The 57,671-nt window shown below is 58.5% G+C and carries 44 protein-coding genes and 3 pseudogenes (2 of these 47 running past the window's edge); 25 read left to right on the top strand and 22 right to left on the bottom strand.

The window, feature by feature from the left end; all coding sequences use genetic code 11:
* Positions 1 to 35 carry the final stretch of a hypothetical protein gene (locus tag C1931_RS12130; protein WP_159095494.1) on the top strand. Its footprint begins 424 nt before the window's first position, so 35 of the gene's 459 nt are visible here — the last part of the coding sequence; its start codon lies beyond the left edge, outside the window; the stop codon is at positions 33 to 35.
* A 154-nt stretch (positions 36 to 189) separates the two neighbouring features.
* Here C1931_RS12130 and C1931_RS12125 read toward each other — a convergent pair whose 3' ends face one another.
* Positions 190 to 516, bottom strand: coding sequence for a hypothetical protein (locus tag C1931_RS12125; protein ID WP_159095493.1), 327 nt, complete (start codon positions 514 to 516; stop codon positions 190 to 192).
* 476 nt (positions 517 to 992) lie between these two features.
* Between C1931_RS12125 and C1931_RS12120 the strand changes: the two genes are divergently transcribed.
* Both C1931_RS12120 and C1931_RS12115 read left to right on the top strand, forming a co-directional pair.
* Positions 993 to 1,796 (top strand): PoNe immunity protein domain-containing protein, encoded by an 804-nt coding sequence (locus tag C1931_RS12120; RefSeq protein WP_199913880.1) that lies wholly within the window; start codon positions 993 to 995, stop codon positions 1,794 to 1,796.
* 125 nt (positions 1,797 to 1,921) lie between these two features.
* Positions 1,922 to 2,149 carry a hypothetical protein gene (locus C1931_RS12115; protein ID WP_159095492.1) on the top strand — a complete coding sequence of 76 codons (228 nt, stop codon included), beginning with the start codon at positions 1,922 to 1,924 and terminating at the stop codon, positions 2,147 to 2,149.
* 360 nt (positions 2,150 to 2,509) lie between these two features.
* Here C1931_RS12115 and C1931_RS20310 read toward each other — a convergent pair whose 3' ends face one another.
* Positions 2,510 to 2,872: a hypothetical protein gene (locus C1931_RS20310; RefSeq protein WP_159095491.1), complete on the bottom strand. Its 363-nt coding sequence runs from the start codon at positions 2,870 to 2,872 to the stop codon at positions 2,510 to 2,512.
* Position 2,873: 1 nt separating this feature from the next.
* Between C1931_RS20310 and C1931_RS12110 the strand changes: the two are divergent.
* Positions 2,874 to 3,320 (top strand): annotated as a pseudogene (locus C1931_RS12110) (transposase); the annotation flags it as partial.
* 711 nt (positions 3,321 to 4,031) lie between these two features.
* On the opposite strand, the gene C1931_RS12105 reads toward C1931_RS12110, so the two are convergent.
* Both C1931_RS12105 and C1931_RS20305 read right to left on the bottom strand, forming a co-directional pair.
* Positions 4,032 to 4,448, bottom strand: coding sequence for a hypothetical protein (locus C1931_RS12105; protein WP_108756536.1), 417 nt, complete (start codon positions 4,446 to 4,448; stop codon positions 4,032 to 4,034).
* A gap of 192 nt (positions 4,449 to 4,640) precedes the next feature.
* Positions 4,641 to 5,168, bottom strand: coding sequence for a hypothetical protein (locus C1931_RS20305; RefSeq protein ID WP_199913879.1), 528 nt, complete (start codon positions 5,166 to 5,168; stop codon positions 4,641 to 4,643).
* An 809-nt stretch (positions 5,169 to 5,977) separates the two neighbouring features.
* Between C1931_RS20305 and C1931_RS12095 the strand changes: the two genes are divergently transcribed.
* The 4 genes from C1931_RS12095 to C1931_RS12080 all read left to right on the top strand — a co-directional run bounded on the left by C1931_RS12095 (position 5,978) and on the right by C1931_RS12080 (position 9,097).
* Positions 5,978 to 6,652, top strand: coding sequence for a type VI immunity family protein (locus C1931_RS12095; RefSeq protein ID WP_108756534.1), 675 nt, complete (start codon positions 5,978 to 5,980; stop codon positions 6,650 to 6,652).
* A gap of 338 nt (positions 6,653 to 6,990) precedes the next feature.
* Positions 6,991 to 7,299 carry a hypothetical protein gene (locus C1931_RS12090; protein ID WP_108756533.1) on the top strand — a complete coding sequence of 103 codons (309 nt, stop codon included), beginning with the start codon at positions 6,991 to 6,993 and terminating at the stop codon, positions 7,297 to 7,299.
* Positions 7,300 to 7,301: 2 nt separating this feature from the next.
* A complete protein-coding gene (locus C1931_RS12085; protein WP_108756532.1) occupies positions 7,302 to 7,643 on the top strand; it encodes a hypothetical protein in 342 nt (113 codons plus the stop codon).
* Complete coding sequence (locus tag C1931_RS12080) at positions 7,640 to 9,097, top strand: YfjI family protein (RefSeq protein ID WP_108756531.1); 1,458 nt, start codon at positions 7,640 to 7,642, stop codon at positions 9,095 to 9,097. The genes C1931_RS12085 and C1931_RS12080 overlap by 4 nt, the downstream gene beginning before the upstream one ends.
* A gap of 120 nt (positions 9,098 to 9,217) precedes the next feature.
* Here the strand turns inward: C1931_RS12080 and C1931_RS12075 are convergent, their stop codons facing one another.
* From C1931_RS12075 to C1931_RS12060, 3 genes and pseudogenes are all read right to left on the bottom strand, one after another.
* On the bottom strand, positions 9,218 to 9,958 hold the full coding sequence (locus C1931_RS12075; RefSeq protein WP_108756530.1) for a MobA/MobL family protein: 741 nt from the start codon (positions 9,956 to 9,958) through the stop codon (positions 9,218 to 9,220).
* Positions 9,959 to 11,061: 1,103 nt separating this feature from the next.
* A pseudogene (locus C1931_RS12065) lies at positions 11,062 to 11,193 on the bottom strand (AraC family transcriptional regulator); the annotation flags it as partial.
* A 341-nt stretch (positions 11,194 to 11,534) separates the two neighbouring features.
* Positions 11,535 to 13,028 carry a hypothetical protein gene (locus C1931_RS12060; protein WP_159095489.1) on the bottom strand — a complete coding sequence of 498 codons (1,494 nt, stop codon included), beginning with the start codon at positions 13,026 to 13,028 and terminating at the stop codon, positions 11,535 to 11,537.
* Between the two features lie 367 nt (positions 13,029 to 13,395).
* Between C1931_RS12060 and C1931_RS12055 the strand changes: the two genes are divergently transcribed.
* Together C1931_RS12055 and ampC are read left to right on the top strand one after the other, a co-directional pair.
* Positions 13,396 to 14,016 carry a hypothetical protein gene (locus C1931_RS12055; protein WP_108756527.1) on the top strand — a complete coding sequence of 207 codons (621 nt, stop codon included), beginning with the start codon at positions 13,396 to 13,398 and terminating at the stop codon, positions 14,014 to 14,016.
* 252 nt (positions 14,017 to 14,268) lie between these two features.
* On the top strand, positions 14,269 to 15,492 hold the full coding sequence (ampC, locus tag C1931_RS12050; protein WP_108756526.1) for a class C beta-lactamase: 1,224 nt from the start codon (positions 14,269 to 14,271) through the stop codon (positions 15,490 to 15,492).
* A 261-nt stretch (positions 15,493 to 15,753) separates the two neighbouring features.
* Here the strand turns inward: ampC and idi are convergent, their stop codons facing one another.
* From idi to C1931_RS12035, 3 genes are all read right to left on the bottom strand, one after another.
* Positions 15,754 to 16,323, bottom strand: a complete 570-nt coding sequence (gene idi, locus C1931_RS12045; protein ID WP_108756525.1) for an isopentenyl-diphosphate Delta-isomerase — start codon at positions 16,321 to 16,323, stop codon at positions 15,754 to 15,756.
* Between the two features lie 64 nt (positions 16,324 to 16,387).
* Complete coding sequence (locus C1931_RS12040; RefSeq protein WP_108756524.1) at positions 16,388 to 17,206, bottom strand: class I SAM-dependent methyltransferase; 819 nt, start codon at positions 17,204 to 17,206, stop codon at positions 16,388 to 16,390.
* The gene (locus C1931_RS12035; RefSeq protein WP_108756523.1) at positions 17,203 to 19,422 is read right to left on the bottom strand and encodes a cytochrome P450; all 2,220 of its coding nucleotides are present in this window, start codon (positions 19,420 to 19,422) and stop codon (positions 17,203 to 17,205) included. The genes C1931_RS12040 and C1931_RS12035 overlap by 4 nt, the downstream gene beginning before the upstream one ends.
* Positions 19,423 to 19,921: 499 nt before the next feature.
* Between C1931_RS12035 and C1931_RS12030 the strand changes: the two genes are divergently transcribed.
* From C1931_RS12030 to C1931_RS12020, 3 genes are all read left to right on the top strand, one after another.
* Positions 19,922 to 21,094, top strand: coding sequence for an efflux RND transporter periplasmic adaptor subunit (locus C1931_RS12030; RefSeq protein ID WP_159095488.1), 1,173 nt, complete (start codon positions 19,922 to 19,924; stop codon positions 21,092 to 21,094).
* Positions 21,095 to 24,220: an efflux RND transporter permease subunit gene (locus C1931_RS12025; RefSeq protein ID WP_108756521.1), complete on the top strand. Its 3,126-nt coding sequence runs from the start codon at positions 21,095 to 21,097 to the stop codon at positions 24,218 to 24,220. It begins immediately after the preceding gene.
* A 236-nt stretch (positions 24,221 to 24,456) separates the two neighbouring features.
* Complete coding sequence (locus C1931_RS12020; protein ID WP_108757748.1) at positions 24,457 to 24,882, top strand: organic hydroperoxide resistance protein; 426 nt, start codon at positions 24,457 to 24,459, stop codon at positions 24,880 to 24,882.
* A 1,561-nt stretch (positions 24,883 to 26,443) separates the two neighbouring features.
* Here the strand turns inward: C1931_RS12020 and C1931_RS12015 are convergent.
* Complete coding sequence (locus tag C1931_RS12015; protein ID WP_108756520.1) at positions 26,444 to 26,815, bottom strand: baseplate J/gp47 family protein; 372 nt, start codon at positions 26,813 to 26,815, stop codon at positions 26,444 to 26,446.
* 9 nt (positions 26,816 to 26,824) lie between these two features.
* On the bottom strand, positions 26,825 to 27,094 hold the full coding sequence (locus tag C1931_RS12010; RefSeq protein WP_108756519.1) for a hypothetical protein: 270 nt from the start codon (positions 27,092 to 27,094) through the stop codon (positions 26,825 to 26,827).
* Between the two features lie 462 nt (positions 27,095 to 27,556).
* Here C1931_RS12010 and C1931_RS12005 point away from each other — a divergent pair.
* A pseudogene (locus C1931_RS12005) lies at positions 27,557 to 27,898 on the top strand (JAB domain-containing protein); the annotation flags it as partial.
* A 103-nt stretch (positions 27,899 to 28,001) separates the two neighbouring features.
* Here C1931_RS12005 and C1931_RS12000 read toward each other — a convergent pair.
* The gene (locus C1931_RS12000) at positions 28,002 to 28,226 is read right to left on the bottom strand and encodes a helix-turn-helix transcriptional regulator (protein ID WP_108756517.1); all 225 of its coding nucleotides are present in this window, start codon (positions 28,224 to 28,226) and stop codon (positions 28,002 to 28,004) included.
* A 266-nt stretch (positions 28,227 to 28,492) separates the two neighbouring features.
* Here C1931_RS12000 and C1931_RS11995 point away from each other — a divergent pair, with 266 nt between their 5' ends.
* On the top strand, positions 28,493 to 28,837 hold the full coding sequence (locus C1931_RS11995; RefSeq protein ID WP_108756516.1) for a hypothetical protein: 345 nt from the start codon (positions 28,493 to 28,495) through the stop codon (positions 28,835 to 28,837).
* A gap of 457 nt (positions 28,838 to 29,294) precedes the next feature.
* On the opposite strand, the gene C1931_RS11990 is transcribed toward C1931_RS11995, so the two are convergent.
* Together C1931_RS11990 and C1931_RS20420 are read right to left on the bottom strand one after the other, a co-directional pair.
* The gene (locus C1931_RS11990; RefSeq protein ID WP_199913932.1) at positions 29,295 to 31,085 is read right to left on the bottom strand and encodes an autotransporter domain-containing protein; all 1,791 of its coding nucleotides are present in this window, start codon (positions 31,083 to 31,085) and stop codon (positions 29,295 to 29,297) included.
* Between the two features lie 1,740 nt (positions 31,086 to 32,825).
* Entirely contained in the window at positions 32,826 to 33,479 is a 654-nt protein-coding gene (locus C1931_RS20420) for a hypothetical protein (RefSeq protein WP_199913877.1), read from the bottom strand.
* A 723-nt stretch (positions 33,480 to 34,202) separates the two neighbouring features.
* Here C1931_RS20420 and C1931_RS11975 point away from each other — a divergent pair.
* The 3 genes from C1931_RS11975 (at position 34,203) to C1931_RS11965 (ending at position 38,798) form a co-directional block, all read left to right on the top strand.
* On the top strand, positions 34,203 to 34,847 hold the full coding sequence (locus C1931_RS11975) for a response regulator transcription factor (protein WP_159095486.1): 645 nt from the start codon (positions 34,203 to 34,205) through the stop codon (positions 34,845 to 34,847).
* A complete protein-coding gene (locus C1931_RS11970; protein ID WP_108756512.1) occupies positions 34,837 to 35,448 on the top strand; it encodes a DUF998 domain-containing protein in 612 nt (203 codons plus the stop codon). Before C1931_RS11975 ends, C1931_RS11970 begins: the two co-directional genes overlap by 11 nt.
* Positions 35,449 to 35,621: 173 nt before the next feature.
* The gene (locus tag C1931_RS11965) at positions 35,622 to 38,798 is read left to right on the top strand and encodes a transporter substrate-binding domain-containing protein (protein ID WP_159095485.1); all 3,177 of its coding nucleotides are present in this window, start codon (positions 35,622 to 35,624) and stop codon (positions 38,796 to 38,798) included.
* Between the two features lie 697 nt (positions 38,799 to 39,495).
* Here C1931_RS11965 and C1931_RS11960 read toward each other — a convergent pair.
* Entirely contained in the window at positions 39,496 to 40,725 is a 1,230-nt protein-coding gene (locus C1931_RS11960) for a thioredoxin family protein (RefSeq protein ID WP_159095484.1), read from the bottom strand.
* A gap of 509 nt (positions 40,726 to 41,234) precedes the next feature.
* Between C1931_RS11960 and C1931_RS11955 the strand changes: the two genes are divergently transcribed.
* From C1931_RS11955 to C1931_RS11930, 7 genes are all read left to right on the top strand, one after another.
* Positions 41,235 to 41,978, top strand: coding sequence for a CS1 fimbrial subunit B flags: Precursor (locus C1931_RS11955; protein ID WP_108756509.1), 744 nt, complete (start codon positions 41,235 to 41,237; stop codon positions 41,976 to 41,978).
* A gap of 112 nt (positions 41,979 to 42,090) precedes the next feature.
* Entirely contained in the window at positions 42,091 to 42,582 is a 492-nt protein-coding gene (locus tag C1931_RS11950) for a CS1 type fimbrial major subunit (protein WP_108756508.1), read from the top strand.
* Between the two features lie 71 nt (positions 42,583 to 42,653).
* A complete protein-coding gene (locus tag C1931_RS11945) occupies positions 42,654 to 45,143 on the top strand; it encodes a TcfC E-set like domain-containing protein (protein WP_234412813.1) in 2,490 nt (829 codons plus the stop codon).
* A 15-nt stretch (positions 45,144 to 45,158) separates the two neighbouring features.
* Positions 45,159 to 46,433 carry a hypothetical protein gene (locus C1931_RS20300; RefSeq protein ID WP_159095483.1) on the top strand — a complete coding sequence of 425 codons (1,275 nt, stop codon included), beginning with the start codon at positions 45,159 to 45,161 and terminating at the stop codon, positions 46,431 to 46,433.
* Positions 46,434 to 47,704: 1,271 nt separating this feature from the next.
* Positions 47,705 to 48,646, top strand: a complete 942-nt coding sequence (locus C1931_RS11940) for a DNA-processing protein DprA (protein ID WP_199913876.1) — start codon at positions 47,705 to 47,707, stop codon at positions 48,644 to 48,646.
* Positions 48,624 to 49,247: a phosphoribosyltransferase gene (locus C1931_RS11935; protein ID WP_108756506.1), complete on the top strand. Its 624-nt coding sequence runs from the start codon at positions 48,624 to 48,626 to the stop codon at positions 49,245 to 49,247. The genes C1931_RS11940 and C1931_RS11935 overlap by 23 nt, the downstream gene beginning before the upstream one ends.
* Before the next feature lie 113 nt (positions 49,248 to 49,360).
* Positions 49,361 to 49,666 carry a hypothetical protein gene (locus tag C1931_RS11930; protein WP_108756505.1) on the top strand — a complete coding sequence of 102 codons (306 nt, stop codon included), beginning with the start codon at positions 49,361 to 49,363 and terminating at the stop codon, positions 49,664 to 49,666.
* 106 nt (positions 49,667 to 49,772) lie between these two features.
* On the opposite strand, the gene C1931_RS20295 is transcribed toward C1931_RS11930, so the two are convergent.
* The 6 genes from C1931_RS20295 to C1931_RS11905 form a co-directional block, all read right to left on the bottom strand.
* Positions 49,773 to 50,516: a hypothetical protein gene (locus C1931_RS20295; protein ID WP_159095482.1), complete on the bottom strand. Its 744-nt coding sequence runs from the start codon at positions 50,514 to 50,516 to the stop codon at positions 49,773 to 49,775.
* Positions 50,517 to 50,733: 217 nt separating this feature from the next.
* Positions 50,734 to 51,978 carry a tyrosine-type recombinase/integrase gene (locus C1931_RS11925; protein WP_108756504.1) on the bottom strand — a complete coding sequence of 415 codons (1,245 nt, stop codon included), beginning with the start codon at positions 51,976 to 51,978 and terminating at the stop codon, positions 50,734 to 50,736.
* A 317-nt stretch (positions 51,979 to 52,295) separates the two neighbouring features.
* Positions 52,296 to 53,771 (bottom strand): XVIPCD domain-containing protein, encoded by a 1,476-nt coding sequence (locus tag C1931_RS11920; protein ID WP_108756503.1) that lies wholly within the window; start codon positions 53,769 to 53,771, stop codon positions 52,296 to 52,298.
* Entirely contained in the window at positions 53,768 to 54,406 is a 639-nt protein-coding gene (locus C1931_RS11915; RefSeq protein WP_108756502.1) for a hypothetical protein, read from the bottom strand. The genes C1931_RS11920 and C1931_RS11915 overlap by 4 nt, the downstream gene beginning before the upstream one ends.
* 277 nt (positions 54,407 to 54,683) lie before the next feature.
* Positions 54,684 to 57,437, bottom strand: a complete 2,754-nt coding sequence (locus C1931_RS11910; protein WP_108756501.1) for a UvrD-helicase domain-containing protein — start codon at positions 57,435 to 57,437, stop codon at positions 54,684 to 54,686.
* A gap of 151 nt (positions 57,438 to 57,588) precedes the next feature.
* Positions 57,589 to 57,671 carry the final stretch of an MDR family oxidoreductase gene (locus C1931_RS11905; protein ID WP_108756500.1) on the bottom strand. It continues 907 nt past the right edge of the window, so 83 of the gene's 990 nt are visible here — the last part of the coding sequence; the start codon falls outside the window, past its right edge — the gene reads right to left on this strand; it ends in the stop codon at positions 57,589 to 57,591.

Raw genomic sequence — 57,671 nt, 5'->3', positions numbered from 1 at the left:
CGTGGCGTAATATTGAGATGCTGGACCGCTGCTAATGCGGTCCGCATACCGGTTGTATCTTGATCAAGCATAGGGATGTGCCGATGCCGCACGTAGGCCCTGGTGCGTTGTAGCTTTCTGACTTTTAAGCTCTGCGCTGCGTCTTGGAACGACAGGAGTCAATGCGTCACCGCACGGAAGCGGTACGGGTCACTCTGCGCTTGGCGCCGACCTGATCTTTGCCAGGCCAGCAACCAGCAGCCTGATGTCCTCGGGATCGCCGCCGCGATCGACACGATTGGACCAGCGTGGAAAGTGCTCCTTGAACAACCGAATGCCGTCATCAGTTAGGTTGTCCGTTGTGACCTGAAACGTTTCGCTTAGCGATCCGTCATGGTTGTAGGGCGACTCGCGTAACAGCTCGTTATCTACTAGGAAGCGCATCAGGACATCAGTCATATTCTTGACCAGGCGACGATAGTCAGCGCGCTTACTGCTTGCGAGCATACCGGGGTAGGTGTAAAGGATGATGGTCACGATAGGGCGGGGCTGGCATGTAGTTAGGGAGGACGTAAAAGGCTGCGCAGCCACACTGTCTTATACGAGCACTAGGTGGCCTGAGGCTCGGGCTGTGGACCTAATAGTGCCATCTTGATGCACTTAGGGTGGGGTGAGGTCGTAGTTGACTTGGGCGGTACGGTTGGCATCAGTCAGATCTTAGGACGGTCTGTGGAACTGGGCGTTCAGGTCGGGCTGAGCGCCAGCAGCTCTAGGGGCTGCTGTGATCTGGGTCTGCCGGTCAGAGCTTGGCGCTCGGGCTCATACAGCGTCCAGGTGCTACATCGCATTGAAACTTGTTGCATTTCATCAGCGCGCCGGCGGGCTTAGAGTGGCTGTCTAAAGTGGGCTTGGCCCAGTGGCATGCCTACAAGCTTTTGACGCTGATTGAGCAGGGGCGTCGTATTGCGCCCCGGCGATAGCTTTGTGGCGGTCAGAGGATATGTGGTGGAGAAATGGATGTGAAGCATCGGCAGCAGTACATAAGCCAGTCCTACTACATCAGGATGCGGAATTTCTATGATGGCGCAGATGAGTTCTGGCGGGACGTCGTTCTTGATGAGGACTACCCTGGGCAGGGATCTGCGTTGAAGGCGAACGAGACAAAGCTCGCTTGCCTAAAAAGCCTCTTCTTGCGCTATACAGCTGGCGAGCCCGTGGAGGAAATGGTTCCGCTGCTGGAGCGGCTCGTTGATAAGTATGAGATCCACCAGTCATGTCTTGAACGATCTGAGGGGGTGGTAGGAGTTTCACCGCTCAACATCGAGCATCATCTTGGCCACTACGAGGAGTTCGTCCAAGTCGTGAGTCTGTGCATCCTTCTTCATCGTGAAGACTTGCTGGCCAGATTTGTTGGACTTACAGACAGGGCTGGATTTGCGGGCGAAGACGCGCTGTATGAAGAGCTACTGGCCAAAGTGCTTCCTGGGCGGTTCGACGTAGAACGGTGGTATCACTCCATGTATTCCAGACTGATCGATGCCATTGACGCCGAAACGCCCGCCGAGGCGTCATCCTATCTGTCGGAATATTGCGATACGTGGTACCCAAATTTCGAGATGGCGTGTACCTACTGGTACGACACCCATCTGAACATTGATGGAGATGAGGGAAGCTATTTTGGATACTGGGCGTTCGAGGCTGCAGCAATCGCGTATCTGCACGATATCGACGACAGTGGCATCGTCAGTGCTGTGTATCCAAGGGACATGGTTTCGTATGCCCGATCGCGCAGGGATCTGGCTAGTGCATCGGCCTAGAGTGCTCGACGTGGTGGCGTATCTGATTCGGCAGGGATGGGGATTGAATAGAGGTTCTGACGATCAGGGCGTATCTGAGCCTGAAGAACAACCGGCTGCCGCTACCGCACTTCCAGAACAACGTGGTGGTCAACCGGGTCAAGCTGCAGAAGGCCATCGGGATCTGGTCACCAATCCTGTTCTGGATCTTCCATATCGGCTGGCTGATGTGGAACTGGTCCATCGATGCGTGGATCGGTGTATTGGCGACCGCTGTCTACATGGTCGCTAGCGCAATGCTGTTGGGCCAGATCAAGGACAAGCAGATCGGGGTGATCCCCGATCAAGCTGTGGCCGGCGACGACCAAACCTAAGGGCTGTGGAGCGGCCAGCCCTTGGCCGCGGCCCCGCCAATCCGGAGCTGAACAATGAAAAAAAAACGATAGACGAGCAGAAGGATGCCTGGGCCAAAGCGCGTGCGACAGAGCTTTCGGCTCAGGTCAGGTTATTGGAAGCCGATACAAGCGGCGATTGGCGTGCACGCCGCCGTAGGTGTCAGGCAGCCGATAGGCTGATTAGTGAGGCGAGCTACTACGAGAGGATCGCCTCGAGCTGTGGAGAAGTAGACTTTGCAGACGACCTGCTTCCGTTCTGACTCTAAGCCTCTATGGCGGGAATGGTGGTGTCCAGGACGTCGATGCCACAGGCCTGGCCGCAGCAAGGCCAGTCAATCGTCAGTATTTTAGTAAGCTGTTCAGGTAGGTCTTATTAAGTCTGGAGGAGGATTCAAGCCAAAAAAAATGCATTGCGGAGTGAATGTTTTTATTTGAGCGAATTGCTTTAAAGGCTTCGGTGTGAAGTGGGTGTTCTAGATTGTTCGTTTCAAGGTGGCCTCTCAAACTTTCAATAAGAATGCATGGTATTGCCATTCTTGCGGAAGTCTCAATGGAACAATCTTTGATCAGCGAAATGGCAGGTTTGATGATGTGAGGTGATGCATGTATAAATTCCCAGTCTTGCTCGCTTCCAGTTAATTGGATGTTTAAGAGTTTGCCGATTTTTATTTGAGTTTCAGGTGAGGCGCCATAATATTTCATTTACTTCGGGATGAGGGCGCACATCAGCGTTGATGAACTCTCCAGGCTGGTGCACCACGTGAGATGCGCGGCCGCCAATGTTAGCGATGTTCCGGTCACCGATTCGCTGCTGCATGGCAAGGTGGAGTGCGTGTTTGGCGACAGCGGCTATAGCTGTGCAGACAAGCGTGTCGAGCTATCCGGCTGCAAGGCGATGTTTTTCATCGCCGCCAGGCGCTCGCAAGTCAAGGCTATTGGCAACGCGCGGAAACGTAGACAGGTGGAGCGCTGGGAGAGCTGCTGGGCAAGCATACGAGCCAAGGTCGAGCATCCGTTCCGGGTGATCAAACAGCAGTTCGGCTACACCAAGGTGTGCTATCGCGGCTTGGTCAAGAACACGGCGCAGGTGTTGACACTGTTTGCGCTGTCCAATCTGTGGATGGTGCGCCGACAGTTGCTGCCGGCATAGGGATTATTCCGCCCGCAGATGCCCGCCAGCACCTGAAGAACGGTGAGATTTGTTCATCTGGTACGCCTGCCGGTCGCTGGTAGGACCAGATCTGGAAATTCAGGGCTCAGTGTTGAGTGTTCAGGGCATCCTTAGGTCCTGTGCTGATCGAACCATGGTTGGCCGTGCTCTTTCGTGACCCGCTCAAGATCCTGCAAACAGCGATCATAGGTGCTCCGCGTCAGTGCATTGAACCGCAAATGATAGTGGTAGCCTCTAGAGTCTTTTAGCTTCTCGCTATCAAGCCATGCATCAGCTGCAGCGCTATCCGGTGCCTTAATGAAGAACTCGGCCCTGATGCTTATAGAGTTGTTGTTTGAAGCGCCATAGCTACTGCCAGATCGATGGAGGTGGATCGTCTCTATTAGGCCTTCACGCTGCCGATGCCACGACCTGGCTCCTGAGCGCGCGCGAGCAAATCCAAGTTCTTCGACGACTTGGTTGAAGTCGTTGCATATTCGTAGCATCCCGGCTTTGACGAGTTGGGATGACGATGCCTGCGTAGTGTCCATGGCGCCTTAGGTCTGAACTAAGCCGAGCCGCGAAGCGGCTTCGGCTTGAATGAATTGTTAGGCATCGCTGTCTTACAAGAGGACTAGCTCGCCCGTGGAAAATGCACAGGCGTAGTAACGGGTTTTGCGTGCTCTGCTCGTTTGTCTGCAAGGTCATGTGTTACCAATGCTCAGGGTTTTCTCGGCTTGCCAACTCTAGCTCTGTGCTCCACTTTTCAGTCGCGATCTTGAAAAGCTGTTCGAAGAGGATTCTTGCGTCTCCAAATTCGTCTTCGGTATACGCGAGTGCTGCATACTCGTCGGGGTTGTATTCGATGTATTGATGGAAGTTGTGGTTTGGGTCATTCAGCGCATTTTTTAACTCATTCCATAATAGGAATTTTCTTTTGTAGTCATTTGCTCTGCCCACTCTGTCAATGCAATATTTATCGAGCACAAACATTCTTTCGCTCAAGTTGCTCATGTCGAATTTCTCAAGCTCAACTCCGATGGTGTGCTCTCTGTCGTATATGTCTAGACCTCCTAGAAAATAGCTAAGTTGAGGGGTGTACGGTTTGCCTGTGCGGTAGTCGATCATGTTATTTCTCTGTTGTCAGGAAGGCTGTTAGCGGTTTCCCGCTTTCTTCATTGAATTTGATCTCTGCTCGTCCCATGTTTTCTACGGCTCGAGGGCGCAAGGGCTGCCGTCGAGTACAACGTTGGCGGCTTGCTGGGCTATGCAGGTAGAGGTTCTGAGGTCTTATGAAGAGTTTGATCTCGATTGTGTTTCTTAGGTTTGATTCTTTGATTTCTTTAGCAGGCTTTCGACCTCTGGATAATCAGATCGTTCCGCCTCGGGGATTCGTGAGATCAATTGACTGATCACGGTTTCTAGTTCGTGCTCGATTGGCTCTTCTGACCAGTCTAGCTCATAGGCAGCCATGATCTGTGTATCCAGGTCATCAGTAGCTAAGAGGGTTTTTAGGATTTTTATTGCCAAAGGATGCCTGGGCGTTCCTAATGAAACTGCGCACCGCTGGAGCCAGTAACTCGGCTGATGCGCCATCGTTTTCTGGAGCTTATCCCAGTCCTGCTGGGAGAATCTAAGTATGACGCCAAGCCCTACCTGCTCGCAGATGTATTCATTCCAGTTGCTGCCCTCAGAATCTCCGAGCCAATACAAAAATTCACTATATGGATTTCTTGTCATTTGATGGGCCTTGATCGCATCTGGCGTCAGGCACCGCCCTGTGCTGGGATTGTAGTTGGCGATGCCGGTTGTAATGCAGCCCTGTTTCCGCATTGAAGTAGTGGCCATGGAACCGAAGCGGGTTGTAGATCTCTAGGTGATAGCGCAGCGCGGCCGCGCGCTAGTCAAGGTAGGTGCAATGTGCGTTGGTGCCTCAGTCCTGGCGAGGAAAGTGCTAGCAAGCTCAGTTCTATCAGTTGCTCCCTGCCAGCGTTCACCCTTGCGCGATCGAACGCAGTGCTCCATGCGCTCCAGCGCATAGCGCGGATTCTGCGCAACCAAGCATACAGCGAGGCGCTGGCGATCATCGTGCCGATTGCGACAAGGTCAGTCGTGGCCAAGGTCGCAATAGCCCCCGATCGCGTTCAGTATCTGGCTGCAGGCGCGCGGGACAGGGCGAGGGAGCAATGGTCGGAGCCAGAGCGGGTAACTCAGTTCGGCGGTCAAGCCTGAGCGTCGTTGCGCCTCGGACTAAGCGCGTGCCGCACAGCTCGGCCCCTTCGGTTGCACCAAGGTGCCACATCAACTTCAAACTTGTTGCATTCCTTTAGCGCCCGAGCGGTACTAGAGTTGCTGTTTGAAGCGGGCTTGTCTCAGTGATCTGAGGCGTGGGCGTAAGAACATGTTGCACGGATCCACTCGAGACTCTGCTGCGGAAGCTGCGACCCTTCGGCGAAGGGAGTCCGCGATCTTTCATGCTCGCCGGGCCGACCCTTCTGTCCAAAGGCTCGCGATAAGCCGCGTCTCTATCTGGCACATTGGATTGGCTGTGCCGTCTATCGTCGCTGCGTAGCAGTGCAGGTCGCGGCGCTCCCCACTAACACCCACTGAGCGGACCCGGCGTGATTGGCGAACACACTAAGAAAGCAGGGGGCACGATGAGCTGCATCGACGACATCGAACGTGAAATCGACAAGATCGAACTCAGAAACGCAAAAGGCCGGCCAGTGATCAGGCTTGGGCTGATTGCCACACTCTACTTTCGAAATGGCCAGCAACCTGCGGCCAGAAAGAAGGTAGCAGCCTGCTTTAGCGAGTTCTATGCGGAGTTCGGTGACGTCCTCCGAGGGATGGTGTACGGGCGTCGTGGCCGGTTGACGCCCGAGAAATTGCAGGGCGTGCTGGAGCGATTCAGCGGGGCGGGCGAGGGCCGTGAGCTCAACATCAACAGCGCACGGTCAATGCATGAAGCGGCATCGCACTGCCTGCAAGTGCTGACAGCGCGTGAGGTGCTGACAACGCATGGTGAGACTGTGTCTTGTGGCCGCTCATACATCAAGATGACGATGCCTTGGCAGATGCTGAAGAGCCAGCAGGATGTTGATCGCTTTCAGGCATGGGTGATATGGCTGGCTGAGCAAGTCGACGCTGAGCATGGCTATGCCGGCCTGTCTATTGTGCTTCCTTATGACTTCGACAGATACATGCCTATCGAGTATGCGCTCTCACAGAAGTATCCCGGGCTGGAAGTTGACACCTATGCGATGGCCCATTCCTTGAGGCTGCTCGGATCAATCAAGGGGGGCAGTAGGCTTCCATTCCTGCCCATATAGCGGCCAAGATCAGAAGGCCATGCTCCCGCAGTGGCCGGCCTAGATTGGGCTTGGCTCCGGGCCGCTCCCGTACCAATACCCTAGATGAAGCAAAGGACGTGTCGCTCAGCCGTGGCGCAGCGAGTCTAGGGCGAGGGCGGTGGTTGGGCGCTGGTCCACCGAGCCAGGATGCCTCGCTCACTGCGATCTGTTCGCACTGAAATGTCTCTAGAACCGAATCCTTGAATTTCTGAGCATGTTGTTCCGGGTCGCATCCGTATCAAATGCAACCCGACAGGCACACGGCCTGTCGGGACTCCGGCCGGACTCCTTCACATCCACACCCGAAGGTTTCCAACATGAACACGATCCAGACGCGTTCGGCGCTGATGCCGAACTGTGGCAGCGCTTTGCCCGCCGATGCGGCACTCACTCTTATCCCCGAGGGCCTGCGGGACCGCCCGGCCTTGAGTCTGAAGGAGTTGCTCCGGGTGATCCCGGTTGGCCGCAGTAAGGCCTACATGCTGATGAAGGAGGATCCGTCCTTCCCCAAGGGCGTACCGCTCTACGACGGCGAGAACTCCCCCAAGTTCTACTGGACCCACGAGGCCATCGCCTGGTTGCAGGGCCGAGCCGCCAAGGTTGGCGCCAACAAGGGAGGGCTGTGATCATGAATAGCCTCACTGATGCACTGGCTGGCATCCACACTCCCCTGGACCGACTCCAGCACGCCTTGGCTCAAGACCTGTGCCTAGGTAAGAGCAAGCTGGAGATGGACTTCCGCCAAGCCTATCCCGTGCTGGAGCAGCACCTGATGCAACGGATGCGCAAGCGGCTGGCAATGGAGCGCTTCAATGCTGCTTACAGCTACGAACTGAGCCTGGCGCAGTTCCGTAAGTTGTTGAATGCGGAGCGGGAGCGCCGGCAAGAGGCTGGCGACGTCGTGGTGTGCCCTGGTTGCGGACGTCCAGTCCAGGAGCCGGCCGCGGCCGGTCAGGGAGAGTCCGAATGACCACCTCCTTCGCCCGCGTCGCTCCCCGTTACCCGCTGAACGCCTTCCTGGTTGTGGCGCGCGAGGCGGGTTACGAGATCTCCCGTAACGTCCAGGCGCCGGAGGCGATGATCGGGATGAGCCTGATCAATGCAATTTCCATGGCCTGTCAGGGACTGATCGACGTCAAGCTTCCTACAGGCCTGGTCAGGCCGGTATCGCAGAATCTGCTGATCATCGCCGAATCGGGCGAGCGTAAGTCGACGGTGTCCTCGCTGTTGTTTGCGCCGTTCCGCGATGCGGATACAGAGGCAATGGCATCTCACAAGGACAAGCAGGAAACGTATCAGGCCGAACTAGGCGCGTGGGAGGCCAAGAACAAGGGCTTGCGCAGCGCCATCGCGCGAGCGGTCAGTCGTGGCCACAACAGTGACGATCTGGAGGCGCGCTTGCTGGAACACGGTCGGATCAAGCCGACCGAGCCCCGATTGCGCTACTTCATGCGTCAGGAAATCACCGGGAAAGCCATAACCGAAGCACTGGTGGGCGACGGGGAATCGATCGCGATCAGTACCGATGAGGGGCATGTTCTGTTCCGGAGCGAGGCCATGTCGCACCTGGGCCTGTTGAACAAGCTGTGGGACTCCCCTGGCGTCCTGATGCGTGATCGGGCAGACGAGAATCTGCTGGCCATGAACCCACGCGTGTCGGTCAGCATCATGACCCAGCACGAACCGCTCAAGGCATTCTTGGACCGGAAGGGCTCGGTGGCAAAAGGCAGCGGCCACTGGGCGCGCTACCTGGTGGGTTGGCCGCAATCGAACATGGGCTTCCGTCAGGTAAGCGGCGAGGAGCCGACCTGGGATCATCTGCCTGCGTTCCAGCAGCGGATCCGTGTGCTGCTGGATCGGTACCGAACGCAGATCGAATCGGGATCGATCGAGCGCGAACTGATCGAGTTCAGTCTGGATGCGAAGAGTCGGTGGGTGGAGCTGGCCCGGGAGACCGAGCGCCTGCTACGTCAAGGCGAGTACCTGAGCGACATCAACGACTTTGCCGCCAAGGTGATGGAGATCCTGGCGCGGCTGGCAGCGGCGATGCACTACTTTGCGGAAGAGGTTGGCCCGATCTCGGTCGATACGCTCAATCGAGCGTTCGAGATCGTTAAGTGGCATGAGAGTGAGTACAAGTACCTGTTCTCGCCTGACTCGGCCGTGCCGCAGGACCTGGTCGATGCTCGGGCCGTCGCCCACTACCTCAAGACGCGGGTCTGGGGCGGCTCGTTCTCCAACACCTGGGTTCCGCGCAATCACGTCTTGCGCAATGGGCCCGTACGGAAGCGTGACCGGCTGACTGCTGCGTTGGACCTGCTCCGTATGCGTGGGGCGATATGCATCGGCACGGCGCACTGGGACCGGAAATGCCACCTGCAGTTGATCAACTACTTCTTCAACCAGCAGCAGATGCCGCTGTAGAATGGAGGAAAGCTCGGGGAAGATGGGCGCACTCGTCTTCCCCGAGCCATGCATAGGCCGCTTTTTTCTTCTGCAGTTAGGCCAAGATCTGAGCGATTCTGCGACAAAATCGCAGAGTCGCTACTGTTCAACAGGGGCGGGCGGGGTGCTTGCATCATGGCCAGCCCGATACGACACGTACTGGGCCTTTTCCCCGTCGGCCATCTCTTTGACCAAAAGCGGGCCCAGGTGGCGCTCTGCTCTCCGGTCTAGTCCCTGGTCTCGAAGACTACGGTGGTCGACCCTGGTGCTGTGCCCGCACTCGGCCAGTATCTCGTTCTGGGCGTCGGCTACCAGCTTGCGCCTTGCCGTTACCTCCTGGCGCAGCTCCATGGGGCTCTTGCCTCCGCTGTCCTTTTTGCAGCCACCCTCAGCCGGATGGGTCGGGTTGTAACGCGAGAAGGTTCGATCCGGAGTGCGTTCGATTCCATCCGGAATGCGGTCCGAACACATCAGGTGCACGTGCGGGTTCTCGATACCACCGAGCGCTCCCTCTGGCGCATGGATCGCATACTGGTACGGTTTGGATCCGGCTAGGCGCTGAGCAAGTCGCTCAGCCAGCTCAACCAGCTGTGGTTGAGTCAGCTCGCCGGGTAGTGCGATCTCATGCTCGCGATAGGCCGCGCCGTTGGCGCGCTCGTGGCGATCGGCCATGCTCCAGAATGCTTTGGGATCGTCCTTGGCCCAGGTCGGCAGGTTGCCGTGACTAGCGTGGACCAAGTCCTCCCGCTCGCTGTGCGATCCCTCTCGCTGGATGTAGCTGCTGTGTCTGCGAGCGGTGCCCTTCTTGCCGCTCTTGATGCTGTAGTGGAAGCTTGCCATTGGTGTATCCCCCTTTCTGTATGCGTAAACGAAAAAAGGCCAACAAGATTGCTCTTGTTGGCCTGTGTGGAGTGGAGTAGTTCGTTAGCGGGTGCGGTGTGATAGGGAAACGGTAAGTGCGCGTGCTACAGCCCCCTGTATGCATCGCTCTATGGAGGCTTGCTACAGCGCCTTGCATCGATTCCTCTATACAGGCGCTGCTCTACCAGCACCTCCTACTACGTACCTCTCGCTATCCCTGCCAACTACGACCACATCACTTCCATATACATAGGGCTGGTGATGTAAGAAATTGCTGATCCAATAGAAAGTGGTCGATGACCGACTCATGCAGAACAGGCGAAGGTCTATCTGCATTCGTTCCCAGATGAACTGAAATTCCACCTGGACTTGATCGACTTGGCTAGACTTCCTTCGGCTAGTTGCTGACGGCTCTGTCAATGATCCGCTCCGTTCTGCGCTTCGATGAGAGGAGCAGAAGGGCCCGAGCATTGGTTGTCACTTTCAAGTACGAAAGTGAACGATGCTGTCGGATGGCGGTACGCGGACAGGTTGATGCGCGACCCGTCAGCCCGCTGGCTTGTTAGCCAAGCCCAGTCACTTTATGATCAGAGAGTGTCAGGGCTGGAAGCCCAAATTGGAGACTTATGCGTTCTATGCGCGGAATCAATCGCCTGGCGGTTGAGAAGTACTGGTGCCCTGATTGTGAGCAGGAGCGTTCCCTTGACGATGTCGCAAGCGAATGGAAATGCCCGGAATGTCGCGAGCGGATCCATGTTCGTGCAATGAGCAGCGACGGAAAGGAGCGCATTGTGATTGAGAGAATGCTCGCATCCGAACTTCAAGTAGATGACCTGCTTCTTATGCCGGGCCAATTGGACGGCAAATCCTACCTAGTAGTCGGAGTGAGTGAATTTAACAACCAGCTCAGCCTAGGCCTTCGCAATTGGGGCCGCTACGTGGTTGATAAGGAAGAGCCGGTAAACTGTCGAATTGGCACCTGGACTGAGAACTAGCTCATCCACGCCGAACTCACTTGGCGGTTCGGCAGGATAGGTCGAGGCGTACGGCTGCTTGTGGCCGAAAGCGGATTCCGGGGCCTCTTAGCCACGCCGGCGTGCCACTATGCGCGCCGCATCCTGCGAGGGCGGCAAACCGAATGCACGCGCGTACTCGCGGGTGCACTGGGTAGGACTATCATAGCCGACATCGAGCGCGGCTGCGGTAACGCTTGAACAGCGGCAACGGGTCGGGAGTCTGAGCGACGCGACGACTACCGCGGCACCGCGGTTCATAGCGCCCCTGGGCCAGGCAAGCCCCGGGGTCCGCAGAACCCCGACCGAAGGTCGCCCGTAAGGCGTTGGTCAGGACCGGGTTGCAGCAGGTGTGCCGTGATGTGTCGTGATCACGGTCTCCTCGTTTAAGCCAACGAAGAGTCCCGGTTGGTCACGCCGGTAACTCTTCGCAAGCTCTTGGGGGAATCAAGAGGAGGATTGGCGCTGATGGCGCCCATAGGAGGGCCTTGCTAAGCTGCTATCCCTCCACTGCAGTCCGTCAGATCCGAGCGTCACCGGTACTAGTCAAGTCGGTAGTGGTCGATGACCAAGTCCTTGGCTAGGCTCAAGCAGTAGAAGTTCAGTGCATTCAGCCCAGTGGTGATTGAGGCTATGTCCTTCAGGTCCAATACCGACTGATAGGCGCCCAGTGCAGCTACCTGATAGCCCATCCAGGCACGGTAGCTGCCGATTGTGCCCGTGAAGGCTGCCCGATACTCGTAGAACCGATTCAAGTAGATCTGCATCACGCCTTGATGTTGATAGGGCTGCTCATCACTCAGACCCTTGTCGAACAGGCGCTGGGGATTTTTTCCTTGATCAGTCTGACCGTGCCAGTAAGGCTTGTAGTCTTGTCCGCACTCCTGCTGGTAGCGGAAGGAGCAGAATGCAGCCACTACGTCGTAGACGGAAAGCACCGTAGCGTCCGGATCAGTGCAGTCGAATGAGCGATAGGCGTACGAGATCAGTAACGGTCTGACCCGGTCACGATGGCTTTGGAGCTGCCTGACTGTCGTTGGGATGCCAGTGGCCTTCTGGACCAGCTCACACATCTCTTCCGGGTGCTCTAGCAGAAGGTGGTGGAATGTACTGACTGAGAACGCACGGCTAGCCGGTCCATGGTGATGCTGGGCACCCTGGGCTGCTACCTCGCAGAAGCGCTCTGCATCGTCCTCGATGCTCCCGATCTCACCACGAATGCGTGTGGCCTCCAGGTGCTTTGGGTAGTGCTGGATGAAGTGCCGGAATGGCAGGGTCTGCAGATAGATATACATCGCTTCGATAGCTGTTGGAGCCATCCCTTCCATCAGTTCGACACGGAACCTATCAAGCGGTGTAGCTAGCGAGCTGAACGCGCTGGTGAGCAGTGCCTCGTCCGTGCCAAAAGCGCTGTTCAGGATCTCGGATACCTCGTCATTGGTGCGCTCCACGTGGAGAAGCAGCTCTTCTGCCAAAGAGTGCTTGTCCCTACGGGAGAGCATGTGTGAGAGCGTACGTAGCCTGGACGGTTCGATCTCCTCTGCAAGCGATTCGCAGATGGTCTGAATCAACGCATAGGCGTCCGTGTCACGTGGTGTTGTAGTGGCGGTGCTGAACTCCATCGAGGCCAGCCCGCCTGGCTGCGGTGGCGCCAGCAGGCGTAGTACGTTCTTTGGGTGATTGTGGTCAGCAAGGAAGAGCACGCGAATGGTCTTCAGCACTGGCAGCGGTACTAACTTATCGTTGCCGGGTACTGTCACGCCGATCGAAGACTGAACGAGCTCCAAGACTCGTTTCAGCGACCTAGTTGTGATCAGTTCACCATTTTCCTTTGCGACTTCGATGTTCAGTGCATCGATCAGGTCTGCCAATGTCGCTGTTGCGACCTCGCGCCGGGACGAGAGATGAAAGTCCTTAGTAGTGGTGCCGTTCTGTTGAGTATCTGCTTTTGCCATTGGGGACATGTCGGAAGCGTCGTAGGTTAGTTGTGTGTTGTATCGCAAGGCGGATCGGTTGCCTCGCGTGGCTTGCGCCATGCATCAGATGCTGAGGGAAGCCGAGATTGAACGTCTGGTTCGGCGTGAGCATGGTTGACATCGCGCCTGCAGGCATAGACGCGAAGGCCGGGGTGTCGATAAGGAGGACGCAAATAGGCGTCTTCATCGATAGTCCAATTCCCGGGGCGCCCGAGCCTAGCGGTTGGACTAGGGGGGTTAAAGAGTCATTTGCGACATCTGCGTAGTGGGTGACTGCGGTACAGTCAGACTGTTCCCGCGGGCGCGCGGCGCCGCAACGGGGTTCAGGCCGAAGCCCCACTTGTCTGTAGGCGGATGGCGGGCTAGATCATGGACAGCCCGGGACGGACAGGACATAGTTCGCAGCAGTCCATTACATCCGCGCGCTATGAGCATTCTTAACGTTCTGATGCGTCCCGACCAACTGCTTGTGGCGGTCGACACGCTTGCTGAGGACGCGTTCTCGGGTGCTGCGTCTGCGGGGGCTAAGTTGCTGCTGATCCCCCAGCACAACCTGGTGTTGGCTACCCGAGGGTCGACTCAGTTCTTCCTGCGGATCTACGAGCTCTGTCTGCAGGCTAGCTTCCGAAGCGATTTCACCATGGAGCAGCTGATGCGTGAGCTAGGGCTGGTGATTGATCGGCTTTGGCCGGACTACGAGCGTGCGGCCCTGGATGCAGGCCTCCCTCCTTCCTTGCTTCACACCGAGCTGGTACTCGGTGGATGGTCGCCTGCCAGTGGGCGGTTCGAGGCTACCGCTTACGCGAAGAGCGAGGGGGGTAATCCCGCAGTGGTGCAACCTCTAGCCGGCGGAATAGCCTCGCCGGGTGAGCCACTGGAGGGGAGGAGCGATAGCTTTGAGCTATCAGATGTCTTTTCTGCAGCCCGACTTCAGGCTGCATGGCTGAACAAGCGGGTGGGGCGAAGAGTTGCCGGTGGCAACTTGCTTGTGGCCATACTTGGAAAGGGTAGAGCTGAAGTCATTGATCTAGGCGAACTTGAAGGTTGAGTCATTGTGGGGCCTGGCTTTAGGCGTGTTCGGGTCCGCACTCGCTGCTGCGCTCCCCTGTTGCTGGCATAAACGGCTTGAGTAATGCAGGAGGCACAGGGCGAAGGCTCCCCCAAGCTTGTGACTTACCCTGCGAGTGGGTGCCGATGTATCCGGGGAGGCTTGGCTTGACTTGCCATGATCTGTCGCAATTAGCTCTTGTGGTCCGGCTGTAAGCCGGATTAGCTTTCAGGGTCGGTCAGCAGGTCCACCATGAGCGTACAGTCCCTACTCGCGATCACCGCTGTTTGCGTGTGCTTGATCGCCCTGCCTGCGCAGGCGGCTGAGCCGTTGGATTGCTCCGATGCATCTCGTGAAGAGCTGAATGAGATCAGCGCAAAGGTTGAGGCTTTCAAAGCCAAGTACAAGATTCCTGGCATCTCGGTTGCCTTCGTTCGGAATGGGCATCAGCAGTACCTCAGCTATGGTGTGGCATCTGTTTCCACGCAGGTGGCGGTCTCACCGGACACCCTGTTTGAGGTGGGTTCGGTCAGCAAGACTTTCAGCGCTACGTTGGCGGCCTACGCTGCCAGGAAAAGGAAGCTGTCGCTCGATGACCCTGTGGCGCTCCACCTGCCGGGTCTTGCTTCCGCTGCAGTTGGGAGAGTGCCGCTTTGGCAGCTGGGAACGCATAGTGCGGGCGGCTTCCCCCTGCAGTTCCCAGCGGGCTTGGACAATGCTGGCGCCATGGACTACTACATGCACTGGCAGCCCAAGTATGAGGGTGGCTCGGTGCGAAGCTACGCCAATCCTTCCATCGCCTTGTTGGGTGTGGCGACTGCAAGCGCAATGAAGACCTCTTACAGGTCGGCGATGCAGAATGAGCTTTTTCCAAAGCTGGGGCTCAGCAACACTTGGTTGGAGATCCCTGATGCCAGGGCGGCGCTCTACGCGCAAGGGTACAACGCCAAGGGCGAGCCGGTTCGTTTGGAGGACGGCCCGTTTGCGGAAGAGGCTTATGGAGTACGTTCCAGTGCTCGGGATTTGTTGGCTTTTCTGGAGCAGAACATTGAGCCGGCGACCCGGGACAGGTTGCTCGACCAAGCGTTGCTGGACACTCAACGGCCTTATTTCGCGGTGGGCTCGATGATGCAGGGATTGATATGGGAGAGCTATCAGTATCCGATCGACCCCCGCATCATCTTGGACGGCTCAGCTCCTGGGTTCTCGCTCATAGATCAAAAAGTAAATTCCACCAGGGCGGGTCTCAGCAAGCGCGCTGAGGTGATCATCAATAAGACCGGCGGGACGGGAGGGTTTGGCACCTACGTGGCCTTTGTACCATCGCGACATGTTGGCGTAGTCATTCTGACCAACCACGCAAATCCTACGGTTGAGCGCGTCGCGTTGGGACTAGAAATTCTAGAAATTGTGGATCGGGGGCAGGGTGTGGCGGACATTTCAGGAACAAGAATGGGCGCCGCTGATTCCAGGTGATCTGCCCGTCTAGTGGAGCAGTGGTGGGTAGCCCCCCATCGATGGGAAGATTGCTCAGGGCGCGAGGCAGACTGCCAATTGGCCAGAGGCAGTGATATCGATCGCCCTAATGACTACGGCATCGTCCATTCGTTGAGGGCTGCTAGTCCCTGTGGAGAGGATGTGTAAGCATCAAGCGATCTAGAGGAGCAGTGCCCATAGAAGGGAGCGGTGACTGGCAGTTGGCTGGTCAAGCGGTAGGGAGCGCCCTCTAGCTTGCATCTAGGGTCCCTCTTGAGCTGTTCCGGCCGTTGCGTGCGATCTTGCTGCATCGAATCCGCTGTGCGCTTCCGAAAGGTGGCTCCACTGCATTCGGAACCATGGCGTGAATGCGCCTGGCGTCTCCGAGAGTAGGCGTGTCACCTCATGGCGCTCAAGCCATCGCAGTTCGGATATCTCATCAATGGCCCGGCGAACAGGGTCATCAGATTGGGCGACCAACACGTGGCACAGCTCATGCTCGGCGCCGATTGATCCGAAACTGGCCTGGTACTCAAAGCTGTAGAGGCGCCGGCAGGGCGCCTGAATGCCAAGCTCCTCGCGTAGCCGACGCTCTGCCGCGTCGATGATCGCCTCGCCAGGTGCAGGGTGGCTACAGCAGGCGTTTGACCAGTATCCGGGCCAAAGCATCTTCGCCGAGGCGCGACGCTGAATCAGGTGGCGGCCTGCGCTGTCAACCAGATGTACAGAGAATGCCCGATGCAGCTGACCGTTCCCAAGATGTGCGCTGCGCTTGTCGCAGATGCCGATAGCTCTGTCATATTCGTCAACAAGCACAACATCATTGTTCATCGTTTCGTTTCCTGTCGACTTGCGCATGTAATGCGAGTGGCTTCTGTGCTGCGTACCTACCGCGTCAGTGCTGAACTGACTCGCGGAGGGGGACTTGTCCCCACGCACTGACGAAGTTGAGGGCCGGTTCGGAAAAATCAGGGCTCGCACGCAGCTCAGCCATTGAGTTGAGGTCTCCCTCTGTAACGAGCTCAAGCTTCAGCAGGGCAGGGGCCGCCTGGGCGGTAGTCGCCGCCCAGAACGCATCGGCTGCACTTCCGTCGCCAATGTTCCCTTCATGGCTCAGGTACCCAACGCTTGAAAGACCCATTGCCTGCAGTCGACTTGGAAGTGTGTCGGCCCAGAGCAGATCGGTTCCAACGGACCGCTCTAGAAGTGCCAACCCCGCTCGGGCCACCTTGCCAAAGACTGGTTGAGCGGTGCGGAGGCTCGGTCGTACGCTCACGTCCTCGATCAGCAGCCAGCCTCCAGGCTTAACCCACCTTGCGGCTCGTACTAGAACTTCGTGTCGTTGGGGTAGGTGGCAGAGCAGGGCTCTTGCGTGCACGAGGTCAAAGGTTCCAACAGGGAAATCTTCGGTAACGACATCATGTTGCAGGGTGCGAACGCCCGGGATGGCGGTCAGGAAGCGGGTATCTATGTCGGTGGCAGTCACCGCCGCGTCGGGGTGCTGCGCAATCAGCCAGGTGGCGAACGATCCGGCACCTGCACCCAGGTCCAGTATCGAGGGTGAGTGACCGAGGTCGATCTGGCCAATGGCGGCTTGACTTAGGGGATCAAATGCGCGCTCAAGAGTTCGAAGGCGCTCTAGCTGGCCCTCTTGATGGTCGCCGAGGAAGCTAGTGGCGTAGCCAGCAGGCACGGGCGGTGCGTCAGTATTCACAATTGAACCTCCAGGCGATCAGGACAGCGATTGAGGAATCCACGCTCAGTTGGTTGAAAGCCAGGCGCCCAACGAAGATTGGGGAAGGCCTTTAGCAGCATGTTTGCGCCGATGGTGATCTCTTTGCGCGCCAGGATTGATCCCAGACAGAAGTGACGACCGGCGCCAAAGGCGAAGTGACTCGTGGCCTGATTGGTACGGGCGATGTCGAAAGCATCGGGTCTCTCGAACTGCTCCGGATCACGATTGGCCGAACCGATCAGGCATGCAAATGTCGACTGTGCTGGTATCGTTCCGGATGGAAGCTCGAGCGCCTCGGTCGTCTCACGTAGCAGAAGCTGCAGAGGTGGATTGCGTCTGAGGGTCTCAGTGAGGGCGCTATCCATCAGCCCAGGATTGGCCAGTACTGCCCTCTTTAGGCCTGGCTCGGACAGCAAATTGACGATCAGATTGGCCAGAGCTCCATGGCTGGTTTCACTTCCAGCTGTCATCAGGATCGCGCAGTAGGCACGCACGAACGATTCCGGCAGAGGTTGATCATCGATCTTTGCGGCCAGAAGAAGCGATATCAGGTCATCCGCAGGTTTGATCTTACGAGCGTCAATATGTGGCTGTATGAAGTCGTAGAAGCTGTCCCTATTGGACAGCCCGCCGGTGAGCAAGGCCGGATCCTGTCGATAGTTGCCCATGTAGGCGAACCCGATCGCACACCAGTCTTTCAGTCGCGCCACTTCCGCAGGCGTGTCAGCGGGAAGGCCGAGTGCCCCGGCCATCACCCGTACGGGCAGAGCTGCAGTGAACTCGGAGACCAGTTCGGCCCTTGGCCTACCCGCCAAAGCTGCCAGCAGGTCTGAAGCTACTGAGACAATGGATTGCTCCAGAACAACCATCGCTTTGGCGCGGAAGGCTGGGCTCAGCAGGGCTCTGTGGGCGGCATGCTCGCAGCCATCCATAGCAACTAGGGTGTGGCCCAGCAACGGTCCTATCTGCCAGTTGTAATTGCGGCTACTCACTCCTGGATGAGTCAGGGCTGCCTTGACATCTATGTGCTTGCTTACCAGCCAAACATCGGTCGGCTCGTCATACACGATCGGTAGAGCTTTCCTCAGCTGCTCATACAAGGGGTAGGGGTCAATTTCAAATTGACGTGATTTCAGGGTCGGTGGTGCCTGGCGCAGGTCAACCGATCCAGGGAATGCTGCTTGAGCATCGGTGGAGCGCAGATGGTACCGCGAGACCCTTCGATGCCAGTCCGCAGAGGCGCGCACTATGTTCCGCAGTCGATCGGGACTGCTCGCTGGTGTAGCTCCGGTGCTCTCAAGTGCCGTGGCAGCTGCTGCGAACTCAGCGACCGATGTCTGCACCATCCGATGGGCGGACTCGATTGCGCCTGACCAATCATCATTTGAGCGCTCGGCGAGGATGGAAACAAGATTGCACCTTTCTCCGCAGACCACGTCCTTGGCAATGGAATGGATATCGTTCGTCCACGCGATGATGTCGGCGGCCATCTCGCGCAGTGAGGCCCAGCTCGCAGCGGAAGCGGGATGCGTGAAGGGGTCGACGCTCTCGGCGGCATCGACCAAATCGAAAAAGAACAGCGCGCCGAATGAGTGACGTCTCAAAGGCAGATAGTCATCAAGACAAATTGTGGCTTCATCCTGCCTTGCGCGCACCAGCGCTGCCTGGGCACGTAGATGGAGTATCAAGTGCTCACGCAGTCTGCTTTGCCAGAGAGCGTTGCTCCAGTCTCTGGTGAGCGGCCAGAGATGACCGGCAAAGACCGCAAGCATCGGATCATCAGTGGCATGTGGTTGGCGCAGGGAAGCATTGTCACTACAGGTAATGGCCTCAATCTCCGTAATGAAGCGCTCTAGAACTCCGTTCTCCGCCCAAGGCCCATCGTCGATGCGATCATCCAGCGTGAGAGCCCATAGATACCAGCAGAGCAGTACCTGGGCTCTCTCTGAGGGCGCTTGGCCGCATAGTGCGGTGCCAAGCTCCAGTAGTGGGGTGGTCCGAAGTCGGTGTGCACCACGGCGCCCGATGAGGCCGTGCCGTTGACCCCAATCAAGCACATGCAGCTGAAGGGCTTTGCTGTCTGGGCGCTCTACCGCTTTGTCAAACGGGAAATCGATATCGGGAACGACCAGCATAGAAAGCGGGCAGGGGATCTTGCCCCTACCGAACCCCGTGTCCTTATCTGCAGACAGCATTGCACTCTCCTCTCGAAAGAGCGTGGTGAACACTTTTCGTAAGGGATCAGTCGCAACTTCGGACGTCAAGCGCCAGCTGAGCGCTAGGATCTGCTTGAAGGATGTTGTGCGGCCACATGTGCGATATGAATCACACTTGAGAGCGGAGTGACCCTGTGAGCTTCAGGCCCCGTGGCTCACTGGCCCATTTTGAAGCCGTCCAGGGCGCACCGGTTCTCCTTGGGCTATGTAGTTCTTCGAAGGCTGCGCTCGGTCCGAAAACGTCATTCGGAGGCTGTTGGGGGCACTTGGATAGAGTCACCTGCCTGCGCTGGGCTATCAACCAAGCCTGGGTGGGCAGCTCAGCTGGCCCGACCCTGCGCTGAACCGCATTCACCTAGGGACGGACTTTTGAAACTTGTTGTATGGGCAACTGATGCCGAGCCGAGTTGAATTGCAGGCTGTTTCCCCTCTCTAGCTCGCCTAGGGGAATCCCCTGCCATTCATCCAGGAGTGTCCCGTGAATTCCTTGCTCAAGCGCGCGACAGCGATCGCGTTGTTTACGGGCGTCGCCGCCTGCACCCCCACTGTCCCTGAAAGTCCCGACAAGCCCGCCCAGGTTCAGGTTCAGACGCTGATGCCGGAGGTCGCCGAGCTGCGCGTCGCGCTGCCAGGCAGGGCTGTGGCAACGCAGGAGGCTGAAGTACGCCCTCAGGTTGATGGGATTGTCGCTCGCCGGCTGTTTGAAGAAGGGAGTCTGGTTCGGGAGGGGCAGCCGCTCTACCAGATCGACGATGCTCGCTTGCAGGCGAATCGTGACGACGCAGAGGCTCGTTTGAGCTACGCCTATGCAACGTGTAGTGCCGCACGCCAGGAAGCCCGTCGGTTGGGCGAGCTTGCCACCCTGCAGGTTGTGAGCCAGCAGGAGAAGGAGCGAGCTGTAGCTGCCTATCAACGGTCGGAGGCAGATATCAAGATGGCTACGGCGTCTCTGCAGACGGCCCGAGTCGCGCTTGGGCATGCCAGAATCGTTGCACCCATTAGCGGCCGTATCGGGCGCTCACATGTGACCGAAGGTGCACTTGTGACTGCCCACCAGGCCGACGCGCTGACAACCGTGCGCGGCCTGGATCCGATGCACGTCGATCTCTCGCAATCTTCTGCGGAGTGGCTGCAGCTGCGGCGCGACATCACAGATGGTCGTCTCAATGACAACCGTGAGATTGGAGTCACCATCACGCTTGAGGACGGCAGCGCACTTGAACAGTCTGGGACATTGCAGTTCTCCGACGTGAGTGTCGATCCGGCCACTGGTACGTATGGACTCCGCGTTCGTGTAGCCAATCCAGACGGCGTGCTTCTCCCGGGCATGTATGTGACGGCGAAGATCGGAGCGGGTGAGCGTCGCAATGCTTTGCTGGTGCCGATGAAGGGCGTCACTCGCGATACCACGGGCCAGACGAATGTGATGGTCGTCGACAACGAGGGGCTTGTAGAGGTGAGGCAGGTCCGCCTGGGGCGCGCTTTGGGTGAGCGTTGGTTGGTGGAAGACGGACTTCGGGCCGGTGATCGGATCGTAGTCCAGGGCCTGCATAAGTTGAAAGCGGGTATGAAGGTAACGCCAGTTGAAGCTTCCAAGGCGTCCGCTGCTATCAGCCCTAGCGGTCGTGCTAATCGCGATCAGGGGGTCTGAGTGGCGAGGTTCTTCATCGATCGGCCCATCTTCGCTTGGGTCATTGCGTTGCTGATCATGTTGGCTGGCGGTCTGGCCATGCTGCGGATGCCAGTATCCATGTACCCCGACGTCGCTCCGCCGACGATCACCATCACAGGCATCTATCCAGGCGCTTCAGCCAGTGTCATTGAGGAAACCGTAGTCCAGGTCGTGGAGCAGCAGTTGGGTGGTCTGGACGGGATGCTGCACTTTTCCTCGCAGAGCTACTCCTACGGCGGCTACGCCATGATCAATGTGGTGTTTCGCAATGGTGTAGATCTGGATCAGGCCCAGACTCAGGTCCAGGCACGCCTCCAGCTGGCCATGCCATCCCTGCCGGAGGCGCTTCAGCGTCGTGGCCTGGCAGTAACTAAGTCCAGTGGCGGTTACTTGCAGATGCTTGCATTCGTCTCTGAAGACGGACGCATGAGCGCGGCCGATGTTGCGGACTACGTGGGATCAACTGTGGTGGACACCATTCGCCGCGTTCCCGGCGTCGGTCAGGTGCGAGAGTTCGGTGGTAAGTACGCCATGCGAATTTGGCTCGACCCGGTGAAGATGGATCGCTACAAGCTGTCTACCGACGAGCTGGTGAAGGCTATCGGTGCAGAGAACCTTCAGTTGCCGCTGGGTGAGCTTGGTGGCGCACCCGCCATCGAAACCCAGGAGCTGAGTGCCTTCATCGAAGGTGCTTCGCCAATGCGAACCGCTGAGCAGTTTGCTCAGGTCATCGTCCGCGGCGAAGAGCATGGTGGCCTGCTGCGGCTGGGGGATGTCGCTCGAGTTGAGCTAGGTGCAGAGAGCTATGACTTCGGGAATAGGCTCAATGGTAAGCCGGCGGCGGGTATCGGCATCTCGCTGTCGCCCGGAGCCAATGCACTGGAAACGCGGGCTGCGGTGGATGACGCTGTGGCCGCACTTGGTCCAGGTATGCCCTCCGGGCTGAAGGCCGTCGTACCGTACGACACCACGCCTTTTGTACGGCTGTCGATCAAGGGAGTGGTGAAGACGCTGCTTGAGGCAATCGTGCTGGTGTTTGTGGTGATGTACCTGTTCCTGCAGAATTTCCGCGCGACGCTGATCCCGACCATTGCAGTGCCTGTGGTGCTGCTGGGCACGTTTGGGATACTGGCGGCGCTGGGGTTCTCCATCAATATGCTGACCATGTTTGCCATGGTTCTCGCGATCGGTTTGCTGGTCGACGACGCCATTGTCGTGGTTGAGAACGTGGAGCGAATCATGGCCGAGGAGGGCCTGTCGCCCCTCGAGGCCACCCGCAAGTCCATGGATCAGATCACCGGGGCGCTGGTGGGCATTGGTGTTGTCCTGTCGGCCGTCTTTGTGCCTATGGCTTTCATGGGTGGCGCGACTGGGGTCATCTATCGTCAGTTCTCGGCCACAATCGTTGCGGCTATGGCGCTATCTGTGATCGTGGCCATCGTACTGACTCCGGCTCTGTGCGCGACGCTGCTTAAACCGCTTCAGAAAGGCCAGGCCCACGCCTCACACGGTGGGCGAGTGGGGCGCTTCTTTAGTCGCTTCAACAGGAGGTTTGATCAGGCCGGCGGCAGCTACCAGGGTGGAGTGAAGGGAATCCTGAAGCGTCCGTGGCGAGTCATGCTTGTGTTCGCGGGCCTGGTACTGGCGATGGGAGTGCTATTTGTACGCCTTCCCAGCTCCTTCCTGCCTAATGAAGACCAAGGCACGTTGGTAGTCCTGGTACAAACGCCGCCTGGAGCAACGCTCTCCAGGACAGAGGAGGCCCTGGCCTTCGTCGAGGACTACTTCTTGGAGAAGGACAAGGTCGTAGAGTCGATGTTCACTGTGGCCGGCTACAACTACGCGGGCATGGGACAGAACTCAGGGCTGGCATTCCTTCGTCTGAAGGATTGGTCTGAACGTTCGGCCTCAGACTCGGCCGAGGCTATTGTTGCCAGGGCTTCGGAGGCTCTTGCCGCGCACGGTGACGCCAGTATGCATGTTCTGTCTCCGCCACCGGTACCTGGGTTGGGCACGGTCTCCGGCTTCAGCTTCTTCCTAAAGGACGACGCCGGCCAAGGGCATGAAGCGCTGGCCGAGGCACGAGATCAACTCCTTGCCGATAGCGCTAAGAGTCCGAAGCTTGCGAGGATGCGCGCCAACGGCATGGACGACATGCCTACGTTGAAGATCAAGGTGGATGCTGCCCGCGCGCACGCCCAAGGCCTGGATCCGGCCGCGGCGCTTTCTACCCTCAGTGCGGCATGGGGCGGCCGCTATGTGGCCGACTTCGTTGATCGTGGCCGAACAAAGCGCGTTTATGTCCAAGCTGATGCTCCGTTCCGCATGAAGCCGGAGGACTTCAATCGTTGGTCGGCGAAGAATGACAAGGGCGACATGGTGCCATTTGCTTCATTTGCGACGGCTGAGTGGTCACATGCCTCGCCACGGCTGGAGCGCCAGAGCGGCATCTCTGCAATGGAGATCCAAGGCGAACCTGCTTCGGGTGTAGCTTCCGGCGCGGCCATCGCAGAGATCGAGCGGGTGGCCGCGCAGCTGCCTGCAGGCTTTAGCGTCGAGTGGACTGGAAGTGCTGTTCAGGAGCGGGAGTCTAGGGCGCAGGCTCTGCTGCTTTTCACTCTTTCGCTGCTCGTTGTGTTCCTGTGCCTGGCTGCGCTGTATGAAAGCTGGAGCATCCCCACTGCGGTGTTGCTTGTGGCTCCCTTGGGGATCTTGGGCGCAGTGCTGGCCAACACGATTGCCGGGCTCGAGCGAGATATCTATTTCCAGGTCGCGATGCTGACTACGGTCGGACTGACCAGCAAGAACGCAATTCTTATCGTGGCATTTGCCAAGGAGAACATGGAGAAGGGGGCTGAGCTCGTTGATGCGACCTTGCATGCGGTTCGCGATCGTCTGCGCCCCATCATCATGACGTCGCTAGCGTTCGGGCTTGGCGTGCTTCCCCTGGCCATTGCCACCGGCGCTGGCTCAGGTGCGCAGCGTGCCATCGGTACGGGCGTGCTCGGTGGGATGCTGATAGGAACATTGCTGGGGCTGCTCTTCGTGCCGCTGTTCTTCGTTCTGGTACAGAAAGTGTTCAATCGCAGACCGAAGGAAGGGTAGGTTGGTCACACGCCAGCACGCTAAGGCCTGAGGGACGGACTGGGCATCGGCCGATTCCTTCACAGTCCAGGGTGAGACCGCGCGCACATGTCGAATCGCATTGTTTGCAGATGATTTCTTGGCTGGCGATGCTAGCGTGACCTTGTGGCCGGCATAACGCGCCGACTCGCCGGATGGCGGTCGGCAATTTGGGCTGGTCGCATCTACCGGTGGCCAATGTCCTTGAGGAGAGAACTGTGTCGGTCGAATCCGTGCTTTACACAGGCTGCGCGACGTCAACCGGAGGTCGCGACGGGAGCGCCGTGACTTCAGGTGCTGGCCTGGACATCCGCCTCTCTATGCCTCGCGAGCTGGGTGGAGATGGTGGTCCTGGGACTAATCCCGAAGAGCTGTTCGCCTTGGGCTACTCCGCTTGCTTCTTGGGGGCACTCCGCTATGCAGCACAGCAGGAAGGCATGGAGATCTCGAAGGATGCGAACGTGACCGCGAGAATCGGCATTGGGCGGATTGTGACAGGATTCAACATCGAGGCAGATCTGACCGTCTCAATTCCCGGGGTTACGCGCGAGAAGGCGATCGATCTTGTACAGAGAGCGCATTTGGTTTGCCCTTACTCAAACGCTACCAGGGGCAACATCGATCTGAGGACCACGATTGTCTGAAAGCATCAACTGATGGATGAAGTACGGGAGTGGCCTATGCCACTCCAGTACTCGTTCTTATCATCGTGCTTTGAAGTTCGGAAAGCAGGAAATCGATACCCCAGGCCTACATCGAACTTCGGCATGCGCAAGCTCGCAGGCCGTTCTACTTGCAGCAGGCCGAAAGCATGTGATGATCTGTGCTGGTTGAACCTTCATCTTGGGGCCCGGGGACTGGCTTGGCTTGCTGGTGTGCGAGCCTGTCAGCAAGCCGAGCTCCAGCAATTGCCTGTCTGGCGCCGCAGTTCGCGCACACCAGGCTGATGCCGCCTCCATTGATGTTGGTGAGCGCAGGACTCTCTCTGGCTGTGAACGCGTAGTGACAGCGGAGGCAGTCTGCTCGAATTCTTACTATTTCTGGATATCGTGCGGGGCCCAGCACCAGTGATGATGCTTGAACCTCGTAAAGAAAGAAGATGCCTGTATTGGCCATGATTGAGGTGCGTCTATCGGGGATTCCCTGGCCCTTTTGAGTCAGCTTCTGTCATTGGAGGCAACAGGTAGGATGGGGCGAGCCCAGACTCGGGAAGTGGCGCTGTTACGACCTCTGCATGGCTGCCTCAGCAACGCGACTGGGGGCGGAGGAGGGGCTGCCGGAGTTCAGGGCAATGCCCAACCCTAAGAGCTCCATAGTCGGACTTCAGCTGGCAGGCTGCAGTGCGTGCAGTTGTAGCTCTGGCCGGTCCAGTTTGATCGTCCTGGAGATGATGAATTTTGTGGCTCATAGGTGTCCCACGGGTTGGAAATTGTGTGTCATGTGCCTGGATGGCGCAGTTGGCTGTGCTGAAGCGCCGGTTCTAGGCACGGCAGCTCGAAAGCCGCATCTCGCCATCTGATTGGAAAAAATTTCAAACATGTAGTACCAGAGTGAAGATGCAATAGAGCGTCCTCGCGTATAGGGCTCCGTCAGCAGCCCCAAAACGGATGTGCTTGAGATGAGTAATAGCAATGTCGAGTTGGTCTACTGTGTGATGGTGGTAGCAACAGCGGTACTGGCCGGGGTGGTGAAATGCACCGCACCTACGAGTTGCGGCAACTTCAGCATCATGGATCCCTGATCCAATCAGCAGCATACAGAACGCACAAGGCCCGGCTAGTCCGGGCCTTGTGCGTTTCTGCTTTCAACTACAAAGGAGATGGTGATGAATCCATTTGAAGGCCTGGCGCAATGCGCACGAGGTATCTGGATGGCGGGCCTGGGCCGGAAGCTTGGCCGTTGTAGCAATCACATCACTGGTGATCCGGTGGGTGTGAGTGAAAGGATGAGGGCATGGCAGGGACCTGCGGCTCGGTGCGCCACTCTCGTGGGGAGCGCAGTATTCAGCACGACGGGAGGTCAAGAGTGATGCGATCCCATGCTCGAGTTGATCCTCTGGACCACACCCAATGCGCTGCAATAGAGGCGGCTGCGCAGTTGCGAGATGATCGGGCGATCGCCCGAGCGCTTCGCATGTTGCAACGCAGGGCCTGCAAGCCAGGGCAGGCTATGGGTGATGTTGCCAGTTGTGGTGCGTTCTTCCGCCTACGATTGGCTCATGAGAAGCGTGAGCACTTTGAGGTGCGAGTCCGCCATGAATGCCGCCAGGCGCCGGCGGGCTTCTGCCATGACCACGGCCGCATCCGGGCCGTCAAAGGTGTACAGATCCGCCTCCACGACATAGGGCAGGATCTGAGCGCCGACCACGCGCACGAAGTCGGTCAGCGGACGCACCTGACCATCCTGCAGCACGGCATTGACGGCTGCCGGCAGCGCATCGGACGGCGTGCCGTCTCCATCGCGGACCAGCACCGTGACCACCACCTCACCGGAGGCGCGGCTGGTGGCGCTTGCATCGAGCACGGCGTTGTCCGCTGAGAGCGTGTGGAGGATGTACGCGCCTTCCGGGCCAGCCACTGATAGCCATTACGGCGCAAGCTGGACGCGGCGGCGGAACTCCGTGTCGGTCTCAAACACTGCCGGCGTCCCCGCCTCCGGATCGGGCGGGGCGAGCTGCTTGCGTGTCACCCCGGAGGGCGCCACGAGATTCTCCAGATCCCCACGCTGGGCATACGCCAGAAATAGGCCCTTGGCGCGCTGGTTGAACTGCCTGCGGAGCGTGAGTTCATGGTATGCGCTGGCCTGCAACACCTTGTAAGCCGGATCTGACGCAACCAGGGCGTCGTACTCGGGCATTTACCGCTTGAACTCGGCCGCGCGCTCGGGGAGCAACTGTTCAAAGTCTAACTGGTCTAACACATCGGGCAGCGGGAGTCGGGAGAGGTCAACAGCGGTGAAGGTGGAAACGGCGTCGTCGGGGGGGGGGGGCGTGATGGGAGCTTCCCATTGCGCGAGTGGCCGGTCAGGGTACGGGCCGTGTAGAACTGCCGCTTACGCTATGGCCCGCGCAGGTGAGCGATGATCCGATCGCGCGCCCGTTGTTCGCGAGTGGATCAGAATGCCAATCGCCTGTGGTGGGTACAGGTGATTGGCGTGCTCTTCGATGACCATGTCGGAGGGGTTTTGATGCAATAGGTCATTCACGGCTGTGAAACTCAAAAGACTCAGGTGCGGTGCCCCGTGTGAGATGTGTCTCTTCGCTGAGCTTACTGTGTATTTAGCAAGTTTAGAGGCTGGTACGTCGCCACCTGTGGTGCGTTCTTCCGGCTTCGGTTGGCTCATGAGAGGCGTGAACACTTTGAGGTGGCCTTTCTTGACGCCCAGCACCGCCTACTCGCCGTCGAGAGGTTGTTCTCAGGGACCATAGATGGGGCGAATGTCTATCCGCGGATCGTGCTTCAACGAGCGTTGGCCCTGAACTCAGGAGCTGTGATTCTGGCCCACAACCATCCCAGTGGGAATCCAAATCCTTCAGCTGCCGATAGGGCGATTACGACACGCCTCAAAGAGGCTCTAGGGCTGGTGGATGTAAGACTGCTAGACCACTTCGTTGTGACAGCGGACCAGGCGTTGTCCATGGCTGCGCGAGGGCTGCTATAGCGGAAGGGGCGCGTAGTCACTGCCGTACCCCACCATTTGGCGCGCCTACTGTCCGTGGCACCCGGATCGTGACGCAAGATCGCAGTTGTCGCAAACGGCCCGATCAGTCCAGAAGTGTCCCTGGCCGGACCTTGAGGGCTTGGGCAATTCGTTCGATGTTGTAGATCGTAACGTTCTTTTCGCCGCGTTCGATCATGCCGATGTACGTCCTGTGGACTCCGGCTGCCTCCGCCAGATCCTCCTGAGAGAGGCCAAGAGCCTTCCTGAGGCGCCTCACGTTGCCTGCGAAGACGCCTACCAAGTGGGTTTCGTGGATTGCTCGGGCCATCTAGAGATGGTCCGAATTTGAATACTACGATTCGACATACTACGATTAGCATTCGTAGGGTGCAGAGCGTGGCTGCCTTTGCGCTGGCCGTGTTTTAGCCGAGCGCGATCAGTCCTCCGGACTGGTTGTGTGGGCGTGTTGTCGCAATTGCACGAGGCCATCCGCCCACTGGGTGTGTCGAGAGATCCGAGCGTCAGGAGTCGCCAAAGCGCGGCAAGTAGTCCGCAGAACGTCAGTTCAATTTCACCAACAAGGAGCAACACACTATGGGCGTCATCCTCTACAACCTTCTGATGACCTTCTTCCTGATCCCACTGACGATCAGGGCGTACCTGAGCCTGAAGAACAATCGGCTTCCGCTACCGCATTTCCAGAACAACGTGGTGGTCAATCGGGTCAAGCTGCAGAAAGCCATTGGGATCTGGTCACCGATCCTGTTCTGGGTCTTCCACAGCGCCTGGCTGATGTGGAATCTGTCGATCGATGCGTGGATCGGCGTCCTGGCAACGATCGCATATATGATCTCCAGCGCCATGCTGTCGGGCCAGATCAAGGCCAAGCAGATCGGTGTGATTCCCGAGCAGGCCTCCAGCGGGAACGACCAAGTCTAAACACGGTGGGGCGGTCGCCTAATAGCTGGCCGCTCAACCTAAGCAGGGGCAAAACGTGAAAAAAAACCGGTAGACGAGCAGAAGGCAGCCTGGGCTAGAGCAAGAGCCGCAGAGCTATGGGCAAGAGCCAGTGCGCTACAGCTGGATGTGGGCGGCTGCTGGCGAGCTCGTTCCCGCCGGCGACAAGCCGCTGATCGGCTGATTAGGTGCGCTGGGCACTATGAGCGACTGGCGTCGCGGCTGGAGGAAGCGATGCAGGAGGACGATTGGCTACCGTTCTAGTCGCATCAGTTCAACGTAAGGAATGGTTGGCAGGGGGCTGATGCCCCCTGCCAACGATCAACTTACTTTTTTTTCTGAGACTGCCGATTCGACTAGTCAATTTTGAGCGGCGGGGCGCACGAGAAGCGCCACGCTCTAACCAAGGCGTGGCACAATTTTCTCGGCTGCGGCTGCGTCAGAAGCTGCCGCTGAAGCTGGCGAACAGGGTCATGTCCCGGGCGCGCTTCTGCAGCGTAGTGGCACTCAGGCCGATGTTACTCTGCAGCCCGAACAGCTCCGTGCGCGCGCCCATGATGGCGGTCGCATAGTTCTTGTCGAAGTTCAGGCCCGGCACGCGGTACATGCCCACATCCGGCAGGCTCTGTACCCAGGCGCTGGCCTGCTTGGTGTCTTCGAACTCGTGGTCGTAGGTGACTTGCACATACGGCTTGATGCTGCCGCCGTCGAAGCGGGCCTGCCAGCCCAAGCGACCGACGGTGGAATCGGCCTTCTGGTTGGAGTAACCCAGCGCGGTTGCCATGGTGCCTGCGTCGGCGCTTTCAGTGTAGCCATCGATCTTGACCTGCTGCCAGATCAACGAAGCGATCGGACCGTGGCGGAAGCCGCCTTCGGAGCCGAACTCGTAACCGGCATTCAATGCGGCGGTCAGGTTGCTGCCGTCCGGCGAGCCACTGTGCTCGCGGGTGGCCGGACCCAACTGGACCTTGCGGTTCACGTCGTAGGACAGCCAGGTGTAGCTGACCTGGCCGTTGACCCAGATGCGATCGCCGTACCAACCGGCGAACAGACCGGCCGTGGTGTCCTTCTGGGTGAAGTCGCCACGGCTGTTGCCGAAGTCGGCATTGAGGCGGCCGAAGCCGGCGAAGCCGCCGAACACCATGCCGTCGCGCGCCCAGTCGATACCGAACAGGCCAGCCGGAGCCTGGCCGTCGTACATGTCGGCGTGGTCATAGCGCTGCAGGTCGCCGCGGACACCGCCCCACCACGACATCCCATCGGCCGGACGGCCGCTGCGGTGCAGGCTGACCTGGTCGGCACGCGAGCGGCCGATGGTCTGCGCTGAATGGCTCAGCACCTGCTGCAGGCGCGGGGCTTCCAGGATAGAGAGGGTGTACTGCCCCAGCATCTGCTGGACGGCCGAGGTCGGGTGTACGCCGTCTGCGAACATGTAGCTGGTGGCGGCGTCGGGAGTGATGTACTGGGTGGGATTGCAGGTCAGCGAAGATCCCGATGGGCATGCCCGGCCGTCTACGTTGGAGAAGCCATACCTGGCAGGAGATGCGACTACCTCCTGAAGCAGGGTGAACGTATCCACCGGAATGAACTGGAGTCCAGCATCCTTCAGGCCAGTGTATAGAGCGTCGTTGTATGCCTTGGCCAGGGCGGTACCACCGACCGCAGCGGCCTGGCCCTGCTCCCGGAACAGCGGCGTCAGGCCGAAGTCGGGAAGATTTGGCACAAGCACGTACTGAGCCCCTGCTGCCTGCAGATCCGCGACGATTCCGATCTGGTCGGTCACCGCGCTACCGATTACTGCCGGTGCTTGGATGGGCGATGAGATGGACAGGACGTCGTTTGCACCTCCCCATACCGAGTAGAGGGCGTTGCGATCAGCGCGACCGCCATTGGCCTCAAGGTAGTCCCTAGTTTGGGACTTGAGTGAAGGGACATAGCCTAGTTCGTTGACTACATCGACGCCGACGCGGGCACCTCCGGCGGCATAGTTGTCGCCAGTCTGGCCATTTCCGTTCGGGTTGGCGTTTTTTCCGTAGTAGTCCGCGACCTGCTGAGACCATGCCCAGCCTGGATTGGTGGTGAACTGGCCTGTGATGGGCCTGATCGCCTCGGGTAGCAGCGGTCGGAAGTAGCCAGTGTCGGTAAGGCTGTCACCGATAAAGACGGTGTGGCTGTACGGAGATTTCGCCAGCGCACAAGGGGCGAGGGCAGCAAGCAGAGCGGTAAGCAGGACGCGGTTGCGGTGCAGTTTCAAGGGCATCAAGAGTTCCTAAGGAGTACGGGACGGCTGCAGGCGGTTCTTTGCCTGGTCCAAGGCTCAGCTGAAGTGATGGCTGTCGGTTCGGTAGCGCTTTGTAGTGAGGACATCGCCAATCTCGTACCGCCGCGAGGGTCAACCAGGTCATGGCTACGTCGCCGTAGGGCTGATCGATGAATGTGCGAGAGTCCCTGAGTTCGTGGGATGAGCCTTCGCCTGTGCTCCATCGCATCTGAACTCGCCTACTGAACAGTCAGCCATCTCAACTGAATTGCGAGATTGCCTCGTCCAGGTCCTGGCACAAAGACGTCCGGGCATGGGTCGTTGCCGCTGGAGGCTTGCATCATGGCTCCATGGAGGATGACTGCGGTCAATCGCGTCAATCTGCGCAACCTTGAAGTGCCGGCAGCTGAAAGAGGCCTGCCTGTCATCCTCCCCGTCGGCAGTGAAGGAAGATGCGGTGGCATAGACTGGGAGTTCGCGCGAGCGCGGCACCGCTCATGTGCGGGAGCAGCCTGCGGCCTGTCGGCGCAACCGCTACATCACGCCGTGCGCAGATGGGCGAGGATCAAGTCGTTCACCACCTACTCATCGGTAAGGGAGAAGCGCAATAGTCTGCGATGGGCATAGTTGAACGTGTGGGCGCCTTTGGCAGCAGTGTTGGTCTAGCTCTTCCTAGGTTTACAGCGCGATACGGGCCTCTTGTTCGGTGAGGCCCGCCGCGATCTGGTTGACAATGGCCCGAGCACGCAGCGCGCCGGGCATGCCGGTTGATGACCAAACGCCGCTTGACCAACTACAAAGGTGCGTAGGCCACTCTCCTCAAGCGCGCCTTATAGTTGGTAATCCCAGTAGAATATGTGTTTCGAATGCCGCCTACCGAATCGCACACTTCGGTAGGGCGCTTGACTCCCGCCGAGATTGAAGTCCTTAGCCAGCTCAGCAATCAGCTATCTGTGAGTGCAATTGCAGCAGGGCGATCTCGGAGCGTCGCGACTATAAGCAAGCAAAAGCAAAGTGCAATGAGGAAGCTTGGCATCACAAGTTCGCATCAGTTGCACGTCTATCTAAGCCAGGTGCGCAACGATACAGACGATGCTTGAGATTGACAGGCAAGCATGAATGCCGCCTGGCTATTGTGTATTTCCCGAGTCCGCGGATCGATGGTCTTGCGCGCCCCACGCCCCCCCTCCGAGATTGGAGCGCTGGCTGAGGCCTCCAATGAGCTGGCTCGTAAGGGAGGATGTGCTTAGCTATTCCGAGAGCTCGCACCGCTACGCTTCAGTAGAGTCCTCAGCCGTGCGACCTCGCCGGCTTTGGGCGAGACTTTGCGCTTCAAGGTAGAGGGTTAACCTGGGACGCATCAGGCCATAGCGCGTCCGGCGATTGGGCTCGCCAATTGCTGGGATCGCTCATAGTCGTACCTATTCTTCAATCCGCTGAGGCTAAGAGGAAGCTTTAGGGGGCTGGTTGATTGGCTTGTCGAGGATGCGCTCGAGACGCCGGACGTGCTTCAGGAGCAAGCCAGGGCGGCTGGCCCCCGGGTGCGGCGGGGGAGCAGGGGCGCCAGCTGTGGGCCTTTTGCCGATGTGGCTCTTGGAGGAGGCAATGGCGAACCAGTAAGGTCTCCTGTACGCAGTTGCCCCGCCTTATCCAAGTGACACGTGGGATGCGGTGTCCATGCCTGGATGAGAGGGGCAAGTGCGAATGGCCCTAAAGGCGAGCGCCCACAAGGCCCGCCGCCACTGCTGCGGCCGATGCAGCGCCGATGGCAATCCCTAGCTTCCAGATGCGATTGGCGGTACTGAGTTGGGTGCCGTGAGCAATCAGCACTACGCGCAGCCCCGAGGTTACGTGTACTACTAGGAGCAAGATGGCCAGCGCGTAGTGGGGAAGGAGGCGGATGTTCCAAGAGTCAAACAACAAGCCGGCCGAACCCCCGCTAGCAAATGCCCAGTCTGTAGGGATTCCCAAGTGCATTCTGGCGTAGACGAATACGGAGTTCATATGACCCAGAATGAAGGCGGCCAGGTAGACCCCTGATCCGATCTGGAAAACCCGATAGATGTCTGTGTGCACCTTGCTCCAGCGCCACATCAGGTATAGACCGCTGAATATCTGGAACAACATGGCCAGGACCAGGATGGGCTCGGCAAAAGAAGAGCGGTAGACCTTCCCTCCGGCGGTCATTAGTGCGTTGTACGCCTCGGGACCGGCCAGACTGAAGACATGATTGACGACATGAAAGACTGCGAAGAGTAGGACGATCACACCGGCAATACCATGAGCTACCCGGAGCGTTCCAAGTGCCGGCGCAGGTGCGTTTGACTGGTCATCTGAGTGCAAGAGCACCAGTGCCGCGGCCAACAGCCACAACGAGCACCAGACCCATTCGTCAGAGATGGGGCTACCTATTAGCGTCTGCACGACTCCGAGAAATACGAACGCCGTTGGTGTGGCTATGCTTGCGTAGGCCAAGCGCCGGCTGGCGATCGTGTGGCCGGGGAGGGATGCTGAGAGCAACCCAAAGGCTGGCACTGCCAGTGCACCGATTAGTAGTAGTGCGCCTGTTGTGAGCTGAAGGGCTCCACGATGACCGGCATGGGGTGTGATGATGTGGTGAAATGCCGATAGCAGGAATGGATAGCCCGCAGCAAGCAAGGCGGGCGCTAGTCGGATGATCCTGGAGTCTGCGCTATCTAGCCTCCATCGACCATGAGAGGGAGTGGGCGCGCTCATCTCATTCATCTGCTGGCCCCGTGTGAGGCGCACCACGTGCGACGCCCCTGCATGTGCTCTCGAAGTTCCGTTGATCGCCCTTTCGATAACTTCCGGCTCGCCAGTTCACACGAAACTGCGTGTGGCTCGGTGGCTGTGCATTGGAAGTGATCATGGTCGAAGCCTGTGTCGATGGAGCTCAGACTCTACTGGCCAAGTCAGTGGCTCGGTATGCAAGAAATTGCAAATTTGATCCTTGTGGCTCTAGGTTCACAGAGGCGCTTGCCTGACTTGGGATTTGCAAGTAGTTGCATTGCAATTATTGGGCTCAGCGAAGATCGTTGCTGCCCTATTATTTCTCCTGAGGGGTAGGTGTTGAAGCACGCTATCGTAATTGCCGACGATCACCCAGTTGCGCTCACAGGAATGGCCGTTGCCATTGACGCGGGGGATTGCGGCGACGTGGTTGCCGAAGCGACCAATGTGACGGAGCTGTATACAGCTCTCAGGAAGTTCAATCCCTCGATTGTCGTTGTCGATCTCAGCATGGATGAACCAGGCGTTCCTGACGGCTTGGCCATGGTGGCAACGATTCAACGTAGGCATCCTGATCTGAAGGTCTTGGTGGTGACGATGTCAGACAGCGCAGCCCTCGTTGATGCACTGGTTTCATTTGGTGTATCCGGGATCATCTCGAAGAATGACGATATCGGAGAATTGATCGACGCTATTGCCCAGTGTGGTCAGGTTGGAACCTACATCAGCAAGAGCTTTCAGTACGAGTGCCTAGTGCAACGTCTATCTCAGGCTTCTGGAGATCTGACAAAGGCGGAGATTGATGTTCTAAGGCAGCTGAGCAACAAGCTCTCTGTTACGGAGATTGCTCAGCGCCGCTCAAGGAGTGTGGCCACGATCAGCCGGCAGAAGACAAGTGCGATGAAGAAGCTGGGCATAAATAACTCTCGACAGCTTCACTCATACCTGAGCTCGTTGAGGGGCGATCAGAATGGAGTTTGATTTCATGGTGGATGACACCCTGGCAGCAGTCTTTGTGCTAGCTACAACGACATTGTTCGGGATGACCTGCGGCGTTGTGCAGATCATCCGTAAGGATTTGGATCCTATGCATGTGCCATTGACTCTGTACCTCAATGGCCCGTGGGGGGGCGCAGTCCGTGGTGCCTACTATGCGATGACCGCGGGCCTGATTGTGATGGCTGGCATTCTTTGGGGGCGGGAAGAGCGGGAGCCACTGGGCTGGGTCGCCCCCGTCCTGCTTGTGATTTCGGCCCTGTCACTGCCCGTACTGGTGGTGACCCGCCCAAGGCCAGGGCATGTGTTCTCCAAGCGGTCGCTCTACTTCCACCGCGGCAGCACCTACTTCACTTTCATTAACCTGATTGTGGCTATGTGCTTTGTGTCACTAACTCAGGGGGCCGTTGGCGCTGCACAGTCCATTTGGGGCCTCTTGCTCTGCATCCTGGCCGTGAAGGGGCTGGCTCTGACGATCTTCGCTCGAGACCTTCCCCGTGGCTTGGTCCAGAAGGGCCTCATTTTGACCATTGTGCTGTGGCTATACTGGGCTGTCGCCAGCCTGCTGGTCGGCAGGGCCGCCTGATCTGGCGTGCGCAAGCAGTTGGGATCAGGGCATAGCGGAAAGGAACCTAGGGGAATTTGATGATCGGTGCATTGAGGTGCGTCTGCGCCGCCCTGTGTGTGGCGGCTGTATTGACACTGCCCTTAGGCGCGTTTGGGGCACCGTCCAGTAAGACGCCCACAGACAATGCTCTCGTGGCGAGTCTTCCCTCTGACCAGCGCGCCTACCTGGCCCGCAATCCCGTCATTGTTGCGGGCATCGTCGGTGGTTGGCCACCGTTTGAAGTAGTCGATGGGCAGGCGGCTACCGGGCTTTCCCCTGAGCTACTGACTGACCTAGCTTCCCGCCTTGGGGTGCAGGTGAAGTTCAAGACCTTTGACAACTTCGCTGATGTGTTGCGGTCTGCATGCCAGGGAAGCATTGACGTTGTCATGAACGCATCTTTGAGTGCGGAGCGGACACGCTGCCTTGTTTACACCGGACCGTATGCAGAGGCTCCAATTGGCTTGATCGCCCATCCAAGCGATCCTCAGCTCCGCGACGACCCCGACCTGGTTGGCGTGCGTTTGGTCTCCAACTCCGGCACAGCTACTGAACGTCTAGCCAAGGAGCGTTACCCTCGGGCGATTCATATTGCCGTTACCTCACCAGCAGAGGCAATGCGCATGGTGTCCGATCGGAGGGCGGACGCGTATCTGGGTGATTCGCAAGTGGCAACCAGGATTCTGCTGGATGAGGGGTTTCACGATCTAGCCCTTATTCGTCCTAGTGATTTGCCCTACGATCTTCTTCACTACGCCGTCCCCAATGCTAAGCAGCCTCTGGCAGAGGCTTTGGACGCGGCGCTCCGATCACTCTCAGTTGCCGAGCGTCGAGCGCACGACAAGCGGTGGCTGGTGCAGCTCTCTTGGTTTGACCGAGGAGAGTTCGCGATGACTGCATCGGAAATGACGATGATGAAGATGCCATTGCGAGTGGGCTGGCCCAGCGGTTTCACGCCAATTGCGTTTTCAGATAGCAAGGGACGTCCGGTTGGCTTGGCCAGCGAGTACCTTCGCAAATTGCGGCTGGCTGGGGCTCAGTTTCAGCTCGTTGAGCCAATGCCTTGGGTTGAGCTACAGAAGGCTATCGAGGGCCGACGAGTTGATGTGGCCTTTGGAATTCCCCAGGACAGCGCCTGGCTTGGCGATGATTGGCTGCTAACCAAACCCTTCGCTAGCGTGGCTAATGTGATTGTAGCTGGCCCAAATGGCGAGGATATTCGCGCCTTGGCCGATCTTAATGGGCGTACTGTGGCTGTGTCTGATCCCAGGCGCATATCCCGCTACATCAGATCAGTGGCGCCACAGGCAATAGTAGTTTCTGTGCCGAGTGCCGCAGTTGGTATGGAGTGGGTAAACAGGGACAAGGCCGATGCCTACGTTGGAAATCTGGCGGTGGCAGATGCGCTGATCCGAGCCCACTATGCCGGTTCATTGGACGTGGTGGCCGGAGCAGGGTTTCAGGACGATCTGAGTATCGCAGTGCAGCGACGTTACGCGCCTCTGGTCGGCATCTTTGACCGAATACTGTCGCAGATGGATCCAGGTGAGCGGGAGTCGCTGCGTAGCAAGTGGCTGGCTGTGCAGTACAACAAGGGGGTTGACTGGACAACGCTTTGGCGTTGGCTTGCTCCTTTACTGGGCGTACTGATCACCGCCATCATTGTTCAGGCGTGGAATCAGATGCGACTGTCCCGGGAGGTTGTGAGAAGACAGGCAACCGAAGTCAAGCTCAAAGACGCTCGGAGCGCAGCGGAGCAGGCCGCGAATGCAAAGAGTGAATTCTTGGCTACTATGAGTCATGAGATCCGCACGCCGATGAGTGCTGTGATGGGCATGGTCGAAGTGCTCGGCCAGTCCGATCTAAGTGCGCCGCAGCGGGAGATCCTGACGGTGATTGACGACTCTGCTAGCAGTCTGCGACTGCTGCTCGATGACATCCTAGATGTCTCGCGTCTGGAGGGTGGTGGCCTGGTGCTCAATCCGTCAGCGGTGGACGTGCGGGGGCTGATCACGGGCGTCGGTGCGTTGATGGAGCCAGAAGCAAAGAGAAAGGGCATCGGCTGGAGCGCAGCAGTCGCACCTGCGATTGGCGATGCCTACTTGCTGGATGAATTGCGTCTTCGCCAGGTTCTTATCAATCTGGTTGGAAACGCAATAAAGTTCACCGCCTCTGGAGGAGTCAGCATTCTGGTCCGGGAGGTTGGTTCGGGCAAGGGGGGTCATACGCTGCGATTCTCCGTTACCGATACTGGCATTGGAATGAGCGAGGATGAGCAGCGTCGTGTGGTGGAGCCGTTCACGCAGGCTACTTTGGCAACTACGCGCGAGTACGGAGGATCAGGACTAGGACTTGCCATTGTTGCTGGCTTGCTGAAGCTCATGGGAGCAACGCTGCGAATCAGCAGTGCAATCGGTCGTGGCACAGAGATCAGTTTTGAGCTTGAGGCGCCTCTGACCCAGGCGATCCCACGAGGCGAGCGGTTACTGCAGATGCCAACGCCCCTAGCGACGCGCTTGCGCGTGCTGGTGGCTGAGGACGATCCCGCAAACCTGCTGTTGATGAAGTACCGCCTGCAGGCACTTGGCCTTGATGCCGTTCTGGTCGAAGACGGCGCAAAGGCAATGCATGAGCTGCAAGTCAATGGACCGTTCGATGTGCTAATCACCGATTGTCAAATGCCGGCGATGGATGGCTATGCATTGGCGAAGTCGATTCGAGCTGATGAGTCCGTAGGAGCCGGACGCCTACCTATTGTTGCAATGACGGCTAGCGCCTCTGCAAAGACTCAGGAGGCTTGCACGGACGCCGGAATGGATCACGTGCTGCTCAAGCCATTTGACATGGACGCGCTCCGAGGAGTGCTGGTGGCATCGCTCTCATCGGAAGTTGCCGAGAGCACAAGGCATGAGCATGATGTTCCGGAGCCTTCTCGCTCTGCAGATTCCGATCGTCCCTCCGTCGGATCCAATGAAGCGGAATTTGCGTGGCGGGACCTGCTGCGTCAAGTTGGAAGCGCAGGAGTTGCAAAGCAGGTCGTCGACGCTCTGGGCTCCACCTTCGCAGCGGATGTGCCGGAGTTGCGTCAAGCAATGGATGCAGGAGATGCGGAAAAGGCCCGTCGGAAGATACATCGTATTGCCGGAGGTCTTGGAATGACCGGATTCGGGACTCTGGCGGCGGTTGGGCAGCGCTTGGAGGCTGAGTGTGTGGACCTGTCGCCCAACATGGTTGCATCCATTGAGGGGTATCTGGAGCAGGCTGGCTCAGCGGTGTCTCTGCTGACTGCGCTTGCTGCTGAGGCCTCTAGCTTGGGCAGCGGCAGCTAGGCTCGGGCCGACGCAGGCGGGCTCGGCCATAGAGGCCTCGGTCCCAGATGGCTATCGGTCGCTCCGCACGCCCTGAATCGGAGCTTTCCATTTGGTACTGAGCTCGAAACTTTCAAACTTGTTGTAGAGGTTCGAGAGCCTAGTGTTGGTAGCTTCACGACTCCATCAACCGGAGTCTGATCATGCGGATCCCTGTAGTAGTAGCTACTTCGTGCATCGCACTAACGGCCTGTGCCGGAGGGGGCGACCTGACGCAGTCGCCCGAGCTTACAGCTGAAGAGGTGGCAAGCATGTCTATGGCGACCCAGGAGCGGTACTGCGCTGTACTGACGGAAGTTCTGCCCGGTGGTTCAGAGGGCTACAGCGGCGCGGTGGTCGATCAGCTCGTTGAAGTTAGAAGCGATGTCATTACAGATGTGAGCTCGATGCCAGTCAACTCAGTCTCCCTCCACCGAGACTCACTGTTATCGTCAAGCTCCGTGCCCCGGGGTTGGAAGCTGTCGGCGCCTTGCGTGATCTGGCGACCCGCTGTGGTAGCCGCAAGAACGACTCCAGATCGCAACGTTGATGGGCGAATGCTTCCAACCCATTCGTCCAAGGAAGCGACATCAGTAGATGAGGGAAGGGTAGGGGCTCCCTCAATCAAATGATCTGATGCGGTAACATGGACGGGCCGCAATTGCGGCCCGTCTCTCTTTCAGTGCCCCCAAGTCAGCCGCTCGGCAATCAGCGCTCGAGTTAGAACTTGCGGAAGCACTTCGGTTCTCGCATTGTCGTGGCCACGATACAGGACATAAAGTGGAACGCCTGGGGAAGCGTGCTCCTTGAGGAGGGCGCCAACCTCCGGGTCTCTGCTGGTCCAGTCCCCTTTCATGTAGACAGTCTCGCTGCGCTCCAAGGCATCGTGGAAGGTGCTTGAGCTCAGAACGGCTTGCTCATTCGCCATGCATGTAATGCACCAGTCTGCGGTGACCGCTACCAGAACTTGCCTTCCCTCGGCACGAGCCATCTGCAGGCCGCGAGAGGAGTAAGGAATTGCTCCGTCCAGATTCGATGGGCGGGTGTCGTGCTGCTCGGTGGAAGCGCGTGCCAGTGCGGAGTACTCAATGCTCAAAGTGCCACCCAGACTCGCGAGGATGATCGCGAGACCCAAGCTCTTCTGCGGCCAGTGTCCAGTCCAGCGACTGCGTTCGAACTGCCAGACGCCAAGAGCTAGAACAACTAGGCATGTGAGCACGATGGCAATTGCATCAATGCCTGTCTGCTTACCCAAGACCCACAAGAGCCAGACGGTGGTCAGAAGCATTGGGAAGGCTAAGACAACCTTTAGGGTCTCCATCCACGCGCCAGGCTTGGGGAGTAGCTTGGCAAGTCGAGGGATGAAGCCGATCAGCAGGAATGGGGCGGCGAGCCCCAGCCCCAGCATCAGAAAGATCGCCAGAGCTACATAGGCCGGTGCGGCAAAGGCGTAGGCCAACGCCGGACCCATGAATGGAGCCACGCAGGGACTAGCGACCACGCAAGCTAAAGCGCCGGTCCAGAAGTCGCCTGCGTGCCCTTTCTTTGTCAACAAGGTCAGAGCAGTGCTGCCCATAGGTGCATTGAGAGTGAGCAGTCCAGCCATGCTTAGGCCGATGAGCGTCATTAGCCATGCGAGAAGAGCGACGAAGACTGGCTGCTGCAGTTGAAAGCCCCACCCCAAAGTCCGCCCGCCAGACTGCAATGCTACGACCGACAGCCCAATGGCGGCGAATGCGCATAGTATCCCGGCGGTGTACCACAGCGCGTGCGCCCGCGCCTGAGTGGGGCTAGTGCCGCTGTCAAGCAGCGTCATGACCTTTAGCGACAGAACGGGAAGGACGCAAGGCATCAGATTAAGGATCAGGCCTCCTAAGAATGCGAAGCCAAGTAGTGCGAGAAGGGGCATCGATTCCAGCGACCCGATTGCCGAGGGCGCGCCCTGCGCCGCAAAGGCAGCAGTGCTTGGGGCGAGCAGCAGGAGTGTTGTAGTAAACCTAGCGATTGGACACATGGACGTATCTCTTAGAGGGAGCGCCGAATCACGGCTGGTTGAGCGATTGGTGCGGTAGATGGCGGACTCTAGGAGTTTCGCTCGCCGGTTGGAATGCAACTTATTGCAAAGCCCTGCAAAGCCCTGCAAGACCCTGCAAGACCGCGACACTCCGATGCGGTTTGGGATTCCGAATATGCAACAAGTTGTATTGAATGTCCGTGCGTTGCACTGCATCATTCCGTGCCTCCGGTGCTTCGCCCACCAGTGGGGACTGATAACTCTATTCCTGGCCCAGTCGCGTCCTGTGAGCGGGTCGGTGCTGGCAATGAGGCGGATTTCTGCAAGTAATTGCATGGAAAAACTGCCGCTGGGGAAGGACCATGTGCCCAGTCTCAGGCGCTTGATTGCGCAAGGTGTAAAGAATGAAACGAAAGCTAACTCTTCTGGCGATTCTGGCTGCCGTGATGTTTCCTGTATCAGCCGGTACTCCGAGAATCTCCGTTGGATCTCTGTTCGACTATATTGACGCGGACAAGAGTCAGTTCCTGAAGCGTGTTCGAAATGGCGGCGATGCCACGGCGTATGTGCGCGTCGAAGTGACCAGGATGCGATTCGATGAAAATGGAGCGGTCACCGAGGAGCCGGTAGACAGTGCGGCCATTGCGACGAATCAGGCTGGTGCAAGTGGGCTCATTGCCAGTCCGAGCCGTCTGATCATTCCGGCCAACGGCGGACAGCAGGCAACTAGGCTCATCTTCAGAGGCGAGCGCAAAGTGGAGCAGTACTATCGAGTTCGCTACGTTCCTGTAATTCCTAATGACGGCGAGTTCGCGCTCGATTCTCAGCAGGCGGCAAGCTACAAGCAGGGCGTAGATGCCGGCGTCAATGTGTTCACCGGATTTGGAACGGTTGTGTTCGTGCCTCCTTCAAGCCCGCACTACGAGACACAGGTTGAAGGACTGACTGTACACAACGGCGGTAACGCTACGGTCGTGCTGGAGAACGTGCGGCGCTGTGAGATCGACAGGCCAGACCAGTGCAGTTCCAGCGTAAAGGTTCACGTTCGCCCGGGGCAGAAGCACTCGATGGCTGACGACGAGAAAACTTTCGTTCGGTACGACCTCCGCGAGGGTCAGGGCGTAAAGTCTCTCGAAGCCGGCCGGTGATCTTCTAGTTCAACAAAGAAGCTGGGGGCTATGCCAGCGGTCCTCGGATTTCAATTGCCAGTGCCTGGCGCAAGTAAACGCGACACTCTTTATTAATCGAAGGACTACCAGTATGAACATCTCCAAGACTTTTCTGTCGACCGCCGCTGCTCTGATTCTCGCTCCGGCCGTAGCCATTGCCGCCCCGATTCCGGTCACTGTCTCTGTCGAGGCGACCATTCCGGCGGCCGCTGGCCTGCAGGTTACCCCGGTTGGTGGTTGGGACTCGATCACTCAGCGGATGAGCTGGGACATCGCCCGTCAGGATCTGCAGCCGATCAGCCAGCAGATCGACATGAAGAACTCCAGCGGTGCCATCAATGGCTACCTCGTGTCCGATGCTGCGCTGACCTCCGGTGCGAACTCCCTGCCGCTGACCGTGGCGGTGAATGGCAAGACCCTGCCGGTCGGTGCTGCTGCAGCTGTCGAGCTGTTGACGGCCGCCGAAGCCGGCGCGAGCAAGCGCGTCGGCGTCAACATCAGCACCACCCGCCCGGGTGCCGGCTACGTCGAAGGCAACTACACCGGCCTGGTGTACATGATGTTTGACGCCGTCGCCCCGTAAGAAGTCTTTGCAGTATCGGCGGAGGGGCCACGGTGCCCCTCCGCTCCGGTTGATTCACCTGGAGTCCTGCCGTGCGTTCGTTTTCAAATCTAAATCTGCTGGCTGCCGCCTGTGCACTTGTGGGAGCTCCCGTCGCCACGGCAGAGGCGTCAGGCGCCATTGCAATGAGCTTGGCAGATCAACGGGAACGGATGCCGGCAGAGTTCCGCGAGCACTTGTTTGATGCGCCGCTGAGTGTTCGGGTTGAGTTGGATGGTCAGTATCTGGGCGACGCTGAGATCATCCTGAATGATGACAGCAAAGTGGCGGTACTTAGGTTCTCTGAAAGCTATGACAGCGTGCTGTCCGAAGCGGACAGGAATCGCGTCGCTGAGCAGCTTGCGGAACCAGTCGCGCTGGGGCTTCAGCAAGGAGGCCAACTTGCCGCGGTTCACTACAGCATTGAGAGTTCGCTGCTAAGCATTCTGAGCGGTGACGGTGCTCCGGACAATGCCGGCCAGCGATATCTGGCGCAGCCAGACGGCGGTAGCAACGGAATGATGCTCCGCAATTCTCTGAACTATAGCGGTGGGCAGGACCTAGACAGTAGCGTTCGATATGGCGCCGATCTGCAGGCAAGCTTGGGTCAGTGGCACGTCCTGGGCAACTACCAGTACTACAAATCCGATTTCGAATCGGACGCCAATGGCCACTACATCGGGGCGCTCCACGCGCAGAGGGAGTTCCACGACCATTTTCTGCGGGTGGGCTACTTCCTGCCTACCTTCCAGGGTGTTACGCGGCAGCCACGTGCGCCCGGCACTCAGAATTACACAAGCCTGGGCATCATGGCTGGCTCCTCAGACGCGCTGCTTGCAGATATCAGTAGCGAGTCGGTGTATCCGGTCTACGTGACTGCCAGCCGAGAGGGCGTGGTTGAGATCTATCGAGACGGAACGTTGATCTCAACGCAGGCCGTGCGGCCGGGCATGCAGCAGATTGACACGCGCCGCCTTCCTGGCGGCATCTACGACATCGAGATGCGAGTTGTGGAGGACGGTCAGGTGACTTCGCGCGAGGTCGCTGCGATTCACAAGCCGAACAGCTGGAGGGATCCGGCTAGGCGCTGGCGCTATAGCGTGTTCGCAGGTCGTCAGCAAGGGCTGCTCGACAGTGGCAGTGATCCGCAGCGCAACAAGGCCGCGGCCGGCGCCGTGGTCAACTATTTGCTTCACCCGCGTGCCGTGGTTGGAGCCACTGTGCAGCAGGTGGGTGAGCGACGTAGCAGCGGCGCGTCGCTGGACTGGCAGGCGAGCGATCGCTTCAATCTCTACACCAACATCTATGATTCTACCGACGCCGGTCGAGGGATCGACGCGCAGGGCTTGTTTCGGTATCGGGCGGGCTCGATAGTTGCATCTCACGCCCGCAGCTACGTGGAACAGCGGGACAGGCTCCGCGGTGATCGAAATGTTCCGCCACGCTGGCGCACGTATGGTGGTTGGCAGGACAGTAGCAGCTTGACGCTCAATCACCGCTTCGGCGATCGCGATTCAGTCAACCTGCGCGTGGCCCGCAATTCCGGCTTCAACGCTGGCACTGCAGTGGACGTGTCGTGGCAGAGGCGTCAGCGCATTTTTGGCAGTGACGGCAACTGGCGTGTGTCAGTCTACGATCGACCGGGCAGCGGTTTTACCGACTACAAGCGTCAGCGGGGCATTGATTTCACGCTGAGTCTCTCGTTGGGCAGTGACGATCGCCGCTATAGCGGCAGCTTGGGTTCTCGAAGCGGTTTGGGGGGCGAGCGTGATCTCTATGCAAGCGCCACAGTTCAACAGGATGTCGGCAAGCCTTGGTTGCAGACGCTCCAAGGGAACGTGAACGCCGACCGCTATGGCGTTGGAGCAGGGGTGGGCGCGTACTTCGATCAGCAGCGCTTGCACGGAGATGTTCAGTTGCAGCGCTCCTCCTTCGGAGGGCTGAGCGGTAGTGTGAACCTGGAGAGCACACTAGCATTGGGCGGGGGGAAAGCCGCCATGCTGGGGCGGAGCCAGACCGCAAGTGCAAACACCGGCATGATTGTTGATCTACGCTCGGACTTCCCCAACGTTGAGCTGCGGGCTGATGACAGCCGAGGTGGTGGCGTGATCCTGAAGCCAGGCCGCAACTTTGTTCCGGTTCGCGCCTATCGGCCGGGTCACGTGCAGATCGACTTCAACGGCAACAACGCACCGACGGCTTCAATTCACCCGGCCACTATCAGCTATCACCTTAACAAAGGAGGCGTTATGGCGGCCGTGATCGATGTAACTCGTACGTTCACCGTCATGGGTCAGATCACTGATCCGGATGGTCGCGGCGTACGCGGTGTGCATGTGCTGAATCATGCCGGTCGTAGTGTGAGCCAGGACGAGGGTTTCTTCACGCTGGAGCTGAGTGCTCGGGAACCAGCGGTGGAGCTCAGGTATCCGGACCAGCGTAGCTGTGCGCTCGAGTTAGATGAGACGCGCTACCCGCGCGAAGGCGATGTGCTGATGGTCGGTGCACTGCAATGCCCTTCTTCTATAGTTAATGTAAAGTAATGGGTTGATGAAGTCATGAGCGAGTCTGATCGCGTATCACATTGTCAAGGTGGATTTATTCTTCACAGCTGCGGGCTTGCGCTGGCATCACTGTTGGCCTGTTCGCCTGCCTATGGGCAGGCGTCGGATATGGTTATCACGGCTGAGTTTAGGCCGAGCCAAGCTCACCCCGGTCGTACACAGTTTGTTGACACGACCGATGCGAATTTAGACATCTGCGAAAGACTTGGTGTTCTTGGATGCGATGGTGTTGTTCGTACCGGCCTCAACGTAAGGTATCCAGAGATTCTTGTGGGGGCGCCCGCCGACGAACAAGTTTTGATTTCTATGAACGGATCTGCGCAGTCCATCGTGGTCACGCACGAGGCTACTGGGGAGCGATTCGATCTTGAGTTTAAACTTGTTTCTATTGGTTCATACACCAGATTCAGTGAGAACGTCGCTGATACGACCGGGGAGCCAAATGTACGGCGCGCGCACGATCTTCTATGGGAAGGGGGCGGGCTGAACAGTAATCCTCTTCCTTGCGTCCCAGCTGCGGACTTTTCTGGTACAGAAGGGCCGCGGACGGCGGGTTGGATTTGGAAGTTTCCTGATGGCGGTGGTCAATGCGGAAAAACAACTCGATTCAATCAATCTGATCTTCAATTTCAGGGTCTAAACTTTGGCTACGTGTTGACTGCTCCGTCGCCGCTTGAAATGAGGAATGGAATATATCGTGGCAGCCACCGATTTACCTTGGGGGAGGGGGCGGATATATCCTTCGGAAGATCAGCTATCTTGAATCGGAATGAGGTCAATGTGGAGTTCATTCTGAGCGTGGAACATGAGTTCGATGTGGTGTTTCCCGTTGATAGCCCGACGATCAATCTTGCAGCGGTCGGGGGCTGGACTCAATGGACTGACTACGGGAGGGCTCCTTCGGGGCTGGCAGCAGAGCTGCCATTCACTGTGAGTGCATCGGCGAATTTCAGCATATCGATGCAGTGCGAGCATCTTGTCGGCTCGGAGTGTGGGATTCGCAATGTGGCGGATGGTGAAGTGGTTCCCATTGATGTCTCTGTCACCATGCCTGGCGCAAATTCACTGGAGGATGGCGTGCCTGCGATTGGCTACAAGTTGATTCCTTCTGTAATTGGTATGGCTAAATTTACTCCAGGTGAGTTTCTTTTTTTGCGTCCGTCGAAACTCAAATTTGGTACGTCTGAGGGGGCGTTGGATCAGATGCTGGGTGCTGAAGGATCTAGGTGGAAGGGTGATGTAACTTTGATCTTTGATTCTGAGATCTGAATGATCTAATGATAAAGTTGAATGCGATCCTCGCGGCCTCTCCGGATTCTTGTGGAATTGCGATCTGGAGTTCAATCCACGGAGAAGCGGAAATTGGATGCGGAGAATCACCTTTCCGAAGGAAGGGTTACCGGTTTCCCGCGTGAGCCCGAAGCGGCCTGGTGCTGAATAGTCTGTGCCGCCGGAGCGGGTCGACCACGGCCCCTGCCGATGGTGTGGCAAGTTCGGAAGTATAAGTGCGCCGGGCGCTGGGCGACTCAATGGGCTGGAGGCGGAGGATGCGCGGCTGAAGAAGATTCTGGCCGAGCGACTATTCGCCAGCGATGTCATTAATAGGTACAGACCTCAGATTGGATAGTGCGTGCACCTTTTATGCGTTGAGGAGGTCATGGGCTAAGATAGTGCCAAGGGTGTCAGAGGTGCGCGTGCCTCGATAGTTTCGGCATGTAGCTAAACCAAGCTCTTGCACTGCCTCTGGTAGTTCAACTGGACCTGCTGTCTTTTACTGCTGCGGGATCAGGATCTGAAGCTTGGCAACGAACCAGAATTTGTCTTTGAAGTATGGTGGGCCAGGATCGCTGAATTGGTCGATGGTTGGGGGCGGCGATGATAGAAGCAAGGCATGAACGCGAGTCCAGGATGGATCATCTGGCCTGGAGGCTGCTGACTGAGCCGACCACCGTCAAGCTCGAAGCCCTCGAGCTGGAACAGGATGATCTGGCAGGTCAGTTTCACATCAAGGATGGGAACCATTGTTGACCTTAAAGGGGTCCGCGAACGGACTATTCGACACATCCAGGTCACGTGTATCTTGCCGTTTGTGGAACGCCCGAGTGATCTCTTCGGTCAACTCCAGCAAGCCTGCATATGGTCCGGTCCTGCCCGTGGCGACAACTTGCCGGGACATGCTCTGGCAAGGTTGCATAACGCCGGAACCATTGAGGGCGTAGAGCTTGCGCTTAGTTCGCGCTCGGGCGGAGGTGATGATGGCAGTGTCGCGCGTGTCCTCGGGGATGCCCTTGCTCTCTTTGAGGAGGTGTCAGGCCGCTGCCCCCTCTGGAGGCAGCGTTCAGTTCCATCGAGTACCGTTCAGTTAGCTGGACTAGCCAGTCCGTCGGCCTGCTGAAGGTGGCTTGTCACGGGGCGCCGGATCGCGGACTATGGGGTAGTGGCCACCTGCCGTCGATCTCGATGGCCATTCTGTTAGAGTGGACGGTTAGATCCGGTTCTTTCTGGATCCCTTGCAAACAGGACGTTAAAGCGAGGTCTGCATGTTTGTCGAGTCCAACCATCAGCTGGCAATGAATTCAGTTTTCGACCAGACGGTTTTTGCTGCGCCACCCATTGAGCTGCGTCGAGAGATGGCAGCCTACGAGTCGTTGTGGCTGCAGCAGGGGGCTTGGTTCAAAAGCATTGCGCAACTCTTCGCCTCGAATCCTCAGAGCATTCCGTCGGAGCTCGTCCCGGCAGGCGATATCCGAGATGCATGGAAGCTGCTCGCGGAGGAAGTTGGCCTGGAAAGGCTGAAGTCGGTCGGCGTCCGGGTGCACGGAGCCGGTGAGTATCCTCAGAAGCTTCGTGAGGCTGATCATCCCATAGAGCTGCTCTACTACCGAGGCAACTGGGAGTTGGTCGATACCCGCGGTGTCGCGGTGGTTGGGACTAGGACGCCCAGCTCGGAGGGGGCTGTCAATGGGCGCAGAATCGCTCAAGCTTTGGTGCGCCACGGCTTTACCGTGGTTTCAGGGCTGGCAAGAGGAATCGACTATGCGGCGCATACTGGAGCTCTGGACGCGGGCGGACGCACCATAGCTGTCATTGGAACACCGTTGTTTGACCACTACCCCAAGGAAAACGCTAGTCTGCAAGAACAGCTAGCTAAGGAGCATCTGGTCATCTCACAGGTTCCTTTCCTCAGGTACAAGCGGCAGCACTACAAGTCCAACAGCCTCTTCTTCCCGGCTCGGAACGTGACCATGTCTGCGCTTACCGAGGCGACTGTTATTGTCGAAGCGGGAAATACGTCTGGAACGCTTGTGCAAGCGCGAGCTGCGCTGGCTCAGGGGCGAAAGCTCTTTATCTTGGATAGCTGCTTCAGGAACCCTGACTTGGCCTGGCCCCATAAGTACGAAGCGCAAGGTGCCATCCGCGTTAGGAACGTAACAGAGATCATGGAAGCTCTGGGCAAAAATGCGACATCTAATCAAGATTGACCCTCGGCACTACGCTTGGCTCGACCAAGGTGATCAGTGCTGGTACTGCGGCGAGTACACCAGTGGTGGGGGCTGGGGCATCAGTGAGACGAATCGTCAGATTCTCAATCTGAAAAAGGGGCCTGGCTCCAAGGCCAATGAGCTCCACTACAAGAGTGTGGCCGTCAATTATTGGGGTGATGCTCTCGCGAGACTGATCACGCTTGAGAAGACGATCGGCACGTGCACCTTTGTCCCGATGCCAGGATCCAAGCCCATCGGGCATGCTGAGCATGATGATCGGATCGGCAAGGTCCTGGCCAGAATGGCTGCGCATCGGTCTGGTGTTGATGTAAGGCACATCCTCAAGCAGGGCTCTGCCCGACCTGCGCAACATGCAGGTGGCGGGCGTAAGAGTCCGACGGAGATCTGCGAGACGCTTCAGGTTGACTACTCCCTGATGCCTCCGCCTTTGTCGCCGACCATCTTCGTTGTGGATGATGTGATTACGATGGGGGCGTCGTTTGCTGCCGCTAAGCGCATGCTGCGGGAGTTGCCTAACGTGGAACAGGTTGTTGGCGTATTCCTCGCCAAGACGGTTTGGCCAACTCCAGAGAGCTAGATTTTTGTGAGGCATGTCCGCAGTCGCATTTGTGGTGGCGCCTGCGTCTGACTGAGGTGACTAAGAGTAATCGAGCGGCTATCCAGAACAGATGTTCTAAAGGGAGAGGGCCAGTGTCAGAAGTAGACGTACAGATTGTTAAGCACGATGCAGGGCAGGTGATCGGTGCTCCTCTGATCATTAAGGTTGACCTCGATGCCTCGCCCGAAGAGGAAGTGCTTGAGGACATCATGTCCAACTCGGAGGTAGTCAATATCTCCTCGGAGGTTGAGAGTGTCACCGGCGAGGACATCGTTGCCGAAATCGCCAGTGCAGTCGTCGACGTCGCCAAGGGCGACGATTCCGAGGTGATTGTGGGTCGGCATAGGGCTGATGGGCAAAACGACGATAGTGCTTACTGGCGCGTCTTTATCGACTAGGGCGCTTCAGGATGGCCATTGGTGTTCGCAAATCGTATTGGTGGGAAGCCGTCCTCCCGAGAGGCAGCACGCCTTTGGACAAGGGCGTGCGTGCTCTGAGGTCTGGTTAGATTCCGGGTTTTATGTAGTCGCAAACCAGGGGTATCGACTGCTCCTTCCAATCGTACTCATACTCCAACTGATCCAAGTCACTGCACTTCAGGAGCATTTGGCTGCCGGTTGGGTTGGTCACTACCTTCCGCGCGAAGTAGCGCCACTCCCAGTTGTTGGCGCCAGGGACCAGTCGGGAGACATTGATCAGTCCACAATCCCCCGAAGGTATGCTGTCTGCAACTATCCACGATTGGAAGATGCCCTGCGAGTACTGTGCCTTGAAAGTTTGCTTGAACGGATTTGTACCTATGCGGCAGGTTCGTTCCTCTTGTCCGAGGCTCAACGCAATTGCCTCTTTTAGTCCATCCAGGGTACGACTAGCACAGGATCGGCCCAGGGCCGCAGCCCATAGGCGCATGTCTTCCTTCTGTCGCGAACTCATTCTGGCCATGGACCGCACTGCTTCTGGCGGGGTGCCAGCTCCAGGCTTTCCGTTGGCAAGGTCGGTGATCTGGCCGCTGAGCGCGCAAAGCTCCTGCCATTTGGCGGAGTGATAGATTCCGGCCGGTCGAGTTCCATAGTCTTTGGCGAGTGAGGCTGCCAGGTCAGCAGTTTCTCTGGTCAGGCGGGCTTGGGTGTCGGCAGGTTTGAGTTGCTGTCTTATGCTCGTTTGAATGAACGAGCAGGTCAGTAAGCCTTGGGTGGGCGGATCACATTCATACGTCAGCCACCCATTGTCGACTGTGTTATAGGCCATGCCGCTCGTTGGGAAAGGGATCTCTGCTGAGTGGGCTTGTCCGGCGGCTACCCCAAGAACTAGCATCGACGCGTATACGCCCCTAATCACCTTTTCCATTGTCTTCCCCTGTCTGACCGCCGAACGCTAGCAGTCTCCTTCAGTTGCCGCAATGAGGCAGCTTTACGCGGCCCAATGGACATGAGTCTGATCTAGCCCCCTGGATAGGTCTAGCGATCTAAGGACTCGAGACGTCGGTCGCCTTGGCGGCTTCTATTTCTTTAGGCATGGGCATGACGAAATCGCCCCAAGCCTGCATCATTGGCCGGCGGTGCTCCAACAGATCCGTACGGTGATAGGCGGCCTCGACTTGGTTCCTCACAGTGTGGGCGAGCGCTCGCTCAGCAAGATCCCTGGCGTACCCATGCTCGCTGCACCAATCCCGGAAGCTCGATCTGAACCCATGAGCTGTAGCGACTCGGCCATCAGCATCGCTTGGAGCGTCGAGTCGGCGAAGCAGAGACGTTAACGCCATATCCGACAGGACGGTCCTTGCTCGAATAGACGGGAAGACGAGTCGATCGTGCTCCTCGCGTTGACTCGCGAGGATCAATAATGCCTGATCGGAAAGGGGCACACGATGAGCCACTTGGGTCTTCATTCGCGAAGGGGGGATCGTCCAGACTCTAGAGTCCAGATCGATTTCTTCCCACGTCATAGCTCGCACCTCTCCTGAACGTGCCGCAGTCAAGATGAGAAGTAGCAGGGCGCGCCTTGAGACGTCATTGGGGCTCGGCCAGTGGAGCTCATTCCGGATGAAGCCAGGTGCTATCTGCCAGGGCATCGCTGGTTGATGCTCTTGGCGAATGGTCTTACTGGGTTGACCCGGAAGTAGGTGGGTGACCACATCGACAGGGTTGGCTTGATTGAAGCCATGCGCCCAGCCCCAAGCCATCACGGCATGGAGGCGCTGCTTCAGCCTCGAGGCAGTCTCTGCCTTCTCGAGCCAAATCGGGCGTAGTACCTCAGCAATGTGGCGCGGGCTGATCTGATCCAAAGGGACAGAGCCGATCTTTGGGAAGACATATTGCTCTAGCGTGTTGATCCACTGCTGGGCGTGCTTGGCGTTCCTCCAGCCGGGTTTGAGCTCCGTGTGCACCTGGCCAGCTGCTTCCTTGAAGGACGGAGTTTTACGCTTCGCTTCTTCTGCAGCCTTCAAGTCAAGCGGATCCAACCCCCCTGCGATCTGCTCGCGCATCTCTCTAGCGATCTTGCCTGCGGATGCAATCCCAACTTCGGGATAGCCCCCAAGCCCGGCGTTGCGACGCTTGCCGCTAACGGGGCTTACATAGCGAAGTACCCATTTCCCATGACCCCTCTGGCTCGCTGAGGGCAGTAGCGTCAAGCCAGTAACGCCGCCGTGAGGCACTGCTGCGCTGCCCGGAGACATCTTTCGGGCTTTGAGATCTGTAAGGAGAGACATGCCGTTGCACTTGATCCTGGTATGCCATCCAGTATGCCATTTGAACCAAGATTACGGTGGTCACGGATGGACGCGTCTGGACCGGATGCGTCGCAAGTATAGGAAATATAAGGAAATAAAATTCATACCTGGACGAGGGTGGACGGTGGGTCGGCCGGCACTCTCTCCGCCAGAATATTTGGAAAGCCTCTGGAAACAGGGGCTTTCTTTTTTGCCGTGCCGGCGTATGAAAGACCCTTGGTGGGGCATCTTCATGCGTCATCTGGCTGCGCAATCATGTGAGAGCAACGAACAGATGGGGTTCGGTTGCGCAGCAATTACCCCATGCGCATCGCATCTCGCGCCTGCTCGTGGGCTTGCTCTTTCTGGGCAACCTGCTGCTGCGCCTGTGAGATCTGCTCTGCCTTGGCTAGAGACTGCTCCACTGGGGTGTTGATCGCGTCGCTGATGGCTACTGATGCCCGGAGATGTGCCGGGTTGTCGAGCTCACCTTGCACAACGAACATGCGCGGGCCAGAGCCGTCGGAAGATGGGTTGCCCAAGACGACGTGATCGACCCGATCCAGGCCGCCACTCTTAGCCGATGCCAACAGGCTGGCACAGACGCGTTCGCTGGTTTCGTCGAAGCTGCGCCCATGCGTGGAGTCCACGGCCGATACACCATTGCGGATCTGTTGATAGAGCGGATGATCAGGGTGCCCTTTGTCCCTGGGATCTTGATTCATCTTGTCCAGGGTCGATTCGATGCTTTCCTGTAGTGGACTCTTGGGTGCGAAGCCCGGGTTGCTCAGCGAAGGCGAGCCCTTGTCGGTTGCTTCTTGCGTCAGTCGCTTACCAGGTTTGAGTGCACTGTGTGCCCGTTGCTCCGCTTCGGCCTCGCGGCGAGCGTACTCGCCGGCTTCCTCGGTGCCCCGCAGATGATTGATCCCGTCACGTAGTAGCCCTGGGCCGCCACCTACAACAACGGTGGCTCCCATGCGTACTTGATGGATGTCACTGCGGTACTCAGCGACCCGGCGCAGGTCGTCGGGGGCGGTGATCCGTGCGCTGGGATCGTCAAGGACGGACTGCACCGGCCCTTTGTCGGTCATGCGATCAAGGAAATGAACTACCCGATGGGAGTCGCCTAATTGCACCGCCACCGCCGCGGAGATGGCGTGCCCGTTCCTCAATCCAGGTGCCAGAAGGGACCCGACGCGTTGGCCCTGTTCGGCGTTGCGCAGAACCTCCAGTTCCTTGGGGAGCGCATACATCTCAACCTTGCCGTAATGGGGGCCGCCTGCGCTCACCAGGTCGCCTGCCATGACATGGTTGGTGAAGGGTGCCGCATTGGCGGGCTGGCCTTCGGGAATGCGGTACGCCAATCCGGCAGCGCCGTAGGGATTGAAAGCGTCGCCGGGGAGGTTGTAGTGGTGTGCGGTGATCTGTGCAAGCGCGCCGCCCAGGGAGTGGCCGGTGACGTGTACAGGGCCGTACCCCATTTCATTCGCCATTCTGATGGCTTGTTTGGTCAGTGCGAGGGCATCGTCGAGCTGAGGGTTGATTCTGGCAGCAACCATGGCGGCGTCGATCCCGCCATCGAGCAGTGGCTCGCGATCAAACTCGGTTCCGCGGTGGGCAACAATGACTTCGTTCGTTGCTAGGCTGCGATAGACGGTGCCTTGATATCCGGTACTGGAGTCGCGTCTGGCAAGAATCTCGTACTTGATACCCGCAACGGTGATGAACGCATCGTCCAAGGGAGGGGATTCATACGTGCTGTTGGAGAGCGCGGCGGCGGTAACAGGATTCATCGAATCTCTCCTTCAGCCTTTCTGGAAATCTCGATAGGGAAATACTTTGAGTGCTCACCTTCGGGGATCTTCTGGAATTGGCTGTCGGGCCAGATGCCCGCTCGCTCGGGTGTCTGTCCTGGAATCAGCGGTCTAAGTGCCTTCTCCACGTATGTAGTAGAGCGCGCTTTATCTTCGATCTCTGGAAAGAAGGCGGGAATAGCTACTCTGATCGGGCGACCTTCGACGTCCATCATGAACGATGCTTGCACAAAGCGTGGCGTCCAGTTGCATGGTCCGCGGCCATAGTAGTCGGCGACCTCCATCCCATCTTTGAACACTGTTGCAGTGAATTCGGTCTTGCTGACGCGTTGCACTGGAAACACCACTGACTGGCGTTGCGGCGCGTACTGCACGCCCTCGTAGTTGTCGATCGGTGGGAGACAGAGCGGGTCTATTTCGTAGGAGACGAAGACCTTGGGTGCAGGGACGTCAACGGGCGCATCGTTTACCCGAATCACGATAGCAAGCGCGTCCGTGGGAGCAGGATTCTCGCGGTAGGCCGGGTACGAACGTTCCTCACTGCAGCCAGGCGCGACGACGGTGACCAAGGCGATGAGAACTACACGAGGAAGTGGCTGGAGGGATGTCAGCATGATCGGTCCATGTCGCTGATTGAGGTGCTACCGGGCGGCGCCAGTACAGGCTTACTACAAAGCATGGCACTCAGGGTGTGACGCAGTTCGCGGGACTGCCCGGATCGTAGATCAGCTGGACAAAGCGTGTCGCCTTGAAAGATGAAGCCCAGACTGGCTTCTTGGGCAGATGCGACAGTTCCCTCTCTCAGCTTCACGTTCATCGGCGCGCCATTGCAAGTTCATCGGCGCGCCATTGCAAGGCGTGCGCTGACCATACGATCCGCTCTGGCCAGGCTTAGCCGCGTCGCCCACCCCTCGGCTTGTTATGGCACAACGGGTAACTTGAACACGACCGGAACGCCCCATGCGGCCCATTCCGCTCCACGAACACCCCCACCTTGCACACCGGGCAGCGCTCCTCATTGATCGCCACACCCGACACGCTCGTAACCTCCACCACGCCATTCTCCACCAGCTCATCCAGGAACGGCGAGCGCTTGCCCTGCAGCGTGAACATCGCAACACCGCGCCGAGCGCGCGTCAGTGCCACATAGAACAGCCGCCGCTCTTCGCCCAGCGGGAAGGTATCGCCTTCGGGCATCGCCAGCGAAAGTACCGGGTCATCCGCGCGCAGGCTGGGGAAACCGAGGTTCACCATTCCCGGCAGAATCACATAGTCGGCCTCGCGTCCCTTTGAACGGTGCGCGGTCAGGAACTCCACGTCCATCGTGCTGCCGAACGCTGCCTTCCAGTCCGCCGGCAGTACGCTGCGCTCATTCCGGTACCGGCCCAGAATGAAAACGGTCACGCGCCCGCTGCGGCCACGAGGCACCGCGCCGGACAGAAGTTGCTGATGCAGCGTAGCCAGATACTGGCGAACGCCATCCTGCACTTCTTCGCGCCGGGTCATCTGGAAGGCCTGCAGCACCGGCCCAATTGCCGGCGCGGTAGAGCGAACCGTCTTGGCAATCTGCGCAGGATTGCGGCTGATGAAGCGGCTGGAGATATCGCACAGTTCCTGCGGGCAGCGGAAGGTCTGCTCCAGTTTCAGTACCTGGCCGTGCCCCATCCATTCGCGGAAACCGGTCATCACCGAAACATCGGCACCGGCGAAACGGTTGATCGACTGCCAGTCGTCGCCCACCGCAAACAGGTAGCGTCCCGGGCGGTTGACCAGGGCGCGGCACAGGCGGGCGCGGGCGCGCGAGGCATCCTGGAACTCGTCGGCCATCACCAGTTCGTAGGGCGATTCATAATGGCCCTGTTCCAGCAGTCCGGCGGCCATGTTCAACATGTCTTCGAAGTCGATGCTGCGCTCGTCCGCCAGTGCGTCATCCCAGGCCTGGAATACGGGCCCGGCGATTTCCAGGAAGCGCCGGTAGCGTTCCTTGAACTGGTCTTCGGGCATCTGCCTCAGGCGCTCGGCCATGTCTTCCAGGCTCAGGCAGTTGCTCTTGGCATGGGCGATGAAGGTGCGCATCAAGCCGATCAGATCGGCATCGGGCATGGGCTTGGCGCCGGCGTCGGGCAGTTCGCGGTCCGGATTCGGGTCCAGTTCAATGCGCGATTCGCCCAGCCGTTCGGACAGGTGGTGCAGGGCCTCGCCACTGCGCAGCCCGAACGACGTGGTCTCGATCAGTGCGGTCCCGCGTGCGGCGTGCTGCTCGCGTTTCCAGCGCACACCCTCGGCGTAGTTGGCGAACTGCTGCGGCGGCTGGCCGTCGGCATCCAGCGCGAAGTGCTCGTGGTACAGCGCGGCATCCGGGTAATAGAAGTCTGGTCGATACTGGCGATGCGTATCGGTGGCGGTATCGAACTCGTAGCGCCGCTCGTAGTCGTAGGCCACGCCGTTGTAGAACAGCCAATCGGCAATCACGCACTCTTCCAGGCTCTTCACCCGCTCGCCCTGCAGGGTGCGGATATAGGGCGTGCCATCGCGGTCGTAGCCATCGGCCAGCATCTGCGCGCCCAGTGGCGGCAGATCGCGGCCGAACACCAGGCGGAACATGTCCCACTGGGTGCGGAAGTGGGGCGAGCGGTCCTTCAGGTCATCCACCAGCTCGGCCAGCTTGTTGAAGCCCAGCGCAGCATCGATGGCCCATTCGGGAATGTCGGGCTTGCGTCCGGTCGCCTTGGCGATGATCGACAGGCCCAGTGCGTGGAAGGTGCGTGCTTCCACCACGGTATCGCCCATGCCCAGCCGTTCGAACGACCGCTGCGCGCGGTCCTCCAGTTCCTTGGCGGCATCTTTGTTGAAGGCCAGCATCACGATGCGTTCGGGCGCAACGAAGCCGCGATCAATGGCATAGGCGGCCTTGGCCACCATGGTCGAGGTCTTGCCGGAGCCGGCCGCGGCGACCACCTGCACATGATTGTCGAAACAGATGACCGCGCGGGCCTGTTCTTCGGTCAGTGGCTTGCTCTCGACCCGGTGCAGGAAACCGCGGGCCAGCGCCAGCTCGCGCGTTGCCATGGTCGCGTTGGCTTCGGCCCAGACGGACGGCCAGTCCAGTTCCCAATCGTGCAGGGTGTCCAGCGCGGCACGGTGGCTGGGCGAATGCAGGTCGTCGTGCACGTCCTCGTCGAGGAACAGCCGCTTCAGCGCGGACGGCTGCAACGGCAGGGCAGGGCGCTCGGCCAGCAGGGCCTGCTGTTGTTCGTGCGTGATCCAGCGGCGACCGGCGCTGCCGCGGTCGGTCAGGGCGTCTGCCTCGGCCAGCCAGCCCTGGATCTGCGTCAGGATGTCTTGAAAGAGCGCCTTGCGCCCACGGGTGGTGCAGGCAAGCAAGACCTGCTGCACGGCGGCCGAAAGCTGCGATGCCTGACGGTTGGGCAGGCCATCGACGGACAGCGTTTCACCGTCGTCGCGCTGCAGCTCGATCCGGGCCCAGAACAGGCCCGGAATGATCCGCACACGCGCGTCGCCATCTACGTGGTGCTGGTACAGCGCGCTCCCAATCGAGAGTTCGACCTGTTCGCCATCCAGCCGCAGCCGCCAGTCCGGCGAGCGGGTCACACGTTGGCCCCAGCCCGAGGGGCGCCATTCCATAGACATCCAGATACTGCCTTGCGTACGTCACTGGGCGTAAAGCGCCCTTACAGCCCCATGATAAAGGGGCTTGATGGCGTGCGCGGCGTTTCCGGGTCAGGCAAAGCAGTGGGCCAGCGCTGGCGTTGCAGCAGCGCTGGCCCGATCGCCCTCAGGCATTCACATCCACCACGATCCGCCCGCGCACCTTGCCCGGGATGATCTGCTCGTACACATCCAGCACTTCAGCCAGCC

It is taken from the genome of Stenotrophomonas sp. YAU14A_MKIMI4_1 (assembly GCF_003086855.1).
In the GTDB taxonomy this organism is placed as follows: domain Bacteria; phylum Pseudomonadota; class Gammaproteobacteria; order Xanthomonadales; family Xanthomonadaceae; genus Stenotrophomonas.
The sequence above is the reverse complement of the archived record's forward strand: the minus strand, read 5'-3'. Positions and strand labels throughout refer to the sequence as shown.

What these genes read in the sequence shown, in the direction of transcription:
- C1931_RS12120 (WP_199913880.1), top strand. Translation starts at nt 993, where the DNA reads ATGGATGTGAAGCATCGGCAGCAGTACATAAGCCAGTCCTACTACATC.
- C1931_RS20310 (WP_159095491.1), bottom strand. Translation starts at nt 2,872, where the DNA reads ATGAAATATTATGGCGCCTCACCTGAAACTCAAATAAAAATCGGCAAA.
- C1931_RS12105 (WP_108756536.1), bottom strand. Translation starts at nt 4,448, where the DNA reads ATGATCGACTACCGCACAGGCAAACCGTACACCCCTCAACTTAGCTAT.
- C1931_RS20305 (WP_199913879.1), bottom strand. Translation starts at nt 5,168, where the DNA reads ATGGCCACTACTTCAATGCGGAAACAGGGCTGCATTACAACCGGCATC.
- C1931_RS12095 (WP_108756534.1), top strand. Translation starts at nt 5,978, where the DNA reads ATGAGCTGCATCGACGACATCGAACGTGAAATCGACAAGATCGAACTC.
- C1931_RS12090 (WP_108756533.1), top strand. Translation starts at nt 6,991, where the DNA reads ATGAACACGATCCAGACGCGTTCGGCGCTGATGCCGAACTGTGGCAGC.
- C1931_RS12085 (WP_108756532.1), top strand. Translation starts at nt 7,302, where the DNA reads ATGAATAGCCTCACTGATGCACTGGCTGGCATCCACACTCCCCTGGAC.
- C1931_RS12080 (WP_108756531.1), top strand. Translation starts at nt 7,640, where the DNA reads ATGACCACCTCCTTCGCCCGCGTCGCTCCCCGTTACCCGCTGAACGCC.
- C1931_RS12075 (WP_108756530.1), bottom strand. Translation starts at nt 9,958, where the DNA reads ATGGCAAGCTTCCACTACAGCATCAAGAGCGGCAAGAAGGGCACCGCT.
- C1931_RS12060 (WP_159095489.1), bottom strand. Translation starts at nt 13,028, where the DNA reads ATGGCGCAAGCCACGCGAGGCAACCGATCCGCCTTGCGATACAACACA.
- C1931_RS12055 (WP_108756527.1), top strand. Translation starts at nt 13,396, where the DNA reads ATGAGCATTCTTAACGTTCTGATGCGTCCCGACCAACTGCTTGTGGCG.
- ampC (WP_108756526.1), top strand. Translation starts at nt 14,269, where the DNA reads ATGAGCGTACAGTCCCTACTCGCGATCACCGCTGTTTGCGTGTGCTTG.
- idi (WP_108756525.1), bottom strand. Translation starts at nt 16,323, where the DNA reads ATGAACAATGATGTTGTGCTTGTTGACGAATATGACAGAGCTATCGGC.
- C1931_RS12035 (WP_108756523.1), bottom strand. Translation starts at nt 19,422, where the DNA reads ATGCTGTCTGCAGATAAGGACACGGGGTTCGGTAGGGGCAAGATCCCC.
- C1931_RS12010 (WP_108756519.1), bottom strand. Translation starts at nt 27,094, where the DNA reads ATGCCCGAGTACGACGCCCTGGTTGCGTCAGATCCGGCTTACAAGGTG.
- C1931_RS12000 (WP_108756517.1), bottom strand. Translation starts at nt 28,226, where the DNA reads ATGGCCCGAGCAATCCACGAAACCCACTTGGTAGGCGTCTTCGCAGGC.
- C1931_RS11995 (WP_108756516.1), top strand. Translation starts at nt 28,493, where the DNA reads ATGGGCGTCATCCTCTACAACCTTCTGATGACCTTCTTCCTGATCCCA.
- C1931_RS11970 (WP_108756512.1), top strand. Translation starts at nt 34,837, where the DNA reads ATGGAGTTTGATTTCATGGTGGATGACACCCTGGCAGCAGTCTTTGTG.
- C1931_RS11960 (WP_159095484.1), bottom strand. Translation starts at nt 40,725, where the DNA reads ATGCCCCTTCTCGCACTACTTGGCTTCGCATTCTTAGGAGGCCTGATC.
- C1931_RS11955 (WP_108756509.1), top strand. Translation starts at nt 41,235, where the DNA reads ATGAAACGAAAGCTAACTCTTCTGGCGATTCTGGCTGCCGTGATGTTT.
- C1931_RS11950 (WP_108756508.1), top strand. Translation starts at nt 42,091, where the DNA reads ATGAACATCTCCAAGACTTTTCTGTCGACCGCCGCTGCTCTGATTCTC.
- C1931_RS20300 (WP_159095483.1), top strand. Translation starts at nt 45,159, where the DNA reads ATGAGCGAGTCTGATCGCGTATCACATTGTCAAGGTGGATTTATTCTT.
- C1931_RS11940 (WP_199913876.1), top strand. Translation starts at nt 47,705, where the DNA reads ATGTTTGTCGAGTCCAACCATCAGCTGGCAATGAATTCAGTTTTCGAC.
- C1931_RS11935 (WP_108756506.1), top strand. Translation starts at nt 48,624, where the DNA reads ATGCGACATCTAATCAAGATTGACCCTCGGCACTACGCTTGGCTCGAC.
- C1931_RS20295 (WP_159095482.1), bottom strand. Translation starts at nt 50,516, where the DNA reads ATGGCCTATAACACAGTCGACAATGGGTGGCTGACGTATGAATGTGAT.
- C1931_RS11925 (WP_108756504.1), bottom strand. Translation starts at nt 51,978, where the DNA reads ATGTCTCTCCTTACAGATCTCAAAGCCCGAAAGATGTCTCCGGGCAGC.
- C1931_RS11920 (WP_108756503.1), bottom strand. Translation starts at nt 53,771, where the DNA reads ATGAATCCTGTTACCGCCGCCGCGCTCTCCAACAGCACGTATGAATCC.
- C1931_RS11915 (WP_108756502.1), bottom strand. Translation starts at nt 54,406, where the DNA reads ATGCTGACATCCCTCCAGCCACTTCCTCGTGTAGTTCTCATCGCCTTG.
- C1931_RS11910 (WP_108756501.1), bottom strand. Translation starts at nt 57,437, where the DNA reads ATGGAATGGCGCCCCTCGGGCTGGGGCCAACGTGTGACCCGCTCGCCG.